The 54,807-nt window shown below is 66.5% G+C and carries 59 protein-coding genes, 2 pseudogenes and 2 riboswitches (2 of these 63 only partly in view); of the genes and pseudogenes, 38 read left to right on the plus strand and 23 right to left on the minus strand.

The window, feature by feature from the left end; all coding sequences use genetic code 11:
• From dnaK to NA2_RS09130, 12 genes are all read left to right on the plus strand, one after another.
• Positions 1-1,814, plus strand: the 3' portion of a protein-coding gene (dnaK, locus tag NA2_RS09075; RefSeq protein WP_008596348.1) for a molecular chaperone DnaK. The gene continues 100 nt to the left of window position 1, outside the view; only the last 1,814 of its 1,914 coding nucleotides appear in the window; its start codon lies off the left edge, out of view; the stop codon is at positions 1,812-1,814.
• A 117-nt stretch (positions 1,815-1,931) separates the two neighbouring features.
• Positions 1,932-3,029 carry an acyltransferase family protein gene (locus tag NA2_RS09080; RefSeq protein WP_008596349.1) on the plus strand — a complete coding sequence of 366 codons (1,098 nt, stop codon included), beginning with the start codon at positions 1,932-1,934 and terminating at the stop codon, positions 3,027-3,029.
• Positions 3,030-3,200: 171 nt separating this feature from the next.
• Entirely contained in the window at positions 3,201-4,325 is a 1,125-nt protein-coding gene (gene dnaJ / locus NA2_RS09085) for a molecular chaperone DnaJ (RefSeq protein ID WP_008596351.1), read from the plus strand.
• 128 nt (positions 4,326-4,453) lie between these two features.
• On the plus strand, positions 4,454-5,059 hold the full coding sequence (gene pmtA, locus NA2_RS09090) for a phospholipid N-methyltransferase PmtA (RefSeq protein WP_008596353.1): 606 nt from the start codon (positions 4,454-4,456) through the stop codon (positions 5,057-5,059).
• Between the two features lie 151 nt (positions 5,060-5,210).
• The gene (locus NA2_RS09095; RefSeq protein ID WP_008596355.1) at positions 5,211-5,681 is read left to right on the plus strand and encodes an OsmC family protein; all 471 of its coding nucleotides are present in this window, start codon (positions 5,211-5,213) and stop codon (positions 5,679-5,681) included.
• A gap of 63 nt (positions 5,682-5,744) precedes the next feature.
• The gene (locus tag NA2_RS09100; RefSeq protein ID WP_008596356.1) at positions 5,745-6,335 is read left to right on the plus strand and encodes an NADPH-dependent FMN reductase; all 591 of its coding nucleotides are present in this window, start codon (positions 5,745-5,747) and stop codon (positions 6,333-6,335) included.
• 1 nt (position 6,336) lies between these two features.
• Positions 6,337-7,032 carry an orotidine-5'-phosphate decarboxylase gene (gene pyrF / locus NA2_RS09105; RefSeq protein ID WP_008596357.1) on the plus strand — a complete coding sequence of 232 codons (696 nt, stop codon included), beginning with the start codon at positions 6,337-6,339 and terminating at the stop codon, positions 7,030-7,032.
• A 23-nt stretch (positions 7,033-7,055) separates the two neighbouring features.
• On the plus strand, positions 7,056-7,349 hold the full coding sequence (locus tag NA2_RS09110) for a DUF1330 domain-containing protein (RefSeq protein ID WP_008596358.1): 294 nt from the start codon (positions 7,056-7,058) through the stop codon (positions 7,347-7,349).
• Positions 7,350-7,360: 11 nt separating this feature from the next.
• Positions 7,361-7,900 carry a GNAT family N-acetyltransferase gene (locus tag NA2_RS09115; RefSeq protein WP_008596359.1) on the plus strand — a complete coding sequence of 180 codons (540 nt, stop codon included), beginning with the start codon at positions 7,361-7,363 and terminating at the stop codon, positions 7,898-7,900.
• A gap of 195 nt (positions 7,901-8,095) precedes the next feature.
• Positions 8,096-9,409 (plus strand): polyhydroxyalkanoate depolymerase, encoded by a 1,314-nt coding sequence (locus tag NA2_RS09120; RefSeq protein ID WP_008596360.1) that lies wholly within the window; start codon positions 8,096-8,098, stop codon positions 9,407-9,409.
• A gap of 200 nt (positions 9,410-9,609) precedes the next feature.
• Positions 9,610-10,191, plus strand: coding sequence for a transglutaminase-like cysteine peptidase (locus NA2_RS09125; RefSeq protein WP_008596361.1), 582 nt, complete (start codon positions 9,610-9,612; stop codon positions 10,189-10,191).
• A gap of 30 nt (positions 10,192-10,221) precedes the next feature.
• Positions 10,222-10,887 (plus strand): ankyrin repeat domain-containing protein, encoded by a 666-nt coding sequence (locus tag NA2_RS09130; RefSeq protein WP_008596362.1) that lies wholly within the window; start codon positions 10,222-10,224, stop codon positions 10,885-10,887.
• A 29-nt stretch (positions 10,888-10,916) separates the two neighbouring features.
• Here NA2_RS09130 and rpiB read toward each other — a convergent pair whose 3' ends face one another.
• The 9 genes from rpiB to NA2_RS09175 form a co-directional block, all read right to left on the minus strand.
• The gene (rpiB, locus tag NA2_RS09135; RefSeq protein WP_040677371.1) at positions 10,917-11,366 is read right to left on the minus strand and encodes a ribose 5-phosphate isomerase B; all 450 of its coding nucleotides are present in this window, start codon (positions 11,364-11,366) and stop codon (positions 10,917-10,919) included.
• Between the two features lie 118 nt (positions 11,367-11,484).
• A complete protein-coding gene (locus NA2_RS09140) occupies positions 11,485-12,474 on the minus strand; it encodes an LLM class flavin-dependent oxidoreductase (protein WP_008596365.1) in 990 nt (329 codons plus the stop codon).
• The gene (locus tag NA2_RS09145) at positions 12,471-13,247 is read right to left on the minus strand and encodes an ABC transporter ATP-binding protein (RefSeq protein WP_008596366.1); all 777 of its coding nucleotides are present in this window, start codon (positions 13,245-13,247) and stop codon (positions 12,471-12,473) included. Before NA2_RS09145 ends, NA2_RS09140 begins: the two co-directional genes overlap by 4 nt.
• The gene (locus NA2_RS09150) at positions 13,244-14,338 is read right to left on the minus strand and encodes a FecCD family ABC transporter permease (RefSeq protein WP_008596367.1); all 1,095 of its coding nucleotides are present in this window, start codon (positions 14,336-14,338) and stop codon (positions 13,244-13,246) included. The genes NA2_RS09145 and NA2_RS09150 overlap by 4 nt, the downstream gene beginning before the upstream one ends.
• 67 nt (positions 14,339-14,405) lie before the next feature.
• On the minus strand, positions 14,406-15,440 hold the full coding sequence (locus tag NA2_RS09155) for an ABC transporter substrate-binding protein (RefSeq protein WP_008596368.1): 1,035 nt from the start codon (positions 15,438-15,440) through the stop codon (positions 14,406-14,408).
• A 160-nt stretch (positions 15,441-15,600) separates the two neighbouring features.
• Positions 15,601-15,800: riboswitch (cobalamin riboswitch) on the minus strand.
• Positions 15,801-15,857: 57 nt separating this feature from the next.
• Positions 15,858-16,301: a group III truncated hemoglobin gene (locus NA2_RS09160; RefSeq protein WP_008596369.1), complete on the minus strand. Its 444-nt coding sequence runs from the start codon at positions 16,299-16,301 to the stop codon at positions 15,858-15,860.
• A gap of 77 nt (positions 16,302-16,378) precedes the next feature.
• A complete protein-coding gene (nirK, locus tag NA2_RS09165) occupies positions 16,379-17,890 on the minus strand; it encodes a copper-containing nitrite reductase (RefSeq protein ID WP_157188177.1) in 1,512 nt (503 codons plus the stop codon).
• Between the two features lie 99 nt (positions 17,891-17,989).
• The gene (locus NA2_RS09170; RefSeq protein WP_008596373.1) at positions 17,990-19,192 is read right to left on the minus strand and encodes an NnrS family protein; all 1,203 of its coding nucleotides are present in this window, start codon (positions 19,190-19,192) and stop codon (positions 17,990-17,992) included.
• Between the two features lie 93 nt (positions 19,193-19,285).
• Complete coding sequence (locus tag NA2_RS09175) at positions 19,286-19,729, minus strand: pseudoazurin (RefSeq protein ID WP_157188178.1); 444 nt, start codon at positions 19,727-19,729, stop codon at positions 19,286-19,288.
• 186 nt (positions 19,730-19,915) lie between these two features.
• Between NA2_RS09175 and NA2_RS09180 the strand changes: the two genes are divergently transcribed.
• Positions 19,916-20,620 (plus strand): Crp/Fnr family transcriptional regulator, encoded by a 705-nt coding sequence (locus tag NA2_RS09180; protein ID WP_040677309.1) that lies wholly within the window; start codon positions 19,916-19,918, stop codon positions 20,618-20,620.
• Here the strand turns inward: NA2_RS09180 and NA2_RS09185 are convergent, their stop codons facing one another.
• Positions 20,621-20,839, minus strand: a complete 219-nt coding sequence (locus NA2_RS09185; RefSeq protein ID WP_008596378.1) for a DUF1858 domain-containing protein — start codon at positions 20,837-20,839, stop codon at positions 20,621-20,623.
• A gap of 247 nt (positions 20,840-21,086) precedes the next feature.
• On the opposite strand from NA2_RS09185, the gene NA2_RS21925 reads away from it, so the two are divergent.
• From NA2_RS21925 to NA2_RS09200, 4 genes are all read left to right on the plus strand, one after another.
• Entirely contained in the window at positions 21,087-21,236 is a 150-nt protein-coding gene (locus NA2_RS21925; protein ID WP_157188179.1) for a hypothetical protein, read from the plus strand.
• Between the two features lie 108 nt (positions 21,237-21,344).
• Complete coding sequence (locus NA2_RS09190) at positions 21,345-21,728, plus strand: hypothetical protein (protein WP_210161291.1); 384 nt, start codon at positions 21,345-21,347, stop codon at positions 21,726-21,728.
• 196 nt (positions 21,729-21,924) lie between these two features.
• Positions 21,925-23,343, plus strand: a complete 1,419-nt coding sequence (locus tag NA2_RS09195; protein ID WP_008596380.1) for a PepSY-associated TM helix domain-containing protein — start codon at positions 21,925-21,927, stop codon at positions 23,341-23,343.
• Between the two features lie 77 nt (positions 23,344-23,420).
• Positions 23,421-23,795 (plus strand): hypothetical protein, encoded by a 375-nt coding sequence (locus tag NA2_RS09200; protein WP_040677378.1) that lies wholly within the window; start codon positions 23,421-23,423, stop codon positions 23,793-23,795.
• 53 nt (positions 23,796-23,848) lie between these two features.
• Here the strand turns inward: NA2_RS09200 and NA2_RS09205 are convergent, their stop codons facing one another.
• A complete protein-coding gene (locus NA2_RS09205) occupies positions 23,849-24,838 on the minus strand; it encodes a sugar-binding transcriptional regulator (RefSeq protein WP_008596382.1) in 990 nt (329 codons plus the stop codon).
• A gap of 229 nt (positions 24,839-25,067) precedes the next feature.
• On the opposite strand from NA2_RS09205, the gene NA2_RS09210 reads away from it, so the two are divergent.
• The 5 genes from NA2_RS09210 to NA2_RS09230 are packed head-to-tail and all read left to right on the plus strand — an operon-like array spanning position 25,068 to position 30,760.
• Entirely contained in the window at positions 25,068-26,057 is a 990-nt protein-coding gene (locus NA2_RS09210; protein WP_008596384.1) for an ABC transporter substrate-binding protein, read from the plus strand.
• A 12-nt stretch (positions 26,058-26,069) separates the two neighbouring features.
• Positions 26,070-27,773: an ABC transporter permease gene (locus NA2_RS09215; RefSeq protein WP_040677313.1), complete on the plus strand. Its 1,704-nt coding sequence runs from the start codon at positions 26,070-26,072 to the stop codon at positions 27,771-27,773.
• The gene (locus NA2_RS09220) at positions 27,761-28,843 is read left to right on the plus strand and encodes an ABC transporter ATP-binding protein (RefSeq protein ID WP_008596387.1); all 1,083 of its coding nucleotides are present in this window, start codon (positions 27,761-27,763) and stop codon (positions 28,841-28,843) included. Before NA2_RS09215 ends, NA2_RS09220 begins: the two co-directional genes overlap by 13 nt.
• A complete protein-coding gene (locus NA2_RS09225) occupies positions 28,843-30,033 on the plus strand; it encodes an MBL fold metallo-hydrolase (protein WP_008596388.1) in 1,191 nt (396 codons plus the stop codon). The genes NA2_RS09220 and NA2_RS09225 overlap by 1 nt, the downstream gene beginning before the upstream one ends.
• Entirely contained in the window at positions 30,008-30,760 is a 753-nt protein-coding gene (locus tag NA2_RS09230) for a 5'/3'-nucleotidase SurE (protein ID WP_040677384.1), read from the plus strand. Before NA2_RS09225 ends, NA2_RS09230 begins: the two co-directional genes overlap by 26 nt.
• A 24-nt stretch (positions 30,761-30,784) precedes the next feature.
• Here the strand turns inward: NA2_RS09230 and NA2_RS09235 are convergent, their stop codons facing one another.
• Entirely contained in the window at positions 30,785-32,449 is a 1,665-nt protein-coding gene (locus NA2_RS09235; protein WP_008596390.1) for a Na/Pi cotransporter family protein, read from the minus strand.
• A 581-nt stretch (positions 32,450-33,030) separates the two neighbouring features.
• Between NA2_RS09235 and NA2_RS21495 the strand changes: the two genes are divergently transcribed.
• Positions 33,031-33,339 carry a hypothetical protein gene (locus tag NA2_RS21495; RefSeq protein ID WP_244423619.1) on the plus strand — a complete coding sequence of 103 codons (309 nt, stop codon included), beginning with the start codon at positions 33,031-33,033 and terminating at the stop codon, positions 33,337-33,339.
• A 152-nt stretch (positions 33,340-33,491) separates the two neighbouring features.
• Positions 33,492-34,919, plus strand: coding sequence for an NADP-dependent phosphogluconate dehydrogenase (gene gndA / locus NA2_RS09240; RefSeq protein WP_008596392.1), 1,428 nt, complete (start codon positions 33,492-33,494; stop codon positions 34,917-34,919).
• A 66-nt stretch (positions 34,920-34,985) separates the two neighbouring features.
• Here gndA and NA2_RS09245 read toward each other — a convergent pair whose 3' ends face one another.
• The 4 genes from NA2_RS09245 to NA2_RS09260 form a co-directional block, all read right to left on the minus strand.
• Positions 34,986-35,528 (minus strand): peroxiredoxin, encoded by a 543-nt coding sequence (locus NA2_RS09245; protein ID WP_008596394.1) that lies wholly within the window; start codon positions 35,526-35,528, stop codon positions 34,986-34,988.
• A 175-nt stretch (positions 35,529-35,703) separates the two neighbouring features.
• Entirely contained in the window at positions 35,704-36,312 is a 609-nt protein-coding gene (locus NA2_RS09250) for a LysE family translocator (RefSeq protein ID WP_008596396.1), read from the minus strand.
• Positions 36,313-36,397: 85 nt separating this feature from the next.
• Positions 36,398-37,306, minus strand: coding sequence for a DMT family transporter (locus NA2_RS09255; RefSeq protein WP_008596397.1), 909 nt, complete (start codon positions 37,304-37,306; stop codon positions 36,398-36,400).
• Between the two features lie 108 nt (positions 37,307-37,414).
• On the minus strand, positions 37,415-38,515 hold the full coding sequence (locus tag NA2_RS09260) for a saccharopine dehydrogenase family protein (RefSeq protein ID WP_008596398.1): 1,101 nt from the start codon (positions 38,513-38,515) through the stop codon (positions 37,415-37,417).
• Positions 38,516-38,636: 121 nt separating this feature from the next.
• Here NA2_RS09260 and NA2_RS09265 point away from each other — a divergent pair, with 121 nt between their 5' ends.
• Entirely contained in the window at positions 38,637-39,068 is a 432-nt protein-coding gene (locus NA2_RS09265; RefSeq protein WP_008596400.1) for an Lrp/AsnC family transcriptional regulator, read from the plus strand.
• A gap of 38 nt (positions 39,069-39,106) precedes the next feature.
• Here NA2_RS09265 and NA2_RS09270 read toward each other — a convergent pair whose 3' ends face one another.
• Genes NA2_RS09270 through NA2_RS09285 form a run of 4 tightly spaced genes read right to left on the minus strand, consistent with a single transcriptional unit; the run spans position 39,107 to position 41,713 of the window.
• The gene (locus NA2_RS09270; RefSeq protein WP_008596402.1) at positions 39,107-39,745 is read right to left on the minus strand and encodes a CDP-alcohol phosphatidyltransferase family protein; all 639 of its coding nucleotides are present in this window, start codon (positions 39,743-39,745) and stop codon (positions 39,107-39,109) included.
• Positions 39,742-40,128 (minus strand): hypothetical protein, encoded by a 387-nt coding sequence (locus tag NA2_RS09275; protein WP_008596403.1) that lies wholly within the window; start codon positions 40,126-40,128, stop codon positions 39,742-39,744. The genes NA2_RS09270 and NA2_RS09275 overlap by 4 nt, the downstream gene beginning before the upstream one ends.
• Positions 40,125-41,075, minus strand: coding sequence for a phosphatidate cytidylyltransferase (locus NA2_RS09280; protein WP_008596404.1), 951 nt, complete (start codon positions 41,073-41,075; stop codon positions 40,125-40,127). The genes NA2_RS09275 and NA2_RS09280 overlap by 4 nt, the downstream gene beginning before the upstream one ends.
• Positions 41,072-41,713 carry a lysophospholipid acyltransferase family protein gene (locus NA2_RS09285; protein ID WP_008596405.1) on the minus strand — a complete coding sequence of 214 codons (642 nt, stop codon included), beginning with the start codon at positions 41,711-41,713 and terminating at the stop codon, positions 41,072-41,074. Before NA2_RS09285 ends, NA2_RS09280 begins: the two co-directional genes overlap by 4 nt.
• 211 nt (positions 41,714-41,924) lie before the next feature.
• On the opposite strand from NA2_RS09285, the gene ugpB reads away from it, so the two are divergent.
• The 5 genes and pseudogenes from ugpB to NA2_RS22470 all read left to right on the plus strand — a co-directional run bounded on the left by ugpB (position 41,925) and on the right by NA2_RS22470 (position 46,302).
• Positions 41,925-43,247: a sn-glycerol-3-phosphate ABC transporter substrate-binding protein UgpB gene (gene ugpB, locus NA2_RS09290; RefSeq protein WP_040677316.1), complete on the plus strand. Its 1,323-nt coding sequence runs from the start codon at positions 41,925-41,927 to the stop codon at positions 43,245-43,247.
• Positions 43,248-43,321: 74 nt separating this feature from the next.
• The gene (ugpA, locus tag NA2_RS09295; protein WP_008596409.1) at positions 43,322-44,203 is read left to right on the plus strand and encodes a sn-glycerol-3-phosphate ABC transporter permease UgpA; all 882 of its coding nucleotides are present in this window, start codon (positions 43,322-43,324) and stop codon (positions 44,201-44,203) included.
• A gap of 12 nt (positions 44,204-44,215) precedes the next feature.
• Positions 44,216-45,052, plus strand: a complete 837-nt coding sequence (ugpE, locus tag NA2_RS09300) for a sn-glycerol-3-phosphate ABC transporter permease UgpE (protein WP_040677319.1) — start codon at positions 44,216-44,218, stop codon at positions 45,050-45,052.
• Between the two features lie 16 nt (positions 45,053-45,068).
• Positions 45,069-45,578 (plus strand): annotated as a pseudogene (locus NA2_RS22465) (ATP-binding cassette domain-containing protein); the annotation flags it as partial.
• Positions 45,579-45,666: 88 nt separating this feature from the next.
• Positions 45,667-46,302 (plus strand): TOBE domain-containing protein, encoded by a 636-nt coding sequence (locus NA2_RS22470; protein WP_008596413.1) that lies wholly within the window; start codon positions 45,667-45,669, stop codon positions 46,300-46,302.
• A 439-nt stretch (positions 46,303-46,741) separates the two neighbouring features.
• Here NA2_RS22470 and NA2_RS09320 read toward each other — a convergent pair whose 3' ends face one another.
• Positions 46,742-47,020 (minus strand): DUF1905 domain-containing protein, encoded by a 279-nt coding sequence (locus tag NA2_RS09320; RefSeq protein ID WP_008596415.1) that lies wholly within the window; start codon positions 47,018-47,020, stop codon positions 46,742-46,744.
• Positions 47,021-47,243: 223 nt separating this feature from the next.
• Between NA2_RS09320 and NA2_RS22290 the strand changes: the two are divergent.
• Both NA2_RS22290 and NA2_RS22295 read left to right on the plus strand, forming a co-directional pair.
• Positions 47,244-47,567: pseudogene (locus NA2_RS22290) on the plus strand (GNAT family N-acetyltransferase); the annotation flags it as partial.
• Positions 47,568-47,712: 145 nt separating this feature from the next.
• Positions 47,713-48,102, plus strand: a complete 390-nt coding sequence (locus NA2_RS22295; protein ID WP_040677325.1) for a hypothetical protein — start codon at positions 47,713-47,715, stop codon at positions 48,100-48,102.
• A 22-nt stretch (positions 48,103-48,124) separates the two neighbouring features.
• Here NA2_RS22295 and NA2_RS09330 read toward each other — a convergent pair whose 3' ends face one another.
• A complete protein-coding gene (locus NA2_RS09330; protein ID WP_008596417.1) occupies positions 48,125-48,763 on the minus strand; it encodes a glutathione S-transferase family protein in 639 nt (212 codons plus the stop codon).
• A 142-nt stretch (positions 48,764-48,905) separates the two neighbouring features.
• Positions 48,906-49,030: riboswitch (TPP riboswitch) on the plus strand.
• Positions 49,031-49,192: 162 nt separating this feature from the next.
• Between NA2_RS09330 and thiC the strand changes: the two genes are divergently transcribed.
• From thiC to NA2_RS09360, 6 genes are all read left to right on the plus strand, one after another.
• Complete coding sequence (thiC, locus tag NA2_RS09335) at positions 49,193-51,010, plus strand: phosphomethylpyrimidine synthase ThiC (RefSeq protein ID WP_008596418.1); 1,818 nt, start codon at positions 49,193-49,195, stop codon at positions 51,008-51,010.
• A 61-nt stretch (positions 51,011-51,071) separates the two neighbouring features.
• Positions 51,072-52,031: a glycine oxidase ThiO gene (gene thiO / locus NA2_RS09340; RefSeq protein ID WP_008596419.1), complete on the plus strand. Its 960-nt coding sequence runs from the start codon at positions 51,072-51,074 to the stop codon at positions 52,029-52,031.
• Between the two features lie 53 nt (positions 52,032-52,084).
• Entirely contained in the window at positions 52,085-52,282 is a 198-nt protein-coding gene (thiS, locus tag NA2_RS09345) for a sulfur carrier protein ThiS (RefSeq protein ID WP_008596421.1), read from the plus strand.
• A gap of 1 nt (position 52,283) precedes the next feature.
• A complete protein-coding gene (locus tag NA2_RS09350) occupies positions 52,284-53,057 on the plus strand; it encodes a thiazole synthase (protein WP_008596422.1) in 774 nt (257 codons plus the stop codon).
• The gene (locus NA2_RS09355) at positions 53,054-53,659 is read left to right on the plus strand and encodes a thiamine phosphate synthase (RefSeq protein ID WP_008596423.1); all 606 of its coding nucleotides are present in this window, start codon (positions 53,054-53,056) and stop codon (positions 53,657-53,659) included. Before NA2_RS09350 ends, NA2_RS09355 begins: the two co-directional genes overlap by 4 nt.
• Positions 53,650-54,408, plus strand: coding sequence for a hydroxymethylpyrimidine/phosphomethylpyrimidine kinase (locus tag NA2_RS09360; protein ID WP_008596424.1), 759 nt, complete (start codon positions 53,650-53,652; stop codon positions 54,406-54,408). The genes NA2_RS09355 and NA2_RS09360 overlap by 10 nt, the downstream gene beginning before the upstream one ends.
• Positions 54,409-54,465: 57 nt before the next feature.
• On the opposite strand, the gene NA2_RS09365 is transcribed toward NA2_RS09360, so the two are convergent.
• Positions 54,466-54,807, minus strand: the 3' end of a protein-coding gene (locus NA2_RS09365; protein ID WP_008596425.1) for a histone deacetylase family protein. The gene runs 696 nt beyond the window's last position; 342 of the gene's 1,038 nt are visible here — the last part of the coding sequence; the start codon falls outside the window, past its right edge; it ends in the stop codon at positions 54,466-54,468.

A 54,807-nucleotide genomic window follows, 5' to 3' on the forward strand; every position in this document is an offset into this window, starting at 1 on the left:
GCACCACGCCGTCCATCGTAGCATTCACGGATTCGGACGAGCGGCTGGTCGGCCAGCCGGCCAAGCGCCAGGCGGTGACCAATCCCGAAAACACCCTTTTCGCCATCAAGCGCCTGATCGGCCGGCGCTATGACGACCCGGTGACGGAGAAGGACAAGAAGCTCGTCCCCTACAAGATCGTCAAGGGCGACAATGGCGACGCCTGGGTCGAGGCGGCCGGCAAGAAGCAGTCGCCGAGCCAGATCTCGGCGATGATCCTGCAGAAGATGAAGGAAACGGCGGAAGCCTATCTCGGCGAGAAGGTCGAGAAGGCCGTCATCACCGTTCCCGCCTATTTCAACGACGCCCAGCGCCAGGCCACCAAGGACGCCGGCAAGATCGCCGGCCTGGAAGTGCTGCGCATCATCAACGAGCCGACCGCTGCCGCGCTCGCCTACGGCCTCGACAAGAAGGACGGCAAGACCATCGCCGTCTACGACCTTGGCGGCGGCACGTTCGACATCTCGATCCTCGAGATCGGTGACGGCGTGTTCGAGGTGAAGTCGACCAATGGCGACACCTTCCTCGGCGGCGAGGATTTCGACATGCGCCTCGTCGAGTATCTGGCGGCCGAGTTCAAGAAGGAGCAGGGCATCGACCTGCAGCAGGACAAGCTTGCCCTGCAGCGCCTGAAGGAAGCTGCCGAGAAGGCCAAGATCGAGCTGTCCTCCTCCTCGCAGACCGAGATCAACCTGCCCTTCATCACGGCGGACCAGTCCGGCCCGAAGCATCTGACGATGAAGCTGACCCGCGCCAAGTTCGAGCAGCTGGTCGACGACCTCGTGGCGCGCACGGTCGAGCCGCTGAAGGCCGCCCTGAAGGATGCCGGCATGAAGGCCGGCGAGATCGACGAGGTGGTTCTGGTCGGCGGCATGACCCGCATGCCCAAGGTCCAGGAGACGGTGAAGAACTTCTTCGGCAAGGAGCCGCACAAGGGCGTCAACCCGGATGAGGTTGTCGCCATGGGTGCGGCGATCCAGGCCGGCGTCCTGCAGGGCGACGTCAAGGACGTGCTGCTGCTCGACGTGACGCCGCTGTCGCTCGGCATCGAGACGCTGGGCGGCGTGTTCACCCGCCTGATCGACCGCAACACGACGATCCCGACCAAGAAGAGCCAGGTGTTCTCGACGGCCGAGGACAACCAGAACGCCGTGACCATCAACGTCTTCCAGGGCGAGCGCGAGATGGCCGCCGACAACAAGAGCCTCGGCCGCTTCGACCTGACGGGCCTGCCGCCCGCACCGCGCGGCGTGCCGCAGATCGAGGTGACGTTCGACATCGACGCCAACGGCATCGTCAACGTCTCCGCCAAGGACAAGGGCACCGGCAAGGAGCAGCAGATCCGCATCCAGGCCTCCGGCGGCCTGTCGGACGCCGACATCGAGCAGATGGTGAAGGACGCCGAGGCTAATGCCGAGGCCGACAAGAAGCGCCGCGATGCGGTGGAGGCCAAGAACCAGGCCGAAGCGCTGCTCCATTCGACGGAGAAGTCGCTCGGCGAATATGGCGACAAGGTTTCCGAGGAAGACCGCAAGGCGATCGAGGACGCCATGGCCGCGCTGAAGACCGCGGTCGAGGGCGACGACGCCGAGGACATCAAGGCTAAGACCAACACCCTCGCCGAAGCCTCCATGAAGCTTGGCCAGGCGATGTACGAGGCCAGCCAGAAGGAAGCCGCCGAGAGCGATGCGGCGGCGGACGCCAAGGCTTCCGGCGATGACGTGGTCGACGCCGATTTCGAGGAGATCGACGAGGACGACAAGAAGTCGGCCTGATCGCCTGCAAAGCACCGACAAAAGCCCGGGTCCTCGATCCGGGCTTTTTTATGCCTTCTTAAGCCTCGCCCCCTATCGTTAGCCGTCGAAGAGAATTGACGGAAGACCGGGGGGCCTGTGATCCGTTATCGCCTTTTTGAAATCTGGCGTCTCGTGGCGGCGCTGCTGATCATGCTCTATCATTTCGGGCATTTCGCGCCGGGTGAGAGCCAGTGGGTGAAGGACGACCTGTCGCTTCTGCGCCCGCTCCTCGACATGTTCTTCATCATCTCCGGCTTCCTGATCTTCAGCCGTTACGGCACGGAAGTGCGCAACGCGCGCAGCTATGTCGTCTATCTCGGCAAGAGGCTCGCGCGGCTCTATCCGCTGCATCTGGCGACGCTGTCCTACTTTGTCCTCGTGGGGCTGGCGATCCATTTCGGTTTTCTGCGCACCGGCGGCGAGGCCGGTCTCTACCAATGGGATACGCTCGTCGCCAACCTGCTGCTGATCCAGGCCTGGGGCGTGCAGGACACGCTCACCTTCAACTTCGTTTCCTGGTCGCTGTCGGCGGAATGGTTCGCCTATATCTTCCTGCCGCTCATCATCCTGGCCTACCGGTTCGGCGGGCGTATCGGGCTGTTCCTCCTGCTGGCGCTCTCCTACGTGGTGCTGGAGGCCATGGTCCACACGGGCATCATGCCGTTCGAGAGCTGGGTTCTGGCCGACACCTGGGGCGCCTACCGCACCTTCGCCGATTTCGTGCTCGGCGCGTTCCTGGCGGTTCTGGTCGCGGGCTCGCCCCTGACCCTTGCATCGCGCGGGCCGGCGTGGATCGCCATCATCGCCGCCTGCGTGTCGATGGCGCTGCAGCTCAACATCTATCTCACCCTGGCCCTTCTCGGCATCGCCGTGTTCCTGGCGGGAGTGGCCGAGCGCAACGATCCGGAGCGCTACACCTATCCCGCCTTCCTGCGCCCGGCGGCGGCCGTGTCGTTCGGCATCTATCTCTGGCACCCGGTCACCGAGAGCCTGTTCTTTTCCTTCGTCTGGAGCCATTTCATCGGTTCGCCGTCGAGCCTCGTGTTCTTCGCCTATACGGCGGCGATCATGCTTCTGACGGTCGGCGTCGCCGTCGCGTCCTATCAGATCTTCGAGGCGCGCCTCGCCGGCGCGTTCCTGCGCCTCACGGGGCTGCGGCGGCCCGAGCGCGGCTCGGGCGCGGCAACGGCCTGAATCCATCCCTTTCTCCGTTGCCGGCCGGCAGACGAAAGTCGGCGGCGGCAGGGGCGTGATGGCTGGCAATCCGCCGCAAACTATGGCATTCGCTCTATCGAATACCTAAATAGCGGACACTGACCGGGGAAGCGGCGTTCGCTCTGGAAGAAACATGCGGGACTCTCATTGATGAAGGCAGATTTTTACGAGACGCTCAGCGTGTCGAGAAACGCCGACGAGAAAGAACTGAAAAGCGCCTTTCGCAAGCTGGCGATGCGCTACCATCCGGACCGCAATCCGGGTGACGATCAGGCGGAACACAAGTTCAAGGAAATCAACGAGGCCTACGAGACGCTGCGCGATCCGCAGAAGCGCGCGGCCTACGACCAGTTCGGCCACGCAGCCTTCGAGAACGGCGGCATGGGCGGCCGCGGCGGCTTCAGCGGCGGTGGCGGTTTCGCCGATATCTTCGAGGACATCTTCGGCGACATGATGGGCGGCGGCCGGCAGCGCCGCGGCGGGCGGCAGCACGGCGCCGATCTGCGCTTCAACATGGAGATCACGCTCGAGGAGGCCTTTTCCGGCAAGACCGGGCAGATCCGCGTGCCGACGGCCGTCGCCTGCGACGACTGTTCCGGCTCCGGCGCGAAGCCGGGCACCTCGCCCGCCACCTGCCCGATGTGCCAGGGCGCCGGCCGCGTCCGCGCCGCGCAGGGCTTCTTCTCCATCGAGCGCACCTGCCCGCAATGCCAGGGACGCGGCGAGACCATCACCGACCCCTGCGCGAAATGCGCCGGCCAGGGCCGCGTCGCCGAGGAGCGCTCGCTCTCGGTCAACATCCCGGCCGGCATCGAGGACGGGACGCGCATCAGGCTCGCCGGCGAGGGCGAGGCGGGCCTGCGCGGCGGCCCGCCCGGCGATCTCTACATCTTCCTGTCCGTGAAACCGCACGAGTTCTTCCAGCGCGACGGCGCCGATCTCTATTGCAAGGTGCCGATCTCCATGACGACGGCCGCACTTGGCGGTTCCTTCGAGGTGGCGACGCTCGACGGGACGCAGACGCGGGTGAAGGTGCCGGAGGGCACGCAGAACGACCGCCAGTTCCGCCTGAAGGGCAAGGGCATGCCGGTGCTGCGCCAGCCGCAGATCGGTGACCTCTATATCCAGGTCGCGGTGGAAACGCCGCAGAACCTGACGCGCAAGCAACGCGAACTGCTCGAGGAGTTCGAGCGCATCTCGTCGAAGGAGAACAGCCCGCAGTCGGCCGGCTTCTTCTCGCGCATGAAAGATTTCTTCGAGTCCTTCGGCGAATAGGCGAACCATGTTAATGGAAGGCGCCCGGGGCTGTTTGTCTGATACATTGCAAGCGGCGGCGAAACCTGCCGCGGAAAAAACCGTCGCCGAAACAGAATGATTGGGATCGGGAAGGAGCCCGCCGGGAGATGAACAAGGGTTTGGACGTGCGCAAGGCAATCACGGACCGTTTCGGGGACGAGCTGCGCTTCTTTCGAGGATGGATCGACCAGCCCAAGGCCGTCGGCTCGATCATCCCGACGAGCAGCGTCACCGCGCGCCGCATGGCCTCGGTGATCGACACCGGCTCGGGCCTGCCCGTGCTCGAGGTCGGACCCGGCACCGGCGTCATCACCCGGGCGATCCTGGCGCATGGCGTGAAGCCCGAAAACCTCTATGCGGTCGAGTACTCCCCCGACTTCGTGAAGCACCTGCGGGAATGCTATCCCGGCGTCAACGTGATCGAGGGCGACGCCTTCAATCTCGACGAGACGCTGGGCGCCGGCGCTCCGCAGCTCTTCGACAGCGTGGTTTCCGGCGTTCCCCTGCTCAACTTCCCGGTGGCGGCGCGCGTCAGCTATCTCGAAAGCCTGCTCCGGCGCATTCCTGGCGGCCGGCCGGTCGTGCAGCTCACCTACGGCCCGAAGTCGCCGATACCGCCGGGCCAGGGCGATTACACGGTCGAGCATTTCGACTTTATCATCCGCAACATCCCGCCGACCAGGCTGTGGGTCTATCGTCGCGCCAGCCACTGAGCGGGCGTTGATGGCCCAGCGGAAACGCGGCCGAGCAACATAGACACACCGTCGATTTCAGGTTCTCGTGGCCCGCCTGCGGGACAGCGCCGTCGCGCATCCGACGACCAGTCGCGGGCCAGCTACGGCCAAGCCACGGGGTGAATCCACGATGACGAAAGAGCACGCCTATACGAGCCGCATCGCCTGGACCGGCAATCGCGGCGAGGGAACCAGGACCTATCGTGGCTATGACCGGACCTGGGACATCACCACGCCGGGCAAGCCGGTGATCCACTGTTCCAACGATCCGCTTCTGGGCGGCGACCCGGCCCTGCCCAATCCGGAGGACCTGCTTCTTGCGACCCTCTCGGCCTGTCACATGCTCTGGTACCTGCATCTGGCCAGCCGGGCGGGCATCGTCGTGCATGCCTATACGGACAATCCCGAAGGCATCGGCGAATCGGCGCCGAGCGGCGCGGGGCGCTTCCTGCGCGCCACGCTCCGGCCCCGCATCGAGATGGCCGCGGGGGCCGACCTCACGCGGGCAGATGCGATCCACCACGAGATCCACCATTACTGCTTCATCGCCCGGTCGGTGAATTTTCCGGTCGGCTTCGAGGCAAGCTATCTGGAGCGCTGACGCCCGCCCATTGATCGGGGCCGGCATTGCCTATACCCCTCTTGCAAAAGAGGAGCATGACGCATGAATCCCAAAATCCTGGTCTTCGCGGGATCGATCCGCACCGGCGCCTATAGCGGGCAGACGGCCGATGCGGCGATGAAGGAACTGGCCCAGCAGGGCGCGGAGGTCACCCGCATCTCGCTTGCCGATTATCCCCTGCCGATCATGGACGAGGATCTGGAGAAGGAGAAGGGCATCCCGGAGAACGTCTATCGGCTCGGACGGCTGATCGCCGCGCATGACGGGGTGCTGATCGCCAGCCCGGAATACAATGCGTCGATCCCGCCGCTCCTGAAGAACACCGTCGACTGGGTCAGCAGGCTGTCGAAGGATGGCGGCCGCGCGCTGCGTCCCTGGTCCGGCAAGCCGGTCGGCCTGTGCTCGTCGTCGGACGGAAACTTCGCCGGCATTCGTGGGCTTTACCACCTGCGCGCCGTGCTGATGAACTGCCGCGCCGACATCGTCACGCCGCAATGCTCGGTCGCCCGCGCGCAGGATGCGTTTGACGCGGACGGCAATTTCAAGGAAGAACGCCTGCGCGGCATGATGGAAGCCGTGTGCCGCACGCTGATCGAGCGTGCGCGGATGCTCTCGACAAGGGTGGAGGTGTGACATGCAGACGGATATGCGCGACCGGCTGATCGTCGGGCTGGACGTGCCGACGCTCACGGATGCGGACCGGGTGGTCGCCGCACTGGGCGATACGGTCTCCTTCTACAAGATCGGCCATCAGCTCGCCTTTGCCGGCGGGCTGGGCTTCGCCCGCGAACTCGCAGGCTCCGGCAAGAAGATCTTCCTCGACATGAAGCTGCTCGACATCGACAACACGGTGGCAAAGGGTGTCGAGAACATCGCCCGCATGGGCATGACGATGCTCACCATCCACGCCTATCCGAAGGCGATGCGGGCGGCGGTGGACGCCGCGGCGGGTTCGGGACTGACCCTGCTCGGCGTGACCGTCCTGACCTCCATGGACGATGGCGACCTTGCCGATGCGGGCTACGCCTCGGGTGCCCGCGATCTGGTGCTGAAACGCGCCGCGCAGGCGAGCGAGGCGGGCATGGGCGGGATCGTCTGCGCGCCCACGGAAGTGACCGAGGTGCGCGCGCTGGCCCGGCCCGGCATGGCGCTGGTGACCCCGGGCATCAGGCCGGCCGGCAGCGACCATGGCGACCAGAAGCGCGTCATGACGCCCGGCGACGCCATCCGTGCCGGCAGCACCCATCTCGTTGTGGCGCGGCCGATCGCCGCCGCGCCGGACCCGAAGGCGGCCGCCAGGGCCATCCTGGACGAGATGGCTGCCGCCTGAACAGCAAGGGAGGAGGAGACGCAATGCCCAAGGGATACTGGATCGCCCATGTCGATGTGCGCGACCCCGAGCGTTACAAGGATTACGTGGCCACGGCCAGGCCGGCCTTCGAGCGTTTCGGCGCGCGCTTCCTGGCGCGCGGCGGCACTTGGGAAAGCCTCGAGGGCGCCGGACGCGGCCGCAACGTCGTGATCGAATTCCCGACATTCGCGGCGGCGCGCGACTGCTACAATTCGGCGGAGTATCAGGCGGCGAAGGCCATCCGGATCACCGTTGCCGACGCCGACATGCTGATCGTCGAGGGTGCGGAAAGCTGACCGGAAGACGCATGGCCCTGCCCGACGGTTATGCGATCCGACCCTACAGGGAGGCGGACGCCGCCGCGCTGGCTGATGCCGAGGCGCGCGCCGGTCGTCTTTTCGCCGCGCACGGGTTTGCCGAACTGGCCGAAACGCCGGCGATGGCGCCGGATGCCTTCCACGCGCGGGCGACCGCCGGCGAGACGCTTGTCTGCGCGCATCGGGGCGACGGGCCGGTGGCCTTCGCCATCGCGGGTCCGGTCGGCCCCTTCATGCATCTGATGGAGCTCTCCGTCGATCCGGCGCACGGGAGGCAGGGCGTCGGTGCGGCGCTGCTGGACGCGGTCGTCGCCCGGAGCGTCGATGCCGGCCTCGCCGGCGTTTCCCTGAGCACCTTCCGGGACGTCCCCTTCAACGCTCCCTTCTATGCCAGGCACGGCTTCCTGCCATGCGCGCCGGGTGAGGCTCCGGCGGCGACGCGTGCGCGATTCCTGCTGGAAATACCTCCCGGCATCGCCCCGGAAACCCGTCTGATCATGCTGCGCCGCAACAGCGAAAGCGTGGAGTAAAGAGCGTAAACATATTCGAAATCAATGCGATGACATGATCGGCGCCGATGCTCCATGGAGCATCGGACTGCTTCTATTGCAACGCAGCAAAAGTAGTTTAGGTTAGTAGGCACGCAAATGACCAAGGCTTCGCCGGCCGTGCCACAATCGCCCTGCGGCGCGGCCTGAGCGAAGGTCGGCCCAGGAAATCGAGCGATGTATTATCAGCTTTATGAATTCAACCACGCCGCGCTGCAGCCGGCGCGGGCTTATGCCGATGCGATGCGGCTGTTCTACAGCAACCCGCTCAATCCGATGGCGAAGACCTATCTCGGCCGCACCGTGGCCGCAGCGGCGGAGCTTTTCGAGCGCAGCACGCGCCGCTACGGCAAGCCTGAATTCGGCCTGACGGACACGAATGTGAACGGCGTCCGGGTCAGGGTGCGCGAGGACATCATCTGGTCCCGTCCCTTCTGCGACATCATCCATTTCAAGCGCGATCTGCCGGCCGGCGCGAAGCCCGGGCCGAAGATCCTCATGGTCGCACCGATGTCCGGCCACTATGCGACGCTGCTGCGCGGCACGGTCGAAACCATGCTTCCCTACGCGGATGTCTACATCACCGACTGGGCGGATGCGCGCATGGTGCCGCTGTCCGAGGGCACGTTCGACCTGGACGATTATATCGACTACGTGATCGACATGCTGGGGCATCTGGGTCCCGACACGCATGTCATGGCGGTCTGCCAGCCCTCGGTGCCGGTTCTGGCGGCGGTGGCGCTGATGGAAGCGCGCGGCGAAGCGACCGTTCCGGCCAGCATGACGCTGATGGGCGGCCCGATCGACACGCGCAGGAACCCGACGGCGGTGAACCAGCTCGCCGAGGAGAAGGACATCGGCTGGTTCCGCGAGAATGCGGTGATGCCCGTGCCGTGGCCGCATCCGGGCTTCATGCGCATGGTCTATCCCGGCTTTCTCCAGCTTTCCGGCTTCATGAGCATGAATCTCGACCGCCACCTGACGGCGCACAAGGATTTCTTCATGCATCTGGTGAAGAACGACGGCGAGCCGGCCGAGAAGCACCGTGACTTCTACGACGAGTATCTGGCGGTGATGGACCTGACCGCCGAGTTCTACCTGCAGACCGTGGAGACCGTGTTCATCCGCCACGACCTGCCGAAGGGCCAGATGAAGCATCGCGGCGAAAACGTCGATCCGGCGGCGATCCGCCGCGTGGCACTGCTGACCGTCGAAGGCGAGAACGACGACATTTCGGGTGTCGGCCAGACCAGGGCGGCGCACGATCTGTGCGTCAACATTCCCGAGGCGATGCGCCATCACTACATGCAGCCGGTCGTCGGCCATTACGGCGTGTTCAACGGATCGCGCTTCCGCGCCGAGATCGCGCCGCGCATCCTCGATTTCATGCGCAGCAATCCGGCCGGGCAGGCATCGAAGGCAGCCGCACCGGAACCGGCGAAGGCGTCACGCGCCAGGCGCAAGCCCGCCGCGAGGCGAAAGCCGGCCTGACGGCAACCCGACACGTGCATTTCCGCAACAGCCCGCCTGCAAACGGCGGGCGACGCGTTTTCGCCGGTAACCATCTTGGGAAGTTTACGTCCGCGCCGATTGACAGTGCGCCTCTTCGTTTCTTAACGTTTCATTAACGATAGTAAGAAACGGGGAGCGCCATGATGGCTGCTTGGCGGAGGGGCTTCCGCATCCGGAGCATGGCATGGCTGCTGATCGCGGCGGCCGGGGGCGTCGCTTCGGCGGAAGCGGGCAATCTGATGGCGACCGGCGGGATGACCTCGCAGCCCATCGGCCATTATGAATTCTGCAAGGCCAATCCTGTCGAATGCTCGATCCGCGTGCGCGACACGGGACCCGAGCGCATGACGACGGCGCTCTGGAAGACGCTGACGACGGTGAACAGCGACGTCAACCGCGCCATCGAGCCGCTGAACGACATCGACATCTATGGCGAGGAGGAGGTCTGGACCTATCCCTCGACCGGCGTCGGCGACTGCGAGGACTATGTGCTGGAGAAGCGGCGCGAGCTGAAGCGGCGCGGCCTTTCTTTCGCCAACCTGCTCATTACCGTGGTGCGCAAGCCGGATGGAGAAGGCCACGCGGTGCTGACGGTGCGCACCGACCGGGGCGACTTCGTGCTCGACAATCTGAACGATGCCGTCAAGTTATGGAGCACGACCGGCTATCGCTACCTGAAGAGGCAGGCCAGCAATCATACGGGCCGCTGGGTCAGCTTGCGTGAGGACAACGCACCGGTCGTCGGCGCGGTCAGCCAGTAGCCGGGCGCCGCCCGGTTTGCAGGAGTTGCCGTGATAGCACGCGTTCTTTTCACCGTTCTGGGACTGGTCCTGATCTCGATGTCTTCCATCAATCAAGCCGCAGCAGACGAGGCGGGGCTGATCGCCGCCGCCGAGCGCGGCGACGTTCCCGCCATCGAGGATGCCCTTGCCGCAGGCGCGGCCTTGGACGCGCGCGATGCGCGCGGCCGCACGGCCCTGCTGGCCGCCGTCCAGGCCAACCGGCTGGAGGCTGCGCGGCGGCTGATCGCGGCGGGCGCCGATGTCAACGCCAAGGACGCGATCAGCGACAGCCCCTATCTCCTGGCGGGTGCGCGGGGATATCTGGAAATCCTTCGCCTGACGCTGGCGCATGGCGCGGATCTCACAAGCACCAACCGCTTCGGCGGCACGGCGCTCATCCCCGCCGCGGAGCGCGGCCATGTCGAGACGGTGCGGCTCCTGATCGAAGCGGGTGTGGACGTGGACCACGTCAACAATCTCGGCTGGACGGCCCTGCTCGAGGCCATCATCCTGGGCGACGGCGGGCCGCGCCACGTGGCCATCGTCGAACTCCTGATCGAGGCCGGGGCCGATGTGGACATCGCCGACCGCGAGGGCGTCAGCCCGCTGCAGCATGCGGAGCGGGACGGCTATCCCGAGATTGCCCGGCTGCTGCGCGCGGCGGGCGCACGGTAGAAGGCGGTATCCGGTACGGCCATCCGCGACTACCCCTCCAGCGCCTCGATCATCTCGACCCGCTGCGCATGACGGCCGCCCTCGAACCGGGCGGTGAGAAACGCATCGACGATGTCGAGCGCCAGCCCTTCGCCCACCACGCGCGCGCCGATCGACAGCATGTTCGCGTCGTTGTGCTGGCGGATCATGCGCGCCGAGAACGCGTCGCCGCACACGCCGCAGCGGATGCCCTTCACCTTGTTCGCCGCCATCATGATGCCCTGGCCGGTGCCGCACAGGACGATGCCGAACCGGCAGTCGCCCGACGCGACGCGTCGCGCGGCGGCAGCGCCATGTTCGGGATAGTGGGTGCTCTCCGGCGTCTCGGGCCCGATGTCGACCACTTCCCAGCCGAGGCCGGCGACATGGCCGGCAATGGCCTGCCTGAGGCCGATGGCTGCGTGATCGCTGGAAAGGACAATGCGTCTGCTGTCTGTCATGGAAACCGGTCCCGTGTTGCGAAGCCGTCCGGCGCCGCCCCATCCGGGCATCGCTTCGCGGGCAATGGATGATTTCCTTACAGCGTTTTCATGCGAGGTGGAACCGCCTGGCCGACGCTCAGCGCAGATGCGGCAGCGCTTCGCGCCCGAACAGCATGAGATCGGCCGTGGCTTCCTCGTGGCCGATCACGCCGTTGCCGTTGAACACCAGGCGAATGCTCCCGATGCCGGTTTCCGCCTCGAGCTGCCTGAGCTGGCGGACGCAGCTTTCCGGTGAGCCGGCGATCATCTGCCGCGCGAGGAAGGTGTCGCGGTCGGCCATGCGCATCTGCTCCGTCGGCCGGCCCGCCGCGCGGGCGGCCTTGAGCCGCCGCTCGAACAGGCGCGGCAGCAGCGCGTCGACGCGCTCGATCGCCGCCCGGTCGCTCGGCGCGACGCGGACGAAGCGCGACAGCGACGACTGGCGCAGGCATGAGGGATGGCCCTCGCGCGACAGGATCTGCGAATAGGTCTCGATCTGCGCCGTCTCCGGCGGTTCGAGGCTGAGGAGCAGCGGCAGGCGGTTGCGCGCGGCGAAGGCCAGCGTGTCGGGCGTCGAGCCGGCCAGGTAGACGGGCAGCGCCTCGCCCGGCAGCAGCGGACCGACCGCGATGCCGGATTCCGGCCAGCACTGGCCGGCCTCGATGCGGGCCTCGCCGTGCAGGGCCGCCACGATCAGCGCATGCGCCTGCTCGAAGCGCTGACGCGTCTCCTCGGGGCGGATGCCGAGGGCGGAGAGCGTCGCGGGATGGGTGCCCCGCCCGATCCCGAGATCGAAACGCCCGCCGCTCTGCCAGTGCAGTTGCGCGACGGTCTCGGCCAGCAGGAACGGATGGTAGAGCGGTGTGACGGTGATCGAGCTGCCGACCCGCAGGCGCTGCGTGCGGGCGAAGATAGCCGAGGCGAGCATCAGCGTCGATGGGTAGGCCTGCGGCTCCTCCTGGAAATGAAACTCGTTGAACCAGATGCCGCCAAAACCGAGCCCGTCTGCCGTCTCGCACAACCGCAGCAGCGCCTCGTGCGGCAGGTCGCGGCCGCCGCGCGCCCAGCCGGAAATGTCGATCCTCACGTCAGCGCCTCGTAGGGTGCGAAGACCGGCACGCCGCGGAGGAGGCCGATCTCCGCCTGGACGCCGTAGGTGCGGCTGATCGTGGCTTCCGTCAGCGTTTCTTCCCACGCGCCCTCGGCCTCGACCCTGCCGTGGTGCAGAAGCATCAGCCGGTCGGTGAAGCGCGCAGCGAGCGACAGGTCGTGAATGGCGATCACCGCGGTGACGCGCCGCTCGCGGGCGATGTCGGCCACCACGCGCAGCGTGAAGAGCTGGTTGCCGATGTCGAGCGCGCTGGTCGGCTCGTCGAGCACGATCAGCTCGGTTTCCTGCGCAAGGGCGCGTGCGAGCATGACGCGCTGGTGCTCGCCGCCGGAAAGCTCGCCCATCGAGCGGAAGGCGAAGTCCTGCAGCCGGAGCCGTTCGAGCATCTCCTCGACGATGGCGATGTCGCGCGGCTTGGGCGTTGCGCCCATGTGCGGCGTGCGGCCAAGCAGGCAGGTCTCGAACACGGTGACGGGGAAACTGACCGGGCTCGATTGCGGGACATAGGCCATGCGCCGCGCCCGCTCGCGCGGCGCGATGCGCGACAGGTCCACGCCGTCGAGCTGGACGCGGCCCGAGGCCGGCCGCGCGAGGCCGAGCGCGGTGCGCACCAGTGTCGATTTCCCCGCGCCGTTTGGACCGACCAAGCCGAGCACCTCGCCGCGGGCAAGCCGCAGCGACACGCCGGACAGGACGGCGCGCGCGCCGTAGCGGAAATGCACGTCGTCCAGCAGGAGATGATGGCTCATGCGTAATACTCCGAGCGTCGCGACAAGATGAGATGCAGGAACAGCGGTACGCCGACGAAGGCGACGACGATGCCGACCGGGATGACGGTCGGACTGAAGACGAGGCGCCCGGCCGTGTCGGCGAGCAGCAGCAGCATCGCTCCGCAGATGGCCGAGAAGGGCAGCAGGAAGCGATGGTCGCCGCCGATGATCAGCCGCGCCACATGCGGGCCGATCAGCCCGACGAAGCCGATCACGCCGACGAAGCTGATGACCACCGCCGAGACGACGACGGAGAAGACGACGGCCTGGCCGCGCAGCAGGGCGACGTTGATGCCCAGCGAGCGGGCCACATCGTCGCCGGCGGCGGTCAGCGCGTTGAGCTGCCAGGCACGCAACTGCGCCAGCGGCAGGACCAGCGCGACCGTGACGCCGGCGATGGCGACCGCGTCCCAGCGCACGCCGTTGAGGCTGCCGAAGGTCCAGTGCACGACGCGGGCGAGCTGCTCCTGCGTGGCGACGAACTGCACCGCCGCCGTCATGGCGCTGAACAGGTACATCAGCGCGATGCCGGTAAGGATCATGGTCTGGGCGCCCATGCCGCGCAGCCAGGCCATGGAGAAGACCAGCGTGGCGCAGCCGAGCGCGAAGAGGAACGCCGTCAGCGGGACGAAATAGATGCCGACCGAGGTGAAGCCGACGCCGAACATGATGGCGATGGAGGCGCCGAAGGCGGCGGCGGACGACACGCCGATCGTATAGGGGCTGACCAGCGGATTGCGCGTGATCGCCTGCATCAGCACGCCGGCAAGGGAAAGCGCTGCGCCGGCGATGATGGCCATCACCACGCGCGGCAGGCGCAGATGGATCAGCACGCGCGTCTGCTGTGGGTCCGCGTTGGCGGTCAGCAGGCCGAAGCTCGCCTTTTCGGCGATCACGGCGAACAGCGTGCCGATGCCGGTCTGCGCGATGCCCATGACGGCGACGGAGCCGGCGATGAGGATCAGGCCGGCGAGCGAGGCCAGGATGATGACGATGGCGCGGCGGCCATGGGCGCGGTATTGCCGCGCCATGTCGAGCGATGGATCTTGCGGCCTGTGCAGGACGGTCATGAGCGCTCCGGATCGATCAAGGGAATGCCGCGCGCCGGGCGCGCGCGGCGAGGCGCTGCGAAAGGGCTCAGAACGCGCCCTGATAGGTCATCGCGCCCTGGAAGGGCAGGCCCTGGAACTCCTCGATCCATTCCTTCATCGCGTCTTCCGGCTCGATGTCGGCGAAGAGGTCGGGATAGAGCCATTTGGCCACCTGCAACGCGCCGGTGACCTTCGACGAGCCGCCGGCCAGATAGTAGTTGATCATGTAGGCGTTGCCGTCCGCGCCGGCGGGCGTGCCCAGAATGTCCTGGCGCGTCGAGAGGCCCTGCCAGCTCTCGGCGAACTTTTCCTCAGGAATGGTGGCGTAGGAGCCGGGCTGAAGCTTGATCACCAGGTCCGGCGCGCGGGCGACGATCTCCTCGGGGTCGACGGTGAAGCTGTTCTCGTTGCCGCGCGAAGTGGGCTCCTTCTTGATGTCGATGTCGCCGAAGACGTTGATGCCGCCGCCGGCCTCGATCATCGAATGCCAGCCGGAGCCGGGCGTGACGGTCACGAAGTCGCGCACTTCCTCGAGATAGACGCGCTTGCGCTCGACGCCCTTCAGGCGCTCGGCCAAAAGGTCCATGTAGCCGGTGTAGAAAGAGACCAGCTCCGTGGCGCGCTGTTCCTTGTCGAACAGCTTTCCGAAGAGCGTGACATTGTCGACATGCTGCAGCGTGTCCCAGGCGGTCACCACCAGGACGGGGATGCCGAACGGCTCGAGCTGGCGCGCCGCCTCCTCGTAGACGCCGTTGCGCGGCATGATCACCACGTCGGGCTTCAGGGCAACGATCGCCTCGTAGTTCGGCTGGGTCTGGCCCTGGCCGGCAATGTCCTCATCGCCGAACTCGGGCCAGTATTTCGGGTCGCGCATGGTGCTGGCGTCGACGCCGACCACCTTGTCGACGGCGCCGATGGCGCGGGCGAACTCGACCGCGTAGCGGTTGAAGATGACGGCCCGCTCGATGGGAAGCGTCAGCTCCACCGTGCGGCCGGCGTCGTCGGTGAAGGTCTCGGCGGCAGCCGAAAACGCGCTCGATATGGCCAGCGCGAGGGCCAGCAGGAAATGTCTCGGTTTCATTCTATTCATCCAGGCAGGAGGACGCCGCGAGGATGAGCTTCAGAAGGGGGAAAGCGCTTCCCGCCTCTGCTGCAGGGCAGGAAAACGAATGGTTGCCGGCATGTGGAATGCCAGGACTGGAACGTGCCATACGAGCCTCCTGCCGGTCACCTCGCCGGCAATTGCGGTTGTCGATACGGCAGGTCTCCTGGCTCGCGGCTCCTGCGCTTTGCGATCCCTTCCCAGCCGCTTGGGGCCAGTGGCACGATCGCCGAGCTTACCGCTTACAGTTGCGAGGGCAGCCTCGGATTTGGACTTCATCAGCCCGCACCGCGTTCCCTTTTCATCCACTTGCGTGGAACCGTAGCGGCGGGACCGTAGAGTGCGCGCGGGAGGAAAGCAAGACGCGCGCCGGCAGTTCGCCGGCGCTGTGGCAGGTCAGCCGCCGTGGGTGCCTGTCGGATTCTGTGGAAGGCGGAAGAACATCGCGAGCTTGAGGCTCTGGGCGATCCGTTCCGCACGTTCCATGAAAGCCGCCGCCACCTCCGGCGTGCACATGTCCGCGGTGGTCTTCCGGAAGAGGGCGAGCCAGATGTCGAAGTCTTCTTCCCGGACCTGCTTCAGCCGGACATGGGCGGGAACGGGGCGCCCGCTGTAACTGCCGTCCTTGAACATCACGGCGCTCCAGAAATCCGTCATCTTCTCCAGATGCGGTTCCCAGTGATCGCCGATGACACCGGCGAAAATCGGTCCGAGCCGCGTGTCGGCGCGTATGCGCCTGTAGAATTCGCGGACCAGCCTGCCGATGAATTCCCTGTCCACCTCGGGATGCGCCAGCGCCCGCTCGGGCTTCGGTCGGCTTGTCAGCAGTTCGTCTCGCATGGTTCGCCTTTGTCGGTATCAGTGATGTGTAGGAGTACGGGGCGCCGGCCACAAGGACCGGCGTCCCGTACTCCGGTTTATTCGGCGGCCTGCTCGGCAGGTCCGGCGTGCATGATGTCATCGTCCTCCGGTCCGTCGACGATCAGATAGCCAGCCAGGCCGCGCTCCGCCCGCGACAGGGCATGGTCCACCAGGACGTAATGCCCGCCGCGGTCGATCTTGAAGTCGACGATGGTCGCGCCGCCGGGGGCGACGGTCACCGTCTGGACGCCCTGCACGGGCGGGGAGAGGACGCTGCCCATCGAATAGACGCTGTCGAAGATCTCGCCGATCACGTGGAACGAGGAGGTGAAGTTGGGTCCGCCGACACCGAAATAGATGCGCACGGTCTCACCGGCATTGGCGTAGAGCGGATGGGTCTTGGTCAGCGAGCCGACGGCGCCGTTGAACAGGAAGTATTCGGGCCGCTCGGAGATCAGCTTGTCGTAATCCATCTCCATCTCGCCCTGCGTGCCGAACGGTTCGACCGTGTAGAGCTCGCCCTGCATCACGTAGAACTCGCGGTCGACCTGCGGCAGCCCGCCTTCCGGTTCGACCAGGATCAGCCCGTACATGCCGCTGGTGATGTGATGCGCCACGCTGGGTGTCGCGCAGTGATAGACGTAGATGCCGGGCTTCAGCGCCTTGAAGGTGACGACGGTCTCGTCGCCGGGGTCGGTCTGCGTCGCGTGGGCGCCGCCGCCGGGACCCGTCGCCGCATGGAAATCGACAGAGTGGGCCATGACGCTGTCGGCCGGATTCTTCAGGTGAACCTCGACCGTGTCGCCGACGCGGACGCGGACGAACGGGCCGGGCACCTTGGAATTGAAGGTCCAGTAGGTATAGGTCGTGCCGTCATCCAGCTTGCCGACCAGTTCGACCGTCTCCAGGTCGACCTTGACCACCTTGGGGCCGCGCTGCCCGACCGGTCCCGGCAGGTCGGCCGGGTCGCGGACCACGTCGGCCGCGTCGGACGACATCGCCTCGCGCTGCCCGGGCATCACCCGGATCAGGCCTTCCATGCCCGCTTCCCGGTGTCCGGCGATGGAGCAGAAATAGCTGAACTCGCCGACCTTGCTTGCCGTGAAGGAAAAGGTTGAGGACGCGTTCTTGTCGACGACGATCGACGAGCGCGCCGCATACTGGTCGATCACCACGTCATGCTCGGCGCCCTCGCCGTTGATCAGGTTGATCTGGACCAGTTCCCCCTCGTGAACCATCAGGGTCGGGTTGACCTGGCCGTTGATGTCGCCGCCGACCCCGATATAGACCATGCGGCCCTCGGCGATCCCCGTCTTCAGGGTGAAGATCGTCGCGCTGTGGTAGCTCTGCGCCGCCGCGCCCCCGGTCGTTGCGGGGGCCGGCTCGGCTGCCGGGGCGGTCTCGGTCTGAGCCGAAGCCGGCGAGAGGAACAGCAGCGAGGCGCATGCTGCCGCGATCGCCAGCCATCCGCCGCCGCGCTTGCGGAGGCCCGGCCTGTCCTGCCGGGCTTTCCTGCCGCTCGTCTGGCCGGGGTTTCTTTCCGGCCGCCATTTCTGGTGTTCAAGCATGGTGTTGTCCATTTCTGTCGTGCAAGGAAGATGCATGAGGAAACCTACGCCGCAGGCGCGGGGTGCTCTTTGCGCAAACGCAAGCAAATCACACCGCGCTCAGGCCTGTTTCGGCGCGGCGGCGGCCTGCAGGCGCGGGCGCAGAAGCATGCCGCCATAGAGCGCCGCATAGCCGAGGAACGCGACGGCCCAGGCCGTGGCGGCGAGATGCATCGGCCAGTCTCCGGGCAGGCCCAGCGCGCCGGCGATGCGGGCCGCCGCCGCGATCAGCACGGCGGCGAACACGAACGAGCCGGCCCCGCCGGCGCTGAGCTGCCGCCCCGTATGACCGAGCGTCGCCCGCACCATGATGGCAAGCGTCATGCTGCCGATCGCCCCGGCTCCGAACGCATGGATCCCCGCCGCTGCCGCGACCGTTCCGGGCAGGATGGCCGCTGCCGCTGCGAGCGCCATTCCGAGCGGCACGAAGGCGTAGGCGATATGCAGGATGAGCACCAGCGGGTCGCGCAGCGTGCGGTGGCCTGCCCAACGCAGGAGCCGGACGCCGTTCAGGCTCGCCGCCACGGCGAGGAGCACTCCCGTCGCCATGTCTTCGGGACGGAATGTCCACAGGCCGAGCGCCAGCGCCGAGCCGGCGATCACCGCCATGTCGAAGCGGTTGAACGGCACGGGCAGGCGCCCCGAATTTTCGCGCACCAGCCAGTTGCGCGTGAAACTCGGTATGACGCGCCCGCCGATGATCGTGATGAGCACGATGGCGGCGGCGATCCCCAGTCGCTTTCCGGTGTCGGAGAAGCCGGCGGAACGCACCTCGAGATGAAACAGGATGTTGGCCGCCAGCAGGATGGCGACCGGCGCCAGCACCTTCAGATTGCGCCAGTTCCGCCCGGCGACGATCTCCACCGCCGCCGCGCCGGCGACCGCCAGCAGGAAGGCGCAGTCGATGGCGGCCGCCGCAAGCCATCCGATCTGCGCCGAGAAGAAGACGGCGAGGCGACCGGCCAGCCAGAGCAGGACGAGGCCCAGCAGCGGCAATCCCTGCACCGGCAGGCGTCCGGTCCAGTTGGGAATGGCCGTCAGCAGGAACCCGGTGACGATCGCCGCCACATAGCCGAACACCATTTCGTGGACGTGCCAGTCGACCGGCGCGAAGACGCTCGCGGTTTCGAGATGGCCGTAGAGAAGCGGCAGCCAGAAAAGAACGGCGAGCCCGGCATACAGTGCGCCGAGCAGGAAGAACGGCCGGAAGCCATAGGAAAGCACGGCGGGAAGGTCGCTGGGTCTGGTGCGTGGGACAGCCATGCCGCTACCTCGTTCAAACGGCTTGACCGGACAGGGCGCGGCCGGTCCGGTCGGTTCGGGGGATGTCGGGCCGGCTCATTCGGCCGGCATCGCTCAGTTGGCGGCGGCCTGTTCGAGCAGGTCGGCGAACACCTTCTTGGCCTTGCCCGGATGCTTCACCGTCTTTGCCTGTTCGAGATTGGTCGGCTCGCCGACGACGATCAGCGCCACCATGCCCATGCCGTAATGCGGCAGGCACTTCACGCCATAGACGCCTTCCTCGGTGACCGTCACCGTGATCTCCTGGCTGATCTTGCCCTTGAACGGCTCGGCGCCTTCCGGGATCATCCCCTTGATCGACTGGGCGTCGTGGCTCTTGTCGGTCGGCAGGAAGGTCACCGTGTCACCGGGTTGGGCCACGATGAAATCGGGCTGGAACACCATGGCTCCCTTGTCGCCCTTGTTGAGCATCTGCACCTGGTGATCGGCTGCCTGCGCTGTTCCCGTCATGAACAGCGCGGTCAGCGCGGTCGCCAGCATCATTGTCGGTTTATTCATAGTCTCGGTCCTTTCCCGTCGGCATGGGTTGCGCCGACGGGGCGGTTATAGGGAGGTTCACGGGAGCGGTATTTGTCGCAGCGCAAATTAATCCGAACAAAGACGTTTCCCCTTCGGAGCAAAAGCTTGCGGTCGGTCGGCCCAGATGGGACAGTGCCCTTGCCTGCAAGCCTTTCCGGGGAAGCCGTGACCCAGCTCGACCGCTCGCTGATCGCCGAACTGCCGCCGTTTCAGGGATTGGAGCCGGCGGCGCTCGACCATGTTCTCGGCGAGGCCCGCTCGCTGCGCGTTGCGAAGGATGCGGCGATCTTCGAACAGGAAGAGGAAGCGAAGAACTTCTTCCTGCTGCTCGACGGTCACGTGCGGGTGGTCAAGACCACGCCGGACGGCCAGCAGGTGATCGTGCGATACATCAGTTGCGGGGAACTCCTCGGCATCGCGCAGGCGCTGGGGCTGAAAGCCTATCCGGCGAGCGCGATCGCGGCCGTGGATTGTGTCGTGCTGGCCTGGCCCGGCCGGCTGTGGTCCGATTTCTCGACGCGCTATCCGAGCTTCGGAGCCGACACCTACAGGACCGTCGGCGCGCGCCTCCAGGAAGCGCATACGCGCGTTGTCGAGATGTCGACGGAACAGGTCGAGCAGCGCGTCGCCCACGGCCTGCTTCGTCTGGCGAACCAGACGGGCAAGAAGACGCAAGAGGGCGTGCTGATCGACTTTCCGATCTCGCGGCAGGACATCGCCGAGATGACCGGCACGACGCTGCACACGGTCAGCCGGCTCCTGAGCGCCTGGGAGGCCGACGGCCTCGTCCGCAGCGGGCGGCAGAAGGTGACCGTGGTGGAGCCGCACCGGCTGTTCCTGCTGGCGGGCGGCCGCGCCAGGAAAGGCTGATCAGGCAGGACCGTCGCCCGCTCCGATGGCGCGCCTGATCGCATCGCGAAACGCGCTCCCGTCGATATCGTGTTCCCGGCAGGCATCCGCCATGGTGTGAAACGGCGCGATCGGGCAGCCGACACACAGCATGCGGTGGCGCAGGATCACCGGGATGGTCGCGGGCCATCGACGCATGATCTCGTCCATCGACATGTCTTCCGTGACCTTCGATTTCATCGCAGTTTTCCAAGGCATCAGATCGGCATCCTAGGCCGCCGGGGCCGTCCGCGTCGTTGTGCTGGCTCAAACAGGAGCGCATTCCTCTTCCCCGAATAATTTGCGCCAGAACAAAGAACCGCGGGCGCAGGCCGGTAGGATCGGGACGATCCAGATGACTGGTGGAGCGTCGCAACAACCCGGAAGCCGGAGGCCGCTTTTCGGTCCGGTGCTCCAGCGGAAACGCGCCTTCGAACGGAGATGACACATGGCCCAGACACCAAAGCCCGACGGGCGGGCGCGGGACGCGCTCGACGCCGGACCCGGCATCCACCCCGACAGCAGCCTGCTCCCGATGCTGATCTGGGGGCTGGTCCTGATCGTCGTCGGGGCGGTCGTCGTGATGGCGTTTGTGTGAAACGGCAACGCGAAGCGTCCCGCTCCCGCGCGGAAGCGGCTGATTTGAGGCAGTGACATTGCCGCGGGAATGTGCGACCGCTGCCTGATGAACGCCATTCGGACGATTTTGCGGGACCGTGTTGCGGCTGGCCTGATGGCCGGCATCATCGCCTATCTGCTGATCTTCCAGGGCGTCGCCACCGCTTATGCCGGTGGCGTCATGGCCGGGGGCGACACGGCCGCCGGCTTCGTCCTGTGCACGCCGGCTTCCGATGCGCCGGTCCTCCCGGGAAACGGAGAGCGGCCGGGCGGCAGCGTGCACGATTGCTGCATCGCGCAGTGCCGTACCGGTTGCGTGCTCTCTCCCGCCCTGCCGGCGGCTCTTGCCGGCCTCGACCTGACCTTCCCGGTCTCCGCCGCCCCGCGCTGGCCGACGTCGGCCCTGCCCATGCCTGCCCATGCGCAAGGCCTCGCCGCGGAAGCGCGCGCACCCCCATCCTTCTCCATCTGAAGCAATCCTGACGACCGCCATCGTTCTCGTTGACGGTCATCTTTCTGCGCCTATGGAGATACCGAGATGCGAATCCGCATGCATTCCCCGGTGGCGGCCATGCCGTCCATCACCCCGTTTTCCTTCGGGAAAACACCCGGCTCGACAATCCTGACCGAGCCGAAACATCCGCCGCACCTGCCCGAGGGAGGCGGCGATGAATAGCCTCGAAGGCACGCCGGCCGCCGCCTCGCCTGCACGGGAGGGGGCGCTGGCGCGGATGCTTTATCTGGCGGCGTGGCGCTGGCATTTCTATGCGGGCCTCTATGTGGCGCCGTTTCTGGTGATGCTCGCCGCGACGGGCCTGCTGATGCTGTGGATCAGCGCCATCGACGGCCGGGACGGCGAGAAGATCGCCGTTGTGCCGAATGGTCCGGCGGCCACGGTGCTGGCGCAGGCCTCGACGGCGCATGCCGCCTTCCCCGAAAGCCGCGTGGTGGAATACATCGCCCCGACGGCGGCCGACCGCGCGGCCGTGTTCCGCCTCGACGACGAGGGCCGCGGGCTGATGGTCGCGATCGACCCCTACGCCAACACGGTCATCGAAGTCTGGGACCGGCAGGCCGGCTGGTACGACTTCGCCACCGGGATTCACGGCACGCTGCTGATCGGCGACCTGGGCGACCGGCTGATCGAACTGGCGGCGGGCCTCGGCGTCGTGCTCATCGTCACCGGCCTCTATCTGTGGTGGCCGAGGGACGGCGAGGGCGCCGCTCGCGCGTTCCTGCCGGCGCGCGGCCAGCGCGGCCGGCAGCTCTGGAAGACGCTGCACAAGACGACGGGTCTCTACGTGGCGCTCCTGCTGCTGGTGTTCCTGCTGAGCGGGCTGTCCTGGTCCGGCATCTGGGGTGAGAAACTGGTGCAGGCCTGGAACACGTTCCCGGCGACGAAATGGGACGCCGTGCCCCTGTCGGACGAGACGCACGCCTCGATGAACCACGGCGCCACGAAGGACGTGCCGTGGACGCTGGAGCAGACGCCCCTGCCGGTCTCGGGATCGCAGGCGGGAACAGCCGGCGTTTCCGGCGCCGCGCCGTTCGATTTCAACCGGATCGTCGCGTTTGGCCGGTCGCTCGGCTTTGAGGGGCGCTTTCGCGTCGTCACGCCTTCGGGCAATGCCGGCGTCTGGACCCTGACGCAGGATTCCATGAGCAACGACTCGACCGACCCCACCGCCGACCGGACGGTGCATGTGGACCAGTATACCGGCCGCATCCTGGCCGATGTCGGGTTCGCCGACTATTCCCTCGCGGCGAAGGCGATGGCGGTCGGGATCGCCTTTCATGAAGGCGATCTCGGCGTCTGGAACCTTGTCCTCAACACGGTCTTCTGCCTGGCGGTGGTCTTCCTCTGCGTCAGCGGCGTGGCGATGTGGTGGCTGCGCCGCCCCGCGAGAACCTTCCGGCTGATGGCGCCGCCACTGCCCGCGCAGATGCCCCTGTGGAAAGGGGCGATGACGGTGATGCTGCTCGTGTCGCTGGCCTTCCCGCTGGTCGGCATCACGCTGCTCGTCCTGATGGCGCTCGACATCCTGGTGATCAGCAGGTCGCCCAGGCTGGCGCGGTTCGTCGGATAGGCGGTTTGTCGCCGGGCGGCGTTTCCGATTGAGCGCCGCCCGCTCCCGGCTTATGATCGATGCGAATGGAGACCGACATGCACAGCGACAAATCCGCCCGCGTTCCATCCCTGATCGGCAAGGTGCTCGCCAATGCTCCGCATCCGGGCGACATCCGCCTCCTGGCGCAGCGCTTTCAGGACCACGCGCTGGAACCGCGCTCGACGCCCGAGGAGACGCTGAGCCTCGTGGCCGATCTCGGTTACGACAGCATCGAGGCGTTCTGCGCCGCCGCCGGCCTGCCGGCGCATCTGGCCGACCGCTGGTCGCGCTTCGGCATTTCGGGCGAGATGCGGCAGGTGATCCTGCTGATCGCCGCGCAGCGCCGCGCGATGATCGAGGCGGTGAAGGAGTTCGAGGCCACGACGCATGTCGGCCTCGACGATTTCATGCGCGAACGCGGGCTGATCTGAGCCGGTTCGCCGTCGGGTGAAACCACCTGACGCCCGCTGGCGATGCGTGGGCCTCAGCCCTCCGCTTCGCCGGCTTCCTCGAGCAGCAGGCGCGCGGTCGCGGCGTCGGTGATCAGCGCTTCAGCGGAGACGGTCCGCAGCGCCGCCAGGATAGCGGCGACCTTCTGCTCGCCGCCCGCCGCCAGGATGACATGCGGGGTGCGGGCAACCGTCTCCAGGTCGATAGCCATGATGCGCCGGTTCACCTCGTGATCGACGAGGCGCCCCTCGCGGTCGACGAAATGGCACAATATGTTGGCCACCGCGCCCTTCTCGCGCAGCGGCCCGATCAGCGATTGCGGCACGATGCCATGGCGGAAGATGGTGGCATCGGCCGACACCTCGCCGACCGTCAGCAGGGCCATGTCGGCTTTCGCGGCGCGCTGGCGCACGTCGCTCAGCGATGCCTGTTCCCAGAGCCGGTCGCGCAGGGCAGGATCGTCGACGATGACGGGCGCGCTGATCTGGTAGCTGTCCACCTTCAGCCGCTCGGCCACCTTCGTGGCGACGATGGACGGGTTGATCCATTGCGAGTGCGGCAGGCTGCCGACGAGGCCGATGACGGAGGAATCCTTCAATTCGCGCCGTGCCATGAAGGCGAGGCTGGCATGCAGGGTCGCGCCGCCGCCGATGGCGAGCGTCATGCCGTCGACGAACTGCTCTTCCAGGTAACGGGCGACCGCATGACCAATGGCGCGCTCCAGGTTCCGTGTCTCCTGCGGCTCGGGAACGACGATGGCGCTTTTCAGGTTCCAGCGCTTCTCCAGCCGGCGCTCCAGCGCCACCTGGTCGGCTGTGTCGGCGTTGATGGTGGTGACGACGATGTGGTCCTCGGCGCTTGCCGCCAGCGCCCGCATCACTTTCATGCGGCTGACGTCGAGAAGGCTCGCGATGCGCTCCTGGGTCAACCCTTCGACATGGTAGAGCCAGGCCATCTTGACGTTGAGATCGGCCGAGGAAAGCGTTGGCGCGCCTTCCTTCCTCTTCTTCGTCTTCTTCGACACCGCGCTGATTCCCTCTCCTGCCCAGGCGAGGTCATAGCGAGACCGGCCTGAGGGTGGAATGCAAGCGCAAAATCACGAAATTTTATTGCGTTCTTTTGTTATTGACTGAAAACATATGTTCATATTCAATTATCGGGCGCAGTTGTTACCTGCCTGTCATATTGCGCATGCACGGGAGGAGTCCCGACATCTCGATTGTCGGTAGATGCAAACAGAGGAGTCCATTTCGATGGAACGCAAACACATGATCCGCAAGGTTGCCCTGGCCGCCGCACTGCTCACATCCGTATCCTTCGCTCCGGCTTTCGCCGAGGACCTGGTTCTCTACACCTCGCAGCCGGACGCCGATGCCGCCGCGACGGTGGACGCCTTCAAGGCGGCCAATCCCGGCATCGAGGTGGAAATCTTCCGCTCCGGCACCAGCGACCTGATGACCAAGCTGGCCGCCGAGTTCGCCGCCGGCAGCCCGCAGCCCGACGTTCTGCTGATCGCCGATGCCGTCAGCATGGAGACGCTGAAGAAGGACGGCCACCTGATGGCCTATCCGGAAGCCAATGTGGAAGGTTTCGAGGCCGCCGCCTATGACGCGGACAAGACCTATTTCGGCTCGAAGCTGATCACCACCGGCATCGCCTACAACACCCAGGCCGCCGAGAAGCCGGAGCACTGGTCTGACCTGACCGGCGAGGCCTACAAGGGCCTGACCATCATGCCGAGCCCGCTCTATTCGGGCGCTGCCGCCTACCTACTCTCCGCCTTCGTCGCCCGTGACGATCTCGGCTGGGACTATTTCGAGAAGCTGAAGGCCAATGAGCTGGTCAGCGTGCGCGGCAACGGCGCGGTGCTGAAGTCGGTCGCCAGCGGCGAGAAGGCCTACGGCATCCTCGTCGACTTCATGGCGATGAACGCCAAGAAGGACGGCTCGCCCATCGAGTTCGTCTTCCCCGAAGAGGGCGTGACCGCGGTGACCGAGCCGGTGGCGATCATGTCGACGGCGAAGAATGCCGACGCGGCGAAGAAGTTCGTCGACTTCATTCTTTCCGACGACGGCCAGAAGCTGGCGCTGAAGCAGGGCTATCTGCCGGCCAAGCCGTCTGTCGGCCGTCCCGACTGGCTGCCCGAGGGCACCGAGATCAACATCATGTCGGTCGACGTGCCGAAGGTCGTCGGCGAGATCGGCGGCAACAAGGAGAAATTCTCCTCCATGTTCGGCGGCTGAGGTCACCGGCACATGTCGCTTGTACGCAAGGAACGTCAGGGCCAGGAGATGGCCCTGACGGCGGGGATCGTCGCGATCATCGTCATCTTTTCGCTGCTGCCGATGGCGCGGCTCCTGCAGGAAGTCGTGCTGCCGGGCGGCAGCTTCTCGCTCGACGTGATCCGTTCGGGCCTCGTCAGCAACACCACCTGGGTCGCCACGTGGAACACGCTCTGCGTCGGCCTGGGCGGCACCCTGTTCGCGCTGGTCATGGGCGTGGCCGTCGCCGTGCTCGTCTCGCTGAGCGACGTGCGGCACCGGCAGGCCTTCGTGCTGTGCTTCGTCACGCCGCTGATGATCGCCCCGCAGGTCACGGCGCTCGCCTGGCTGCAGCTTTTCGGGCCGTCCAGCCCCATGCTCAACATGCTCGGCATGGCGCCGCCGATCGGCACGCCGAACCCGCTTTATTCTCCTGAAGGCATCGTTCTGCTGCTGGGCATCCAGTATGCGCCGCTGGTCTTCCTGATCGTCCGGGCCGGCCTGCGCAAGCTGCCGCGCGAACTGGTCGAGGCGGCGCAGTCGAGCGGCGCCGGCTGGTTCACCGTGCTGCGCACCGTCATCCTCCCCCTGATGACGCCGTCCATTGTCGGCGCCGCGGCGCTGACCTTCGTGTCCTGCGTTGGCAATTTCGGCATTCCGGCCTTCCTCGGCATTCCGGCAAACTATCTCGTGCTGCCGACGCTGATCTACCAGCGCCTTGCCGGCGGCGGGCCTGCGGTGCTGTCGGAAGTGGCCTTCCTGTCGGTGCTGATCGGCGTCATCGCCATGGTCGGCATCGTGCTGCAGGACCGCATCAGCAAGCGGCGCGATTTCCGCATCACCTCCACCTCCCTGCCGGCGGCGCCCTATCAGCTGGGCGCGTGGCGGGTGCCGGTCGAGCTCGGGATGTGGGCGCTGATCGCGGTGATCCTCGTCCTGCCGCTGCTCGGGCTGATCCTGACCTCGCTGGTGCGCGGCTACGGCGTCACGCTGAGCGCCGACACGGCGACGCTCGAGAACTATCGCTTCGTCGTCTTCGAGCATGCGGCCGCCAGCCGGGCCTTCCTCAACAGCCTGTATCTGTCGGCGGCGGCGGCGGCGTTCGCGGTCTTCGCGGCGATCCCGCTCGCCTATGTCATCGCCTGGGGCAAGCAGCGCTGGATCAAGGCGCTCAACCTGGCGGTGGAACTGCCCTACGCCCTGCCGGGCGTCGTGCTGGCCATCGCCTCGCTGCTTCTGTTCCTGAAGCCGATGCCGATTACCGGCATCCAGATCTACAACACGGTGTGGATCATCCTCTACGCCTATCTCGCGCGCTTCCTCGTGCTGGCCGTCAGGCCGACGGTCACCGGCTATTTCCAGCTCGACCGGGCGCTCGAGGAGGCGGCGCAGGTGGCGGGCGCCGGGCTGTTCACGCGCATGCGCACCATTATCTTCCCACTGATCGCCCCGGCGGCGATCGCCGGCGGCCTGCTGATCTTCATGACCGCGCTGTGCGAGCTCACCGTCTCGGCACTGCTGTGGTCGTCGGGATCCGAAACCATCGGTGTCGTCATCTTCTCTTTCGAGCAGGGCGGCGATTCCAAATATGCGGCGGCCGTTTCGGCCATCATGGTCGCAACCACCTTCCTGTTGATGCTGTTCGCCAGCCTCTTCGCAAAACGACTACCGGACGGAGTGCTGCCATGGCGGGACTGAGCATCGAGAACGTGACCAAGCGCTTCGGCGAGACCAACGCGCTGGACAAGGTATCCATCCAGGTGGCCGACGGCGAGTTCCTCGCCGTTCTGGGGCCGTCGGGCTGCGGCAAGACCACGCTGCTGCGCATGATCGCCGGGTTCGAGACCGTTTCCGGCGGCCGCATCAGCATCGGTGGCAGCGACGTCTCCACGCCGCAGATGAACGTCCCGCCGGAGAAGCGGCGCGTCGGCATCGTGTTCCAGAACTACGCGCTGTGGCCGCATATGAGCGTTGCCGAGAACATCGGCTATGCTCTGAAGGTGGCGGGCGTCTCCCGCGCCGAGCGGGAGGCGCGGGTCAAGGCGGCGCTGGCGCTGGTCAACATGGAACAGTATGGCGAAAGGCGTCCGGCCAATCTGTCGGGCGGCCAGCGGCAGCGCGTGGCGCTGGCGCGTTGCCTGGTCGCCGAGCCGAGCCTGGTGCTGTTCGACGAGCCGCTGGCCAATCTCGACGTGCATCTGCGCGCGTCGATGGAGGATGAGTTCGCCGACTTCCACAAGCGCACCGGCACGACGATCCTGTACATCACGCACGATCAGGCGGAAGCGATGGCGCTGGCCGACCGCATCGCCGTGATGGATCATGGCAGGCTGATGCAGCTCGCCACGCCGCGCGAGCTTTATCATGAGCCGGCAAATGAAATGGTTGCCTCCTTCATCTCGCAGGGCATGGTCCTTCCGGCCGATGTGCTGACCGCCGAGAAGAAGGGCGAGTGCAAGGTCCGTGTGCTGGGCCAGGAACTGGTCGTGCGCTGCCGCCCCGGCGAGAAACCGCGCCGCGATGCGCGCATCTGCTGCCGCGCCTCGCAGATCGAGGCGGTGAAGGGCAAGGGCGACGGGTTCGACGGAAGCGTGACGCGCGCCGTCTATCGCGGCGGCGCGGCGCGCATCGAGTTCGAGCCGGACGGCGCCCAGCAGACCTGCCTGCATTTCGACCAGCCCGATCCGGTGAGCTTCGCGGCGGGCGACCGCGCGCGGCTTCGGCTCACCTCGGGCTGGCTCATCCCGGCAGCGGGCGAGGGGGCCTGATGCTGCAGGTCGATCTTCAGGGCGGGTTCGGCGAGAAGGGGCGGACGAGCGTCGCGGTCACCGACGGCGAGACGCGCATCATGCTCGATGCGGGGATCAAGGTCGGCGCCGCCGGCGACGATTACTATCCTCGCCTTGCCCGCCCGGTCTCGGAGATCGACGCCCTGTTCATCTCCCACGCCCATGAGGATCACATCGGAGCGCTTTGCCGGCTCGTGAAGCTCGGTTACGGCGGGCCGATCTACATGACGCATGAGACGCGCGCCGAGATGCCGGCGACGCTGGCTCAGTATGCCGACCCGGAAGAACTGAAGCGCTTTCCCCCGCCGGACGCGCAGATCCGGCTGTTCCGGCCGGGCGACAGGCTTCGGGCGGGGGCGCTGCATGTGGAAACGGGCCCGTCCGGCCATGTGGTCGGCGGTGTCTGGTTCGCGGTGACGGCCGTGGGGCTTCGAGCCGTCTACGCCGCGGACATGGTGCCCAACAGCGCCGTCTTCCACATGCAGCCCCTGCCTTCCTGCGATCTCCTCATGCTCGACGCGTCCTATGGCGCCGACCCCGTTTCCGGCGCGGAGCGCGCGCGCGCGATCGCCGACTGGGTGAGCGCGCATGCCGGCGGCTGCCTGCTGCCGACGCCCCTTTCGGGACGTTCGCTGGAGCTGATGGCGGCGATCGACGGGCCGTTCGCCATCGAGGCCGGAATGCGCGCCCCCCTTGCAGCGCAGATCGGCGCCGGCGAGGCGTTGCAGGCGGGCATGGCCGAAACGCTGGAGCGCCGGTTGGCGCTGGCGGCCGACTGGCGGGAGGGCGATGCGCTTCCCGCCTGCCCGCTCCTCGTGCATGACGGCATGGGTGTTGCCGGCCCGGCGCGCGCGGCAATCGCCGCCGCCGATGCGCAAAACCATCCCATTCTCCTGACCGGCCACCTGCCGGCCGGGTCGCCCGGCGCGCTGCTCGCAGAGGAGGGAAGGGCCGCATGGATCCGCATGCCGACGCATCCGACCCTTCCGGAGAACGCTGCCCTGTGGGACTCCGTCGGCCGGCCTTGTGTGCTCGGCCATTCCTGCGACCCGCAGGCGCTCGACGCGCTCAAGCGGCATCTTCCCGCGCTGGAGACCGGCTTCCGCACGGGACAAACTTATCTGATCGGCAAAGAGGCAGTCCATGCGCATTCTGATTTCCAACGATGACGGCATCGAGGCTCCGGGCATCGCGCTGGCCGTGGAGGCCGCGCGGAAGCTCTCGGACGATGTCTGGATCGTCGCGCCGGACGGCAAGCGCACGGCCGCCGGCCCCTCGCTGACCATCGCCCGGCCGCTGACCATGCGGCGGCTGGGGGAACAGCGCTTCTCCTGTTCCGGCACGCCGGCGGATTGCATCGTCACGGCGATGGCATGGCTGTTCGCGGACGGCAGGAAGCCCGACCTGGTGGTGGGCGGCATCAATGACGGGCGGAATGTCGGCGAGGACCTTGCCTATTCCGGCACGCTCGGCGTGGCGCGCGAGGCGACCTTCTGGGGCGTGCCGGCAATCGGCTTCTCGCGGGTCAAGGAAGCGGAGGTGCAGGTCGGCGATGCGGACTGGCTGGCCCGGCTGATCGAACGCCTCTGGCAGTCGCGCGGCGACTGGGCCATCGAGGGTCACTGGCTGAGCATCAACCTGCCGACCCGCCTGCCCGCGCCGCTTGCGCAGCCGAGGATCGGCCGCGACAAGATCGCCCGCAAGACGGAGGTGGTGAAGGACGACGGCGACGTGGTGGAGCTGATCGTGCCGCGCGGCCGCGCCCATGCGCGCAGCGACGGCGACGAGAACAGCATGATCGCCGATGGCTTCGCGACGCTGAACCGGCTCAACTGGTTCGGCGAGACCAAGCTGGCCCCGGCCTTCATGGAAGGCCTGCGCGCGGCGGCTCGATAGCCTGCCCGGTGATACTGCGGCGGTTCAAACGGCCTTCAGGCGTGAGCCGCTGAGCAGGCCCTGTTCCTCCAGGACGGGGTAGGCGAGCGTCGCCAGTAGCGAATTGATCTGCTTCAGGTCGCGGATCGTGTCGAGATGCAGCGAGCTGGTCTCGACGCTCTGCTCCGTGCCCTGCCGCAGCCGCTCGAAATGCCGCCGGCTGGTTTCCTTCTCCACGTCGCGCAGCCGGTCCTTTTCCATGACGAGCTGGCGCGCCGTCGCCGCATCGCGCGTGACGAGAAGGTTGAAGGAGAGGCGGGCATTGGCCAGCACCGCCGCATGGAAACTGCACAGTTCGCGCCAGCCTTCCTCGGTGAACTCGACGCCGCGCTCCATCTTCTTCTCCACATGCGCCAGCATGTTGCGGACGATGATGTCGCCGACCTGCTCCAGCTTGACGCAGACGCCCAGCAGTTCCTGGCAGCGCCGCGCTTCCTCGTCGGACATACCGTGCTCGGTGATGCGGGCGAGGTACAGCTTGATCGCGGCATGCCGCTTGTCGACCGTGTCGTCGGTCGCTTCCAGCGCGTCGATCGCCTTGCGGTCGGTCTTCTCGTAGAGCTCGAGAATGCGGCGCAGCATGAACTCGATGGTTTCGCACATGCGCACCGCCTCGCGCGTCACATTGGCCAGTGCCTGCTGCGGATTGTCGAGCGCGTTGTCGTTCAGGGCACTGGCTTCCTCGGCGGGAGCCGGGGCTTCCTCCGCGGGACGGGTCTGCAGCCTGACGATGGCTTCCGTCGCCTTCAGCACCAGGCGCGACAGCGGGATGCCGGCGAGCAGGATCAGGATGTTGAAGGCGATGTGCGCGTGGATGATGCGGTCGGCCGGATCCGCGCCGAGCCGATCCAGGGGCGGGTCGAGCAGGACGAAACATGTCAGCAGGACCACCGAGCCGACACCGCGCATCAGCAGGTTTCCGAGCGGCACCACCCGGTAGGCCGGCGGCGCCGAGCGCGTCAGCATCGGGGCGATGAAGGAGCTGCCGAGATTGACCCCGAGCACCATGACGATGCCGAGCTCCGGCGAGACGATGCCGCGCGCCGCGAAGGTGGTCAGCAGCAGGACCGCCGCGATGCTGGAATGGAACAGGTAGGTGACCACGGCGGCCAGCAGGAAGGCGGTGATCGGATCGCCGGACAGATAGCCGACGATCAGCGGGACGATGGTGCTCTGGCGCAGCGGCTCCGACGCCTCGCCCATCATCTCGAGGGACAGGATCAGAAGCCCGACGCCGACCAGGATGCGGCCGCATTGCCGCCATTGCCGCCGTTCGGTGGCGAGGAAGATCACCGTTCCGGCCAGCAGGCAGAGCGGTACGAGCAGGGTCAGGTCGAAGCTGAGGATCTTGACCACCAGCGCCGAGCCCACCTCGGCGCCGCGCACGGCGAGGATGCCCGCGAGGCCGGTGACGATGCCGAGCCCGGCAAAGGAGCCGACGAGCAGGGTGACGGCGGTGGAGCTTTGCAGGGCGACGGCGAGCGCCAGTCCGGTGAGCGCCGCGAGAACGGGATTCCCGAGCGTCCGGCGCAGGCGCTGGCGCAGCACGTTGCCATAGGCGCGCTCCACCCCGGTGCGCACCATGCGCGTCGCCCAGAGCAGCAGCGCCACGGCGCCAGCCATATGCAGGAAGAACACCGAGCCGCTCATCTCACCTCAAGAACCTTCATTCGCCGACACGCCTGAACGGTGTCGCCAATCATCGACAGGCTAATGCGGATTGTGCCCAATTCGAGACGCCGGCGACACTGGCTATTACATGTTACATTAGTAATATTAAAATGACAAATGTTCAAAATCCAGGATCGGCATGGAGTCGCCTCAGCGCGGGAGAGCCGCGCGAGGTCAAGTTTCTGGAAGCTTCGCTTGGGGCGTCGGCATTCCTCCCCGGAGAATTCACAATCCCGTAGCAAATGGATATTATCAGTATTGACGAAAGAAAAGAATTAATAAATATTTGTTTGAGAAGGGGGTATTGCAAGTATAATATATATTATTTCTAATTATTATTATGAATGGCAGGATTTATTGAGCGGACAGGGGTGCCCTGCCGTTCAAAAGACAGTGGCTCGCAACCGGGCTGCGCATCAACGTCCCGCGTGAGAATCCTGTTCACAAGGGGTGTGTGGCGAGGAGACGATTCTCTCGTCATTTAAGCCGCCGGCCCGCGCCGGCAATTTGCAAAGGGGCCCCAAAGGATGGTCCCCATATTTCAGAACGGAGTTTGAATTATGAAAGAATACTTTGTTGGTTCGGACGGTCTGCACGCTCCCATCAGCTTCGGTGGCGGCGGATCATCCTCACTGTCTTCCGTAACCACCGCGGGTGAGTTCGGCATCGCGGTCGGGGGACCAATCGGCGCAGGTCTGGGAACGGCTGCAGGCGCATTGATCGGCGGCGCGACCGGATCACTGTTCACCCCCGTCGGAACCATGGCGGGCGCTGGCCTCGGTGCAACCATCGGCAGCGCCATCGGCACGGCTGGAGGCACGGCCCTTGGCGCTCTCGTCGGAGGTTTAGCCGGCGGCTTCTCCGCTTAGCACGGGTCTTCCTATTGATTGGGCGCCGGTCCGGGCGGGCCGGCGCTTTTTGGGTTTTCCGTTCTGAGCATTCTACGGCGCATCATGTGATGCATCTGCGTTGCGGGTGGTCCATAGTAAGCCTTCTGGAATCACAGAGTGAGAGCAAACTCATGTCGGAAGCGGATATCGGGCTTGTCGGCCTTGGAGTGATGGGCGCGAATCTTGCGCTCAACATTGCCGAGAAGGGCTACACGATAGCGGTCAACAATCGTTCGTCCGCCAGGATAGACGACTTCATGGCAATGGCCCGCCGAGAGGGACTGGACGCACGCGCGCTCCCCGAGGCCGATCTCGCGGCCTTCGTCCGCTCCGTCAGGACGCCGCGTTCGATCATCATCATGGTCAAGGCCGGCAAGCCGGTGGATGACATGATCGACCAGCTCGTCCCCCTGCTCGACAAGGGCGACGCGATCATCGAGTGCGGCAACTCCCTGTTCAGCGATACGCAGCGCCGTTTCGAGAGGCTGAAACCCGTGGGCATCGGCTATCTGGGCGTCGGCGTTTCCGGTGGCGCCGAGGGCGCGCGGCACGGGCCGTCGATCATGGTCGGCGGATCGCGGGAGGAGTGGCGCAACGCCGAGCCGGTGCTGAAGGCCATCGCGGCCGATTTCGAGGGCGAAAGCTGCTGCGCCTGGCTGGGCGAAGGGGGCGCGGGTCATTTCGTCAAGACGATCCACAACGGGATCGAGTATGGCGACATGCAGATGATCGCCGAGATCTACGGCATCATGCGCGACGGACTGGGCATGGATGCGGCGGAAGCGGCTTGCGTCTTCAAGCGCTGGAACGAGGGGCCGCTGAACTCCTACCTGATCGAGATCACGGGCCACGTCCTGGAGGCGGTTGACGGGGAGACCGGCAGGCCGCTGGTGGAGCTGATCCTCGACAAGGCGGGCCAGAAGGGCACGGGTGTCTGGTCCGCGATTGCAGCGCAGGAACTCGGCGTTCCGGCGACCGCCATCGAAGGCGCGGTTGCCGCCCGTTCCATCTCGTCGCGCAAGGACGAGCGCATCGCCGCCGAGGCAATCTATGGAAGGCCGGGCGCGGGCGGCATGGCGGCGGCGATCGACGATCTCGAGAAGGCGTTGCTCGCCGGTAAGATCGTCTCCTACACGCAGGGCCTCTCCGTCATGGCCAGAGCGTCGGAGCAGAACGGCTGGGGCCTGCAACTGTCGACCATCGCCAAGATCTGGCGCGCCGGATGCATCATCCGCTCGCGCTTCCTCGGCCAGATGGCGACGGCCTTCGAGGGCGATGCATCGACCAATCTGCTGATGGTGCCGGATTTCGTCGCGCTGATGAAGGAGTGCCACGGGCCGCTGCGCCGGGTCGTGGCAGCGGGCGCGATGGCGGAGCTGCCGCTCATCTGCCTCTCCTCGGCGCTGTCCTATTTCGATGCCAGCCGGCAGGCGCGCGGCACGGCGAACCTGATCCAGGGCCAGCGCGATTTCTTCGGGGCGCACGGCTTCGAGATCGAGGGGCGCGGCAGCGATCTGCACGGCGTCTGGCCGGCGACCATCGACAAGGCCGCGGAATAGAACAGGGCAAGAAAAAGCCCGGCGCGGGGGCGACCCGGCCGGGCTTCTGGTTCAATCTGAAATGCCTCAGGCGGCGACGGCGTCGCCGGCCTTGAGGTTCTCAAGAATGTTCTGCGGCGAGGAAACGCCATAGGGGTCGCTCTGGCAGTTGTCGGAGAAGCCTTCTTCCTCGAACCACTTCTCGACGATGCCGTTGTTGACGACGGCGGCGTAGCGCCAGGAGCGCATGCCGAAGCCGAGATTGTCCTTGGCGACCAGCATGCCCATCTTGCGCGTGAACTCGCCCGAGCCGTCCGGGATCAGCTTGACGTTCTCGAGTCCCTGGGTCTTGCCCCAGGCGTTCATGACGAAGGCGTCGTTGACGGAGACGCAGTAGATCTCGTCGATGCCCTGCGCCTGGAATTCCGCGTAGAGCTTCTCGAAGTCGGGAAGCTGGAAGGTCGAGCAGGTCGGCGTGAAGGCGCCCGGCAGGGAGAACAGAACGACGCGCTTGCCGGCGAAGTAGTCGGCCGTGGTCTTGTCTTCCCAGCGAAAGGGGTTCGGGCCTTCGATGGTCTCGTCGCGCACGCGGGTGCGGAACGTGACGTCGGGAACTTTTCTAACCGTCATGACTGGTCCTTCGACAATAAAGCTGCGCCCGCCCGCCGGGAGGGGGAAGGAGGCGCGGGAGGTTGGTTTGGCTGAGTTCCTTGATCGGGGGGATAGTCCGGGAACCGGCGCCGGAATAGAACATGTCGCGGGCGCGAATGAAAGACCTCACGCTGCGTCAATCCGCAGCATGCTGTCACGACCGGCTGAAGGCCATCGCTCCGCCGGAGGCAATCAGCACACCGCCGACCAGCCGGTTCAGATAGACGAACACGCGCTCCGATTTCAGCATTCTGCCGACCGCCGCGCCGGCCACGACATAGATGAGGACGGCGGCGATCTCGAGCAGGAGAAAGGCCCCGCCCATGGCCGTGAGCTGCTTCCAGGCCGGTTGTGAGGCGTCGATGAACTGCGGGAAGAACGCCGTGAAGATGGCGATGGCCTTGGGGTTGCTGATGGCGATCATGAAGTCGCGCCGCAAAAGGGCGCCGAGCGCCTTGTCGAGCGCTTGGGTCGTGGCCAGCGCCCGCGCCTTGCGCCAGAACTGGATGCCCACATAGACGAGATAGATGGCGCCGATCATCTTGATGATGGTGAAGGCCGTCGCCGACGCGGCCAGCACGGCGCCGAGGCCGACGATGGTGACGACGATCAGGAGCACGAAGGCCGGGAGCCGCCCGAGGCCGCCAAGCAGCGCCGGGACGAGGCCGAGCCGCGCGGCGTTGCCGAATGCCAGCATGTTGTTGGGGCCGGGCGCGCAGTTGAGCGCGAAGCAGGCCGGAATGAAAATCGACCAGGCGATCATGGAGGGCAATCCCGGGAACAGGTTGAGGATATCTAACGCAGAACCCGCGGCTCCGCCACGGCTCTTTCACTGTCCCGATCCCGGGTCAGGCCTGCGCGGGCGCGGGCCTCGCCATGGCCCGTTCGCGCAGGACGATATAGAGGCCGGCCGCCATGGTGATGGCGATGCCGATCGAGGCCAGGCCGTTTGGCAGGTCCTGAAACACCAGCCAGCCGATTGCCGTGGCGAACGGGATCTCCAGATACTGGATCGGCGCCACGACGGTCGAGGGGGCAAAACGCAGCGACCACGTCATCAGCAGATGGGCGAAGGTGCCGAGGAAACCGGCGCCGATCAGCAGCAGGATTTCGCGCAGATCCGGCGTGACCAGCCGAAGCACAGGCAGGTCCAGCCCGACATTGGCGATGAGAAGGCCGACGAGGCCAACGGTCGCGAACACGCCGCTCACGGCCTGCAGGGCGAGCGGGTCCGCTTCCTTGGAGATCTGTCGCGTGACCAACATATAGCCGGCAAATGAAACCGCCACCACCAGCGGCAGCAGCGCCGGCGCGCCGACGGTGGCGAAACTGGGCTGCACGACGAGCAGCGTCCCGACGAAGCCGACCGTGCAGGCGGTCAGCCGGCGCGGACCCACGTCCTCGCCGAGGAAGAACTTGCCGAGCGCCAGCATGATGAAAGGCATGACGAAGGCGATCGCCACCGCGTCGGCCAGCGGCAGGTAGCGCAGCGAAAGGAACATGGCGCCGATGCCGATGATCTGCAGGATGGTGCGCAGCACCGTCAGCCGCAGGGCGCGCGGGCTCATGGCGACCCGGGTGCCGGTCCACCAGATGATCGGGAACAGGAAGACCACCTGCGCCGTGAACCGCACCGTCAGAAGCTGGATCAGCGGGATCGTGGCCCCCAGAAGCTTGGCGATCGAGTCGCCCATGGGGGCGACCGCGCAGAAGCCGATCATCAGGAGAATGCCAAGAAGCGGGCGGTCAGCGGACATTGCGCGACATTATGGGCGGCGGGCCGGGCGCACAATGTCACATGGAGGCCAAACGGTACGGCCAGCGAAGGGATTTCGCTGGCCGCCGGATGCAGGGTTCTGCCGGATTTACGCCGCGCAGGCGGCGCGGTCCTCGGGCAGATAGGTGCGGCCGAAGCGGTTGGCGAGGAAGTCGTCGAGCGCGATGTCTTCCTGCTGCACGAGGCCGCTGGCGGGCAGCTTGCCGGCGGCGAGCAGGTCGAGCACGGTGCAGATGCCGGCCGCCGTGGTCTTCTGGATGGCGCTGTGGGCGCCGGGACCCGCCGGGTCCGCATGGATCGTGTTGGCATAGCTCTCCTGCAGCAGCCGGCCGTTCTTCAGCCCGGTGATCGTGACGAAGATCACCACCACGTCCTGCATGGTTGCCGGCAGAGCATGCTCGAAGAGCTCCTTCAGCAGGTCGCGCCGCTCGGCGAGCCGCAGGTCGTTGAGCAGGATCTTCATGATCGCCGCATGGCCGGGATAGCGGATGGTCCGGTAGTTCAGATTGCGCACGCGTCCGTCGAGCGACTGGCAGATGGAGCCGAGGCCACCCGAGGTGTTGAATGCCTCGTAGCGCACGCCGTCGAGCGAGAACTCCTCGAGGCCCTCCATCGGCGCCACTTCCTTGAGCTGGCCGTCGACGATCGCCTCGCAGGGCTCGCAATATTCGTTGATCACCCCTTCGGGCGACCAGGTCAAATTGTAGTTCAGCGCATTGGCGGGGAATTGCGGCAGCGCGCCGACGCGCATCCTGACATCGTGCAGCGTGTCGAAACGCTTCGCGAGCGAGTTGGCGGCGATGGTGATGAAGCCCGGCGCCAGGCCGCATTGCGGGATGAAGGCGGTGCCGGCCGAGGCGGCGATCTCCTTCACACGGCGCGTGCTCCTGACGTCTTCCGTGAGATCGAGATAATGCGTGCCGGCCCTTGCCGCCGCTTCCGCGATCGGCACGGTCAGGTGATAGGGCGCCGCGTTGAGGACCGCGAACGCACCGTCGAGCACGTTGGTCAGCGCTCCCGTGTCCGACAGGTCCGCCGCGACGCCCGCGATCCGGGGATGGGCGGGCAGAACGGCGAGCTGTTCGGCGGAACGGTCGGCGACCGTGACCGCATAGTCGCCGGAAGCCCCCAGCATTTCCGCAATCGTCGAGCCGATCCGCCCCGCGCCTGTCACTACGATCTGTTTCATCCCATGCCCTTTCCGATTCTTGGTGATGGACAATGGTCGCTGGCGGCGGCGTTGAAATGAAGATGCGTTCTGAGTAATCTGATTGCGACTTTCAAGCAGAATAACGAGAGAAGAAGTCAATATGGCGATATCGGACTCGGAGCGCGCGGTGATTGCCCTGCTGCGGGAGAACGCGCGCATGTCGGTGTCGGAAATCGCCCGCCGCCTTGGCGTCTCGCGCTCGACGGCGCAAAGCCGGCTCGAGCGCCTCGAGCGCGGCGGAACGATCGCCGGTTACGCGGTGCGCCTGTCCGGCGAATATGATGCGGCTCAGATCCGCGCGCATCTTCTGGTGACGGTCTCGCCTAAACTGTCGGGCGAGGTGATCGCCGCGATGGAGAAGCTGCCTTCCGTGCGGGCGCTTCATTCCGTGTCGGGTTCCTACGACATGATCATCGTCGTCGAGGCGCCGTCGGTGGCCGAACTCGACGCCGTCATCGACCGGATCGGCGCACTGAAGGGCGTCGATCGGACGATGAGCTCAATCATCCTGTCGACGCGGATCGACCGATAGGGCGCTTTGCGTCGGGTGGTGAGCCTCGCTGCCGATGCCTATTCGCGCAGCGCCTTCACCAGCCGCGCCGCGCGCCTGAGCGCCGTCAACAGCGTGCCGAGCGCGATGAGCCACAGGGCGATCGTCAGCACCTCGCCGCGGCCGCTCCACAGCGGCTCGAAGAGCGACAGCACGGCGGCGGCCGTGACCGCCGCCATGCGGTGCGGCTTGGCCATCGGGCCGGAGAAATCCGCCGGCTGGCCGCAGGCGCGGCCGAGCTCGCGCACATAGGCGGTGAGGACGGCGAACCCCGCCGCCGCGAAGCCGAGCGCCGGCAGGCCGACGCCGTAGCCGAGCCCCACCAGGATCAGAATGTCGGCGATGCGGTCGGGGAACTCGTTCCAGAACGCGCCGTCGGGCGAGCCCTTGCCCGCCTCGACCGCCACCAGGCCGTCGAGCAGGTTGCACAGCAGGCGAAGCTGGACGCACACGGCGCCGAGGACGAGGAGGATCGCCCGCACCACGCCCTCCGCGCCGCCCGCCTGCCAGAAGGCGAGGCCGGCAAGCGCGGCGAAGCCCATGCTCGCCATGGAGATCTGGTTCGGCGTGACGGGACTGGCGGCCAGCCAGCGCGTCAGGGTCTTCGCCCAGCCGGTGTCGCGGCTGGCCAGCGGCCGGCGGTTCTCGGTCTCGCTCATGATCGGGCGCTCCAAAGCGTATAGGTGTAGAGGATGGCGTAGCAGGTGGCGACCGTCAGGGGCACGGCGATGGTCGCCAGGACTTCCGGCGTGCCGGCCAGGCTGTGGATGGCGTATAGAAGGGTCAGGGAGGTCATGCCCGCATAGAGCGGCGGCAGGACCAGCCCGGAAACGCCCGCGTGGCGGGCGACCAGCATCTCGATGAAACGCTTCAGGAACAGGGTGATGACGGCCGAGAGCGACCCCTGGACGAGACCCGCCAGAAGCGGTCCGGGCATCGGGTGCGTCCGGTTGGCGAAGACCGCCCACGACCCCATGGCGAGGAAGGCGACGGCCATGTGGACGACGCTGCTTCCCGCCAGGCGGGCAAGCGCGCCGCTCACGTGGCCGACCACCAGTAGCGGACCAGGTGGAAGAAGATCGGCGCCGAGAAGATCACCGAATCCAGCCGGTCGATGAAGCCGCCGTGGCCGGCGATCAGATGGCCCCAGTCCTTGACGCCGCGATCACGCTTGATGGCCGACATGACGAGGCCGCCGAAGAAGCCCATCAGGACGATGACCAGCGACAGCGCGCCCGCCTGGATGGGCGTGAAGGGCGTCATCCAGGAGAGCGCCGCGCCGAGCAGCGTGGCGCTGGCCGCGCCGCCGATAAAGCCTTCGACGGTCTTCGACGGCGACAGGTGGGGCGCGATCTTCGTGCGGCCGAGGAGCTTGCCCCAGACATATTGCAGCACGTCGCTCGACTGCACGACGACGACCAGGAAGGCGATGAGCAGCAGGTTGCGGCCCTCGAAGCCGGGGATCTGCAGCGTCAGCAGCGCCGGCACATGCGACACGCAGAAGACGCAGATCATCAGCGCCCACTGCACTTCGGCGACGCGCACGAGGAACCGGTCCGTGTCGCCGCGGAGCGCAGCGACGATGGGTAAAAGCAGGAAGGCGTAGACCGGGATGAAGATGGAATACATCCCATACCAGTCGATGAAGATCAGATAGTACTGGTAGGGCAGGACGACGAAGAACGCGGCGGCCACCGCCCAGTGATCGCCGCGGCGCGTGTCGGTGAGGGTGACGAACTCGCGCAGCGCCGCGAAGGAGGCGAAGCCGAACAGAAGGACGACCCCGATGCGGCCGAACAGGAGCGCGATGCCCATCAGGACGATCATCACCCACCAGGCTTTGATGCGGTCGTTCAGGTTCTCGATGACGGCGCTCGAACCGTCCGGGGACAGGCGACGCTGGAGCAGGAAGCCGGCGACGGAGGCCACGACGAGGATGGCCGCCAGTCCGGCGAGCAGCATGATGAGGTCGGGATGCGGTGCGGTCATTGCGTGTTGCTCCGCGTGTCGGGCGAGAGGGCGAGAAGCGCCTGCTCGGCGCGGGCGATGAAGGCGTCCTTCGCCTCGTCGGCTCCCACATGCAGCGGCGCGCCGAAGGTGACGGTGCAGATCAGCGGGACGGGCACGAACTCGCCCTTCGGCATCACCCGGTTGAGATTGTCGATCCAGACGGGCACCAGGTCGACCTCCGGTCGTGCCTTGGCCAGATGATAGATCCCGCTCTTGAAGGGGAGGAGGCGGGCGTCGGTCTCGTTGCGGGTGCCCTCGGGAAACACGATCAGCGAAGCGCCGCTGTCCAGCGCCTCGGCCATCTGCGCGATCGGGTCGTCGGTCCGGCTCTCCCGGTTGCGGTCGATCAGCACGGCGTTGAACACGTCGCGGCCGATGAAGCGGCGAAGCGGCGACTTCAGCCAGTAGTCGGCGCCCGCCACCGGCCGCGTCCGGCGGCGCATCCGGTCGGGCAGCACGGTCCACAGCAGGATGAAATCGCCGTGGCTGACATGGTTCGCGAAATAGACGCGCTGGCGCTGAACCGGTTCGATCCCCTGCCAGACGGCGCGCACCGCCGTGATGAAGCGGGCGAACAGTATGATCGCCGCCCCGGCGATTCCTGCCACGAAATTCATGGTTCCCCCGATGGTTGTGCGCGAAGCGGGCTTCGCTGCGATGTATATTCCGAGGCGGAGCGAAAGACCAAGCGATCTCTGCCCTGCGATCGCAAAGGGTGTGGGTAGTGGACAAACTATCCCATTGGTGGTGTCATCCGGGCGTTACATAAGCCGACCAATAGAGACCGGTCTTCAACCCGGCGATTCAAGGTTAGTAGGGAGAACAAGGATGAGATTGCGTACGGTGATTTCCGCAGCCGCAGTGCTGACGGCGGTGCTTCCGGCCATGACCGGCATGGCGGCGGCGCAGACCGAGATCCAGGTCTGGCACGCCTTTTCCGGCCGGCTCGGCGAGCTGATCGACAAGCAGATCAGCGATTTCAACGCGAGCCAGGGCGACTACAAGGTCGTCGGCACCAACAAGGGCAACTACTCCGAGGCGCTGAATGCCGGCATCGCCGCCTTCCGCGCCGGCGAGCAGCCGCACATCCTGCAGGTCTTCGAGGTCGGCACGGCGACGATGATGGCCGCCAAGGGCGCCGTGAAGCCGGTCTACGAGGTGATGGCCGAATCGCAGGAGCCGTTCGACCCAAGCGCCTATCTGGCCCCCGTCGCCGGCTACTACACCACGGCCGACGGCCAGATGCTGTCGCTGCCCTACAATTCCTCGACGCCGGTCCTCTACATCAACAAGGATGCGCTGAAGGCCGCCGGGCTCGACCCCGAGACCAAGCCGGCCACCTGGCCGGAGGTCGAGGAGATCCTGGTCAAGCTCAAGGAAAGCGGCTCGGCCTGCCCGCTCACCACGGCGTGGCAGTCCTGGATCCACCTCGAAAATCTCGGCGCCTATCACGACGCTCCCTTCGCCACCAAGTCGAACGGCTTCGAAGGCACCGACACCGAGCTGGTGTTCAACGGCGATCTCCAGGCGAAGCACATCGGCAAGATGGCCGAATGGGCGAAGAACGGCCTGTTCAGCTATTCCGGCCGCCGCAACGAGGGCGGCGCGCGCTTCCGTTCGGGCGAATGCGCCCTGTTCACCGAATCCTCGGCCGGCTATGCCGGCGTCAAGGCGGAAGCCGCCTTCGAGTTCGCCGTCACCAACCTGCCCTACTGGCCGGATGTCGAGGGCGCACCGCTCAACACCATCATCGGCGGCGCCTCGCTCTGGGTCATGTCCGGGCATGAAGCCGAGGAATATGCCGGCGCGGCCAAGTTCCTGACCTATCTGTCGAGCGCCGAGGTCCAGGCGCAGTGGCACCAGGACACGGGCTACCTGCCGATCACCACGGCGGCCTACGACCTGACCAAGGAACAGGGTTTCTACAACGAGAATCCCGGCACTGACGTCGCCATCCTGCAGATGACCGGCAAGGCGCCGACCGCCAATTCGAAGGGCATCCGCCTCGGCAATTTCGACCAGGTCCGCACCATCATCGACGAGGAGCTGGAAGCGGTCTGGCAGGGCCAGAAGGACGCCAAGGCGGCGCTCGACGAAGCCGTCTCGCGCGGCAACGAGCTGCTGCGCCGCTTCGAGCAGGCCTCCCGCTGACGGACAGGATCCGCGGCCGGCATGCCAACCGGCCGGCCGCGGATCGCCGAGCTTAGCCCAAGCCAAGCCCCGCCATGGAAAAACGCGTCACCTTCGACAACCGGCTGCTGCCCTATCTGCTGCTCGCGCCGCAGCTGCTGGTGACGATCGTCTTCTTTTTCTGGCCGGCCGGCCAGGCGCTCTACCAGTCGCTGCTCCTGCCGGACCCTTTCGGGCTCAGCGCGCGCTTCGTCTGGTTCTCGAATTTCGAATATCTGCTGGGCGACCGGTATTATCTCCAGTCGTTCATGACGACCGCCGTCTTCACCTTCTTCGTGACGCTGGTCTCCATGGCGGTGGCGCTGCTGTTCGCCGTGATGGCGGACCAGGTCATCAAGGGATCGGGCGCCTACAAGACGTTGCTGATCTGGCCCTATGCGGTGGCGCCGGCGGTGGCGGGCGTGATGTGGCTGTTCATGTTCCAGCCCTCGATCGGCGTGCTCGCCTACCACATGCGGGCGATGGGCATTCCCTGGGACCCCGTGCTCAACGGCAGCCATGCCATGACGCTGGTCATCGCCGCGGCGGCGTGGAAGCAGGTGAGCTACAATTTCCTGTTCTTCCTGGCGGGCCTGCAGGCGATCCCGAAGAGCCTGATCGAGGCAGCCGCGATCGACGGGGCGGGCCGATGGCACCGCTTCCGCACCATCATCTTCCCGCTGCTCTCGCCGACCACCTTCTTCCTGCTGGTGGTCAACATCGTCTACGCCTTCTTCGAGACCTTCGGCATCATCCACACCATGACCGCGGGCGGGCCCGGCCAGTCGACCACCATCCTGGTCTACAAGGTCTTCTCCGACGGCTTCGTCGGGCAGGATCTCGGCTCGTCGGCGGCGCAATCGGTCATCCTGATGGTCGTCGTCGGCGTGCTGACCGTCATCCAGTTCCGCTACATCGAGCGGCGCGTGCATTACTGAGGAGCGGAGCGGATGGTCGAGAGAAGAGGCTGGGGAATGATCGCGATGCATCTGGTGCTGATCGCCGGCATCCTGATCTTCTGCTTCCCGATCTATCTCACCTTCGTCGGCTCGACGCTGACGCATTTCGAGATCATCCGACCGCCCATGCCGCTGCTGCCGGGGCCGCATTTCGTCGACAACTACACCCAGGCGCTGGGCTCGGGCATCAACGCTCCCGTCGGGCGGATGCTGTTCAACTCCTTCGTCATGGCGATGGGCATCGCCGTCGGCAAGATCGCCATCTCGATCCTATCGGCCTATGCCATCGTCTATTTCCGCTTTCCCTTCCGCATGCTGGCCTTCTGGGCGATCTTCATGACGCTAATGCTGCCGGTCGAGGTGCGCATCGTGCCGACCTACGAGGTGGCGGCCTCGCTCGGCCTGCTCAACTCCTATACGGGCCTGATCCTGCCGCTGATCGCCTCGGCGACGGCCACCTTCCTGTTCCGCCAGTTCTTCATGACCGTGCCGGACGAGCTGGTGGAGGCGGCGCGCGTCGACGGGGCGGGGCCGCTGCGCTTCTTCAAGGACATCCTGCTGCCGCTCTCGGTGACCAACATCGCGGCGCTGTTCGTCATCCTGTTCATCTATGGCTGGAACCAGTTCCTCTGGCCGCTGCTCATCACCACCAGGCCGGAGATGAACACCATCGTGATGGGGCTGAAGCAGATGATGCCGACCGCCGACGACTACGGCAACTGGCCGGTGACCATGGCCGCCGCGACCCTGGCGATCCTGCCGCCGGTGGCCGTCGTGGTGTTCATGCAGCGCCTGTTCGTCAAGGGTCTCGTCGAGACCGAGAAATAGAAGGACCGGGCCGCGCATGGCGACGATCTCCATCAGGGACATCACCAAATCCTACGGCAAGACCGAGGTCATCCACGGCGTCAGCCTGGACGTGGCCGATGGCGAGTTCATCGTCATCGTTGGCCCGTCCGGCTGCGGAAAGTCGACGCTGCTGCGGATGGTGGCGGGGCTGGAGCGCATCACCGGCGGGACGATCGACATCGGCGGCCGGGTGGTCAACGAGCTGGAGCCGCGTGAGCGCGACATCGCCATGGTGTTCCAGAACTACGCGCTCTATCCGCATATGAGCGTGTTCGACAACATGGCCTACGGCCTGAAGATCGCCGGCCAGTCGAAGGCGGAGATCAAGGCGCGGGTCGACAAGGCGGCGGCGATGCTGCAGCTCGAACCCTTTCTCGACCGCAAGCCGCGCGCGCTCTCGGGCGGCCAGCGCCAGCGCGTCGCCATGGGCCGCGCCCTGGTGCGCCAGCCCTCCGTGTTCCTGTTCGACGAGCCGCTGTCCAATCTCGACGCCAAGCTGCGCGTGCAGATGCGCCTGGAGATCAAGCAGATGCAGCGCTCGGTGGGCACCACCGCGCTCTACGTGACGCACGACCAGGTGGAGCCGCGCCCTGGTGCGCCAGCCCTCCGTGTTCCTGTTCGACGAGCCGCTGTCCAATCTCGACGCCAAGCTGCGCGTGCAGATGCGCCTGGAGATCAAGCAGATGCAGCGCTCGGTGGGCACCACCGCGCTCTACGTGACGCACGACCAGGTGGAGGCGATGACGCTGGCCGACCGACTGGTGGTGATGAACGCCGGCATCGCCGAGCAGATCGACACGCCGATGGCCGTCTACGAGCGGCCGGCGACGCGCTTCGTCGCCGGTTTCATCGGCTCGCCGGCCATGAACATCCTGAAGGGTTCGGCGGCCGGCGCGGATTTCGTGCTGGACGGCGGCGCGCGGCTGACGCTTGCCGGGGCCGCGCCCGCGGAAGCGGGCCGGCCGCTCCTCTTCGGCGTGCGGCCGGAGCATCTGCGGCTCGTGCCGGCGGGAGAAGCGGCGCTTGCGCTTTCCGTGACCGCCATCGAGACGCTGGGGGCCGACACGCTGGCGCATGGCCGGCTCTCCGGCGCCGATGGCGGCGATGCGGGCGAACTCATCGCGAGGCTGCCCGGCAACGCCCGCCTGGCGCTCGGTGACACGCTGCCGCTCGCCATCGAGCCGGGCATGGCGCATCTGTTCGACGCGGAGACCGGGCGGCGGGTTTAGCGCGCGAACTCTGTGATAAATCCCACGCGATCCTTGTCTGGGGTTTCTATTCGCTCTTCTCGGCAGGCACGGTATGGGAGAAGAGCGTTGCCCCGCTTCACGAGCACGGGTCTATCTCTTCGTTTTTCCGCGTTTATGCGGCCGTCAGGTGATTCCAGCTGACGGCAAAACGCTCTAGGGTCAGGACCTATTAATCTTGCTTGATTGGTATGAGTCAGTTTGTCCGGGGAGGAGGCGCAAGCCTGCAGGAAACCACCCGGTTTTCAAAGGCTTGCACCGCTCTCCCCGGGCAAACTGGCCATATCCCGAAGGGACGGATGATGGACTTCGAACTGCCGCGTCGAGCCGCTTGGACGGGCGCAAAACCCGTCCTGCGCATCTCTCCTTGCATTTCCGTGTCCATCATCCGCCAATCAAGCAAGATTAATAGGTCCTGACCCTAGTTCAGCCGCTCGACGAGCGTGATCGTGACGCCGTCGCCTGCCCGCTTGCCGATCGCCTTGAGCAGGTCCGCCTTGAGAGGTAGCTTGTGCCGGCCTTCGCCGAGGGCCATGAACGAGCTCTGGAAGGGCGTGCCGTCGGCCTTCGCCCGGACCTTCACGAGGCCCCGTGTCGCAAAGAACTCAGCGGAATCGGGCCAGATCACGTAGGTCCAGCCGCCCTTGGCGGTGCTCTTTTCGATCGTTGCTTCAAAAGATGTGTCGAGTGTGCGTTGCATCGTCGTCCTCCAGGATTGCTACATCTCAAGGACGTATGATCAGCGGCTTTTCCGACACAATGACGGAAGTTCTTTCATCGTGCCGGGGGGGGAGGGGCCCCATTTATGGCGCTGCAGAAAGCAGGCCTGTAGGAAGTATCCGATCTGGCCGCGCATTCCATCGAGCGCCGGGGACGATTCGTGATAGAAGGCCCGAAACGTTCGAGACCCAGCCAGCATTCTCATGACCGATCCAGTTTTCCACTTCGACTATGCCGCCTCGCCGGATGGCCGCGCCGAAGTTGCCCGTCTGATCCTCGACACCTTCGCCGTCGACGTGACGCCCCTCGACCGGCTGAGTCACGACCCGAGTGTCGTTTCCTTCGGCTGGTGGCACGGCGCTGAGCTGATCGCCAATGTCAGCCTCTACCGGCGGGCGCTGTGGCTGCAGGGAAGGAAGGTCGAGGCGTTCGGCGTCCAGTCCGTCGCGGTGCGGCCCGCATGGCGCGGCCGGGGCCTTTTCCGTGACCTAATGGCGCGGGCGCTCGCCCATGCCGATGCGCGGGCGGAGTTGGTGGTCCTCACCACCGGAACGCCTGAGCTCTACATTCCCTTCGGCTTCCGCCAGGTCCGCGAGACCTCCTTCGCCGGGCCGCTGACGCCCGCAGGCGCGCGCGGCGCATCGCCGCCTGTCGCTCGATGCGGAGCCGGACGTGGCGCTGATGCGCGATCTCTTCGCCCGCCGGGCGCCTGCCTCGCTGGTCTGTGGCGCCTGCGATCATCCGGCCCTGTTCTTCCTCAAGGCCGGCGAGGACCCGTCGATCGCCCTGATGCATCTGCCCGGTCTCGACGCGCTTGTGGCGGTCCGGTGCGAGCGGGAGCGCGTGCTGACCCTGCTCGACGTCGTCGCGCCCGCAATTCCCTCCGCGGCCGGGATCGCCGCGGCGCTTGGCGGCGGGTTCGACACCTTGCGCGCGTTCATCACGCCCGACCGGCTGGCCTGGCGTCCGGCGGAGGCGATCCCCGAGGACACCGGATGTATGGCGCGCGGACCATACCTGCCGGAGGGGCAAGACTTCATGTTGACGCCCATGAAGGTCTGATGCCGCAGTCTTTCCGGCGCGGTTAGTCCGCCGCCGCGAAGTGAGCCATCTGGTCCGCATGTACTTTCCTGAAAGCCGGGCGGGCGGTGGCGCGCGCGATGTAGGCGCGGCAGGCGGGGTGCGCCGCCAGCCGGTCGAACCGGTCGACGAGGCGCAGCACGTCGGACATCGCGATGTCGGCGACGGAGAAGGAGCCGGCAAGCCACTCATTGCCCTCCAGTACCGGCTCCATGCGGTCGAGGCGGGCCGTCAGGAAGGTCTCGAAGAATTTTCGCTCAGGCGTATCCTCGGGAAAGCCGGAGAACACGAAAATCGCCCAGGGAAGGCTCGCCATCTCGACCGAATTCAGCGCCGCGAACAGCCATTCGACCACGGCGCTGCGACCCTCGGGGTCGGTCGGCATCAGCACCGTACTGCGCGTGCCCAGATGGTGCAGGATGGCGCCGCTCTCGAAGATGGACAGGTCTCCGTCCCGCAGCCACGGCACCTGGGCGAAAGGCTGCTGCGCGAGATGCGCGGCGCCGCGCTCGCGGAACGGCGTGCTCTCGACGCGATAGGGCAGGCCGGCCTCTTCCAGCGCCCAGCGTATCCGCAGGTCGCGCACATAGCCGCGCGGCGGCTCGGGAACCCAGTCATAGGTGGTCAGGATCAGTTCGGCCATGCGCTCTCTCCCTTGAAGCCGCCCCTGTCTGTCTCGCGCCTTCGGGGACGCTACCCGAACCCGGCGATGAACGCGAGCCGCCGCCGCTTGCGGAGCGGGCACTGTTGCGGCTTGACAAGCGCACCCCGCATCGCCCAATTTGCGGCCTCACCTGGGGGGTCCCGTCAAGGGGCTGAGATTCTGCTGGCGTGGTTTTCCATGCAGCGCAGTGACCCGATGAACCTGATCCAGTTCACACTGGCGTAGGGATGGTGTCGGCCTCGCGGGTCATTCCCCCATCGCAAGCGATGGGTGCGAATCCAGGCAAGATCAGCGAAGCTCTTCCTCCTCTCGACAAGAACTGGGTCTCCATTGCGTTGAGAAGACGCATTTGCGCCGCGCCGGGTTCGCCCGGCTGCGAAATGCCGTCGAGCAGAGGAGGCTCTGACCATGGATGCTTTTGCCCCAACAGTGACCACCGGCGCCTTGCCCGCGTCGAAAAAAGTCTACAAACCCGGAACGCTGCACCCCGATATCCGCGTGCCGATGCGCGAGATCTCCGTGCATCCGAGCGCCGGCGAACCGCCCGTCACGGTCTATGATTCGTCCGGTCCCTATACGGACCCCGACGCGCTGATCCAGATCGACCAGGGCCTGCCGCGCCTGCGCGAGGCCTGGATCAGGGCGCGCGGCGACGTGGAGGAGTATCAAGGCCGCACGATCACGCCTGCCGACAACGGTTTCGTCTCCGGCGACCGGCTGACGCCGGAATTCCCCGTCCGCCACAAGCCGCTGCGCGCCGCGGCCGGCAAGGCCGTCACGCAGCTCGCCTATGCCCGCGCCGGCATCGTCACGCCGGAGATGGAGTTCGTGGCGATCCGCGAGAATCTCGGCCGCGCCGCCGCCCGGAAGGCGCTCGAGCGCGACGGCGAGAGCTTTGGCGCGGAGATCCCCGATTTCGTCACGCCGGAATTCGTGCGCGACGAAGTGGCGCGCGGCCGCGCGATCATCCCGTCCAACATCAACCATCCCGAATGCGAGCCGATGGCCATCGGCCGCAACTTCCTGGTCAAGATCAACGCCAATATCGGCAATTCCGCCGTCACCTCCTCCATGGCCGAGGAGGTGGACAAGATGGTGTGGGCGACGCGCTGGGGCGGCGACACGGTGATGGACCTCTCCACCGGCCGCAACATCCACAACATCCGCGACTGGATCGTCCGCAACGCGCCGGTGCCGATCGGCACCGTGCCGATCTACCAGGCGCTGGAGAAGGTCAACGGCATCGCCGAGGACCTGAACTGGGAGGTCTTCCGCGACACGCTGATCGAGCAGGCCGAGCAGGGCGTCGACTATTTCACCATCCATGCCGGCGTCAGGCTGCACTACATCCCGCTCACCGTCGAGCGCGTGACCGGCATCGTCTCGCGCGGCGGCTCGATCATGGCCAAGTGGTGCCTGCATCACCACAAGGAGAGCTTCCTCTACGAGCATTTCGAGGAGATCTGCGACATCTGCCGGGCCTATGACGTGTCGTTCTCGCTGGGCGACGGCCTGCGCCCCGGCTCCATCGCCGACGCCAACGACGCGGCGCAGTTCGCCGAGCTGGAGACGCTGGGCGAGCTGACGCAGATCGCCTGGAAGAAGGACTGCCAGGTGATGATCGAAGGCCCCGGCCATGTGCCGATGCACAAGATCAAGGAGAACATGGACAAGCAGCTCGAAGTCTGCGGCGAGGCCCCGTTCTACACGCTCGGGCCGCTCACCACGGACATCGCGCCCGGCTACGACCACATCACCTCGGGCATCGGCGCGGCGATGATCGGCTGGTTCGGCACGGCCATGCTCTGCTACGTCACGCCGAAGGAGCATCTGGGCCTGCCCGACCGCAACGACGTCAAGACCGGCGTCATCACCTACAAGATCGCGGCGCACGCCGCCGATCTCGCCAAGGGGCATCCGGCGGCGAAGATTCGCGACGACGCGCTGTCGCGGGCACGCTTCGAGTTCCGCTGGGAGGACCAGTTCAACCTGTCGCTCGACCCGGAGACGGCGCGCAGCTTCCATGACGAGACGCTGCCCAAGGAAGCGCACAAGGTGGCGCATTTCTGCTCCATGTGCGGGCCGAAATTCTGCTCCATGCGCATCTCCCACGACATCCGCGCCGAGGCGCAGAAGGAGGGCATGGCGAAGATGGCGGAAAAGTTCCGCGAGGGTGGCGATCTCTACATGCCGCTGGAAAAGGTGGCGGCGGAACAGGAGGGGTAGGTCTGCCATGATCGGCAAGCCTGGCGCCGCGCACCCCCCCTACGTTCATGGGAGAAGCCTGATGCATGTCCTCGTGAAAGGCGCCGGCGTTGCCGGGCTCACCCTCGCCCACGAACTGGCGGCGCGCGGCGTGCGGGTGACGGTCGCCGACATCAGGCCCGATTCCTCCGGCAGCGCCTCATGGCTCGCCGGCGGCATGCTGGCGCCCTGGTGCGAGCGCGAAAGCGCCGAGGAGCCGGTGCTGACGCTTGGCCGGATGGCAGCCGACTGGTGGGATAACGCCCTGCCCGGCGAGGTCGTGCGCAACGGCACGCTGGTGGTGGCGCCGCCGCGCGATGCGGCCGAGCTTGCCCGGTTCGCCGCGCGAACGGGTGGGCATGAGCTGATCGACGGACCCGGCGTGGAAGCGCTGGAGCTGGATCTGGCGGGCCGCTTCCAGCGCGGGCTGTTCTTTCCCGGCGAGGCGCATCTCGACCCGCGCCGTGCGCTGACGGGTTTGCGCGAGAAGCTGGAAGCCATGGGCGTCGCGTTCCGTTTCGCAAGCGAAACGACGCTTTCCGCCGATCTGGAAGCCGATTGCACCGGAATGGCGGACGGCGATGCGGAGCTGCGCGGCGTGCGCGGAGAAATGCTCATCCTGCATGCGCCGGATGTGGCGCTGTCGCGCCCCGTACGGCTGCTGCACCCGCGCATTCCGGTCTATGTCGTGCCGCGCGCGGATCATCGTTTCATGGTCGGCGCGACGATGATCGAGAGCGAGGACACCGGTCCTGTCAGCGTTCGCTCGATGATGGAGCTTCTGAACGCCGCCTACAGCCTGCACCCGGCCTTTGCCGAGGCGAAGATCGTCGAGACCGGCGTCGGCGTGCGCCCGGCCTATGCCGACAATCTGCCGCGCGTGACGCGGACCGGCCGCGGCGTCCGCGTCAACGGCCTCTACCGCCATGGCTTCCTGCTGTCGCCGGCCATGGCGCGGGAGGCGGCGGAGATGCTGCTCGGGGAAAAACTGCGATGCGCTTGATGATTGGCGGCGGCCGGAAGGCCGCGCCAGGCGTGAGAGATGGAGATTGATGGATGAAACTCCTGGTCAACGGCGAGGAACAATTCGTGGCGGCAACGACGCTGGCCGCGCTTCTCGATGAACTCGACTATGCGCCGGACTTCCTCGCAACGGCGCTGAACGGCGCGCTGGTGCCGGCGGCGGAACGGGGCGGCTGCGTGCTCGGCGAAGGCGACCGGATCGAGATCCTCGCGCCCATGCAGGGAGGCTGAGATGCTTCGCGTCTATGGCGAGACCCTCTCCTCGCGCCTCTTTCTCGGTACGGCGCAATATCCCTCGCCTTCCGTCATGGCCGAAGCGGTGCGCGCTTCCGGCATCGACCTCGTCACGGTGTCCCTGCGCCGCGAGACGGCGGGCGGGCGCGCCGGCGGGCGTTTCTGGGAGCTGATCAACGGGCTGGGCGTGCGCGTCCTGCCCAACACCGCCGGCTGTCACTCGGTCAAGGAGGCGGTCACCACCGCGCAGATGGCGCGGGAGCTTTTCGGCACCGACTGGATCAAGCTCGAGGTGATCGGCCATCACGACACGCTGCAGCCGGACGTCTTCGGCCTCGTGGAGGCCGCGCGCATCCTGTCCGCCGACGGCTTCAAGGTGTTCCCCTACACGACCGAGGATCTGGTGGTCGGCGACCGGCTGCTCGACGCCGGCTGTCAGGTGCTGATGCCCTGGTGTGCGCCGATCGGCTCGGCGCGCGGGCCGGCCAGCCCCGACGCGCTCAGCGCCTATCGCGCGCATTTCGCCGACATTCCGCTGGTCGTCGACGCGGGCCTGGGTCGTCCCTCGCATGCCGCGGCGGTCATGGAAATGGGCTTCGACGCGGTGCTGCTCAACACGGCGGTCGCGAAAGCGGGCAATCCCGTCGCCATGGCGGCGGCCTTCGCCGGCGCCGTCGAGGCGGGGCGGGCGGCGTTTCAGGCACAGCCGCTCGCGCCGCGCGACATGGCGGTTCCCTCTACGCCGGTCATCGGCAAGGCGGTGTTCGAATGAAGCTCGATCCCTTCTACCTGATCGTCGACAGCGCCGCCTGGATCGCCCGGCTGGTGCCGCTCGGGGTCCGGCTGGTGCAGTTGCGCATCAAGGACATGGATCCTGTCGCGCTCGCCGGCGAGATCGCCGCGGCGAAGGCGGTCTGCGCGGCGCATGACTGCCAGCTCATCGTCAACGACCACTGGCGGCTGGCGATCGAGACGGGTTGCGACTTCGTGCATCTCGGTCAGGAGGATCTGGCGGAAGCCGATCTGCGGACCATCCGCGCCGCCGGGCTGAAGCTCGGCATCAGCACCCATGACGCGGCGGAACTGGCCACGGCGCTGGCGGCCCGTCCCGATTATGTGGCGCTCGGACCTGTCTACCCGACGATCCTCAAGAAGATGAAATGGACGCCGCAGGGTCTTGGCCGGCTGGCCGGCTGGCGCCGGGCGGTCGGCCGGCTGCCGCTCGTCGCCATCGGCGGGATGAATCTTGAGCGGCTGCCGGGCGTGTTCGCCGCCGGCGCCGACAGCGCGGCGGTCGTCACCGACATCACGCTGAACGCCGACCCCGAAGCGCGCACGCGCGAATGGCTGGCAGCCACCGCCCAATGGCGATGACCGCGCCGCATGTGCTGGTGGTGGCCGGCGCCGACTCCTCCGGGGGTGCCGGCATCGTGCGCGACATCGAGACCATTGCCGCCTTCGGCCTGCGCGCGTGCCTCGCCGTGACGGCGGTGACCGTGCAGACCCACAAGGCGGTGACGCGGAGCGAAACCTGCGCCGCCGACCTCGTGGAGGCGCAGATGCGCGCCGCGCTGGACGCCAACCGGGTGGCCGCGATCAAGATCGGCATGCTGGGCAGCGCGGCGAACGTCGAGGCGGTGGCGCGTGTCCTGGCCGACCATCCGGACGTGCCGGCGGTGCTCGACCCGGTGATCGCCGCCTCGTCCGGCCGGGCATTGCTGGCCGATGATGCGCTTGCGGCGCTGCGCACGCGGCTGGTGCCGCTCTGCGCGCTGGTGACGCCGAACCTGCCGGAACTGGCGCTGCTGGCGGGGGGCAAGCCTGCAGACGACGATGCAAGGATACACGATCAGGCGGCAAGGCTGATCGGGGACGGCGCCGCGGCGGTGCTTGCCAAGGGCGGCCACCGGACAGGCGCGCGGGCGGTGGACATGCTCTTCCGCCGCGCCACGCCGCCATTGTGCTTCGAGGGACCGCGCCTCGTTGGGACGATGCGCGGTACCGGCTGCATGCTGGCAAGCGCCATCGCCGCCGGGCTTGCCAGCGGCAGCGGGCTGGAGGCGAGCATCGCGGCGGCGAAGACCCATGTGGCCGAGCGCTGGGAGAAGACCCCGGCAGGGTGATGAGGGGCGTTCGACAACGGCCCTGAAGCCCCGTTGCCGTCTCACGTGCGTTCGCGCTCAGGCGGGGACGTTGAGCGCGTCGCGGCAGGTGGTCAGGAAGATCTCCGCATTATCGGCGAGCGACGGCCCGAGATAGCCGCCTTCCTGGATCAGCGCCGTCGGCAGGCCGAGGCCGGCGATCCTGCGCGCCATGGCGGCAAAGCCCGTGCCGGTCATCTGCAATTCCGAGAGCGGATCGTCGGCGGCCATGTCGAAGCCCAGCGAGACGACCAGCGCGCCCGGATCGAACGCCTTCAGCGCCGTGATCCCCTCCTCGAAACGGGCGAGGATCGCCGCCTCATCGGAGCCGGGCGTCATGCACAGGTTCAGCGTCGCGCCTTCGCCCTCGCCCTCGCCGCG

This window comes from Nitratireductor pacificus pht-3B, assembly GCF_000300335.1.
Taxonomy (GTDB): domain Bacteria; phylum Pseudomonadota; class Alphaproteobacteria; order Rhizobiales; family Rhizobiaceae; genus Nitratireductor; species Nitratireductor pacificus.

What these genes read in the sequence shown, in the direction of transcription:
- NA2_RS09125 (WP_008596361.1), top strand. Translation starts at nt 9,610, where the DNA reads ATGGCATGGCTGCTGATCGCGGCGGCCGGGGGCGTCGCTTCGGCGGAA.
- NA2_RS09350 (WP_008596422.1), top strand. Translation starts at nt 52,284, where the DNA reads ATGCTTCGCGTCTATGGCGAGACCCTCTCCTCGCGCCTCTTTCTCGGT.
- NA2_RS09220 (WP_008596387.1), top strand. Translation starts at nt 27,761, where the DNA reads ATGGCGGGACTGAGCATCGAGAACGTGACCAAGCGCTTCGGCGAGACC.
- ugpB (WP_040677316.1), top strand. Translation starts at nt 41,925, where the DNA reads ATGAGATTGCGTACGGTGATTTCCGCAGCCGCAGTGCTGACGGCGGTG.
- NA2_RS09200 (WP_040677378.1), top strand. Translation starts at nt 23,421, where the DNA reads ATGCACAGCGACAAATCCGCCCGCGTTCCATCCCTGATCGGCAAGGTG.
- pmtA (WP_008596353.1), top strand. Translation starts at nt 4,454, where the DNA reads ATGAACAAGGGTTTGGACGTGCGCAAGGCAATCACGGACCGTTTCGGG.
- gndA (WP_008596392.1), top strand. Translation starts at nt 33,492, where the DNA reads ATGTCGGAAGCGGATATCGGGCTTGTCGGCCTTGGAGTGATGGGCGCG.
- ugpE (WP_040677319.1), top strand. Translation starts at nt 44,216, where the DNA reads ATGGTCGAGAGAAGAGGCTGGGGAATGATCGCGATGCATCTGGTGCTG.
- pyrF (WP_008596357.1), top strand. Translation starts at nt 6,337, where the DNA reads ATGCAGACGGATATGCGCGACCGGCTGATCGTCGGGCTGGACGTGCCG.
- NA2_RS09320 (WP_008596415.1), bottom strand. Translation starts at nt 47,020, where the DNA reads ATGCAACGCACACTCGACACATCTTTTGAAGCAACGATCGAAAAGAGC.
- rpiB (WP_040677371.1), bottom strand. Translation starts at nt 11,366, where the DNA reads ATGACAGACAGCAGACGCATTGTCCTTTCCAGCGATCACGCAGCCATC.
- NA2_RS09360 (WP_008596424.1), top strand. Translation starts at nt 53,650, where the DNA reads ATGGCGATGACCGCGCCGCATGTGCTGGTGGTGGCCGGCGCCGACTCC.
- NA2_RS09270 (WP_008596402.1), bottom strand. Translation starts at nt 39,745, where the DNA reads ATGAGCGAGACCGAGAACCGCCGGCCGCTGGCCAGCCGCGACACCGGC.
- NA2_RS09175 (WP_157188178.1), bottom strand. Translation starts at nt 19,729, where the DNA reads ATGAATAAACCGACAATGATGCTGGCGACCGCGCTGACCGCGCTGTTC.
- NA2_RS09265 (WP_008596400.1), top strand. Translation starts at nt 38,637, where the DNA reads ATGGCGATATCGGACTCGGAGCGCGCGGTGATTGCCCTGCTGCGGGAG.
- NA2_RS09115 (WP_008596359.1), top strand. Translation starts at nt 7,361, where the DNA reads ATGGCCCTGCCCGACGGTTATGCGATCCGACCCTACAGGGAGGCGGAC.
- NA2_RS09195 (WP_008596380.1), top strand. Translation starts at nt 21,925, where the DNA reads ATGAATAGCCTCGAAGGCACGCCGGCCGCCGCCTCGCCTGCACGGGAG.
- NA2_RS09150 (WP_008596367.1), bottom strand. Translation starts at nt 14,338, where the DNA reads ATGACCGTCCTGCACAGGCCGCAAGATCCATCGCTCGACATGGCGCGG.
- NA2_RS09145 (WP_008596366.1), bottom strand. Translation starts at nt 13,247, where the DNA reads ATGAGCCATCATCTCCTGCTGGACGACGTGCATTTCCGCTACGGCGCG.
- NA2_RS21925 (WP_157188179.1), top strand. Translation starts at nt 21,087, where the DNA reads ATGGCCCAGACACCAAAGCCCGACGGGCGGGCGCGGGACGCGCTCGAC.
- NA2_RS09260 (WP_008596398.1), bottom strand. Translation starts at nt 38,515, where the DNA reads ATGAAACAGATCGTAGTGACAGGCGCGGGGCGGATCGGCTCGACGATT.
- NA2_RS09215 (WP_040677313.1), top strand. Translation starts at nt 26,070, where the DNA reads ATGTCGCTTGTACGCAAGGAACGTCAGGGCCAGGAGATGGCCCTGACG.
- NA2_RS09230 (WP_040677384.1), top strand. Translation starts at nt 30,008, where the DNA reads ATGCGCATTCTGATTTCCAACGATGACGGCATCGAGGCTCCGGGCATC.
- NA2_RS09210 (WP_008596384.1), top strand. Translation starts at nt 25,068, where the DNA reads ATGGAACGCAAACACATGATCCGCAAGGTTGCCCTGGCCGCCGCACTG.
- NA2_RS09155 (WP_008596368.1), bottom strand. Translation starts at nt 15,440, where the DNA reads ATGAAACCGAGACATTTCCTGCTGGCCCTCGCGCTGGCCATATCGAGC.
- NA2_RS09160 (WP_008596369.1), bottom strand. Translation starts at nt 16,301, where the DNA reads ATGCGAGACGAACTGCTGACAAGCCGACCGAAGCCCGAGCGGGCGCTG.
- NA2_RS09100 (WP_008596356.1), top strand. Translation starts at nt 5,745, where the DNA reads ATGAATCCCAAAATCCTGGTCTTCGCGGGATCGATCCGCACCGGCGCC.
- NA2_RS09170 (WP_008596373.1), bottom strand. Translation starts at nt 19,192, where the DNA reads ATGGCTGTCCCACGCACCAGACCCAGCGACCTTCCCGCCGTGCTTTCC.
- ugpA (WP_008596409.1), top strand. Translation starts at nt 43,322, where the DNA reads ATGGAAAAACGCGTCACCTTCGACAACCGGCTGCTGCCCTATCTGCTG.
- NA2_RS09110 (WP_008596358.1), top strand. Translation starts at nt 7,056, where the DNA reads ATGCCCAAGGGATACTGGATCGCCCATGTCGATGTGCGCGACCCCGAG.
- thiC (WP_008596418.1), top strand. Translation starts at nt 49,193, where the DNA reads ATGGATGCTTTTGCCCCAACAGTGACCACCGGCGCCTTGCCCGCGTCG.
- NA2_RS09255 (WP_008596397.1), bottom strand. Translation starts at nt 37,306, where the DNA reads ATGTCCGCTGACCGCCCGCTTCTTGGCATTCTCCTGATGATCGGCTTC.
- NA2_RS09225 (WP_008596388.1), top strand. Translation starts at nt 28,843, where the DNA reads ATGCTGCAGGTCGATCTTCAGGGCGGGTTCGGCGAGAAGGGGCGGACG.
- NA2_RS09355 (WP_008596423.1), top strand. Translation starts at nt 53,054, where the DNA reads ATGAAGCTCGATCCCTTCTACCTGATCGTCGACAGCGCCGCCTGGATC.
- NA2_RS21495 (WP_244423619.1), top strand. Translation starts at nt 33,031, where the DNA reads ATGAAAGAATACTTTGTTGGTTCGGACGGTCTGCACGCTCCCATCAGC.
- thiS (WP_008596421.1), top strand. Translation starts at nt 52,085, where the DNA reads ATGAAACTCCTGGTCAACGGCGAGGAACAATTCGTGGCGGCAACGACG.
- NA2_RS09120 (WP_008596360.1), top strand. Translation starts at nt 8,096, where the DNA reads ATGTATTATCAGCTTTATGAATTCAACCACGCCGCGCTGCAGCCGGCG.
- NA2_RS09330 (WP_008596417.1), bottom strand. Translation starts at nt 48,763, where the DNA reads ATGGCCGAACTGATCCTGACCACCTATGACTGGGTTCCCGAGCCGCCG.
- thiO (WP_008596419.1), top strand. Translation starts at nt 51,072, where the DNA reads ATGCATGTCCTCGTGAAAGGCGCCGGCGTTGCCGGGCTCACCCTCGCC.
- NA2_RS09280 (WP_008596404.1), bottom strand. Translation starts at nt 41,075, where the DNA reads ATGACCGCACCGCATCCCGACCTCATCATGCTGCTCGCCGGACTGGCG.
- NA2_RS09235 (WP_008596390.1), bottom strand. Translation starts at nt 32,449, where the DNA reads ATGAGCGGCTCGGTGTTCTTCCTGCATATGGCTGGCGCCGTGGCGCTG.
- NA2_RS09245 (WP_008596394.1), bottom strand. Translation starts at nt 35,528, where the DNA reads ATGACGGTTAGAAAAGTTCCCGACGTCACGTTCCGCACCCGCGTGCGC.
- NA2_RS09250 (WP_008596396.1), bottom strand. Translation starts at nt 36,312, where the DNA reads ATGATCGCCTGGTCGATTTTCATTCCGGCCTGCTTCGCGCTCAACTGC.
- dnaJ (WP_008596351.1), top strand. Translation starts at nt 3,201, where the DNA reads ATGAAGGCAGATTTTTACGAGACGCTCAGCGTGTCGAGAAACGCCGAC.
- NA2_RS09095 (WP_008596355.1), top strand. Translation starts at nt 5,211, where the DNA reads ATGACGAAAGAGCACGCCTATACGAGCCGCATCGCCTGGACCGGCAAT.
- NA2_RS09185 (WP_008596378.1), bottom strand. Translation starts at nt 20,839, where the DNA reads ATGAAATCGAAGGTCACGGAAGACATGTCGATGGACGAGATCATGCGT.
- nirK (WP_157188177.1), bottom strand. Translation starts at nt 17,890, where the DNA reads ATGCTTGAACACCAGAAATGGCGGCCGGAAAGAAACCCCGGCCAGACG.
- NA2_RS09285 (WP_008596405.1), bottom strand. Translation starts at nt 41,713, where the DNA reads ATGAATTTCGTGGCAGGAATCGCCGGGGCGGCGATCATACTGTTCGCC.